The sequence below is a fragment of the Desulfovibrio sp. ZJ369 genome, assembly GCF_011039085.1.
Lineage (GTDB): Bacteria > Desulfobacterota > Desulfovibrionia > Desulfovibrionales > Desulfovibrionaceae > Desulfovibrio.
In genome coordinates this window covers 1-47,931 of the sequence record NZ_JAAKEI010000019.1, presented here as the reverse complement: position 1 = coordinate 47,931, position 47,931 = coordinate 1, and the positions used below count along the sequence as shown (strand labels likewise).

Here is a 47,931-nt window from a genome sequence, read left to right as displayed (position 1 = left end):
GAAAGCAAAAACATGTGATGAACTGTATAAATCCATTGGAAAAGCATTAAGTTGTATCACACAAAAAGACGCTGAAGGATGGTTTAAATCCTGTGGATATGTAAAAAGTTAAAAGCAAAATGCTCTAGAACAGCGAAAGGTGCTCTTCCGACTTGCGCTTGTGGGGCATGAGCGTGCTTTGTCGGCAACATTCCCGGATGTGCGTCAGAAAGGGCGAAGGCGCAAGGCGCAGCTTTCTGCCGTAGAGTGTGCGGCTGTGGCTGTAGCTCACGAAGAGCGCCTGCGCGGCGCGGGTCAGGCCCACATAGAGCAGGCGGCGCTCTTCGGCCAGGGCCGCTTGCGCATTTTTTTCCGGCGCGGCATCCGCGCCTGATCCGTCGCGCGCTTCAAAGAGCGCTTCCCGCCGCAAGGGCAGCAGGCCGCTCTCCAGACCCGGCAAAAAGACGGCCCTGAACTCCAGCCCCTTGGAGGCGTGCAGGGTCAGAATCTGCACCTGTTCCGCTCTGGCGCGCACCAGTTCGGCCTCTTGCAGCCAGGCCAGGCGTTGCAGCAGCGTCTGCCAGTCGCCGCACTCCTGCCAAAGACGGCACAAGGCCCGCCAGGGGCGGCCCTGGCAAAAAAGCTCTCCGGCCCAGGCCTGTTCGCGCAGCCAGGGAAGCAGGGCCTGCGGTTTGGGCAACTGCCCCGCGGGAAAAGGCAGGGCCGCCCCGGCAGCCGCAGCCGGCGGCACTTGTTGCGGCAGAAAGGAAAGATCCGCACAGCCGCACGCGGCCGCGGCCAGGGTCAGCAGGCGCGCGCAGGCCGGATCTTCCCAAAATTCTTCCTGGGAAGGCACGGAACAGGGAATCCCTGCCTGCTCCAGAGCCGCGCGCAAGGGCGGGATTTGGGCCTTGAGCCGTACCAGCACGGCCACTTCGCCCGGCGACAGGCTGTTGTCCAGCTCCGTGCCGTCCGCGCGCTTTTGCGCCTGATCCAAGAGTGTGTGGGCCGTGGCTCCCAACAGGCGCTGCACGCGCCCGGCCAGCCAACGGGCTTCGGCCCGCTCGTCCGGCGCGGCAAACAATTGCAGTTGCGCCCGCAAGGGGCGCGCGGCGCGCAGCAAACCGCATTGCCCGTGCCCCTGCAACAGCTTCCCGGCCATATCCAGCACGCCCTGACTGGCCCGGAAACTCTGCCCCAGCCTGTGCACCGTGAGCGTGGGCCAGCAGGCCCGCAAACTTGCCTCGCTCTGCCCCGCCGCGCCGCGAAAGCCGTAAATGGCCTGATCCGGATCGCCGATGCCAAAAAATCCCTGCCCGTCAGAGGGCAGCAAAGCCCGGATCAGCGCAAGCTGCACGGGCGAGAGATCCTGCACCTCATCCACCAGCACATGCCGCCAGCGGCCCGCGCGAGCGCGCTCCAGCCACCATTCCAGAAGATCGGCATAGTCCACATAGCGCATGGCCGCGTTTGCCCGCTTGCGGTCGGCATAGCGGGCCGCGGCCTCGGCCGGGGCTCCGGCGAGCGGCCGGCCGGTTTCGCGGGCCAGGGCCAGCTCATCCCACAGCGCCCGCGCCTGACGGGCCGAAAGCCCGGCATTGGCCGCCTGAAAGAGGCGCATGGCCGCGTCCTCGCCCAGCAAAAGGCAGTGCGGCTCGGCCGCGCGCAGTTCGCCCCAGGCAAGCCCGTGCAGCGTGTCGCAGCGCGGCAGACGATCCCGCAGCTCAGGCAGGGCCGCGCCCAGCCGCTCGCGCAGCTCCCCGGCGGCGCGGCGGGTAAAGGTCACGGCCAGAAGGTTTTGCGGATCCTCCCCTTCTGCCAGCAGCCATTGCATACGGCCAATCAAAACGCGGGTCTTGCCCGCTCCCGGCCCGGCCAGAACCAGCGCGGGCGCGGGCCCGGAGCGCAGCGCCGCCTCCTGCTCGGCGGAAAAAGCTGCGGGCGGGCCTTGTTCCGCAACGGAGCCGGGCTGCCCTGACGCCTTGCCCAGACCCGGCAGGGGCAAGGTGTTTTTTCTTGTCTGGGCGCGCGGGCCGCTTTGGGGTTGCGCCGGCGCCCCGCCGCTTCGGCCCAGGCCCGGCAAGGCCCGGCCGCCGCGCACGTCCGGCAATTCCTCAGGCCTGAAGACGCGGACCGTGCCGTACTGGCCATCAAAACCGGCCTGACGCAGGACCTGGCCGCGGCGCATACGGGCCACGGCTTCGCCCAAAGGCTCCCAGCGCGCGCGCAGATCCGCTTCCGGCAGGCGGCAGAGGATATCCAGCTCTGGCCCCAGATCGCGCAAAAGGCGGCTGTAGCGTTCCTGAACCTTGCGCGAGCCCGCGCCCGCGCCGAGAATCTCGCCCAGCACTTCCGGCAGGGGGATCAGGGGCCGGGCCTCAGGCTCATGGGGCAGCGCGGGCGGTTCCTCGCGGTCGGCCAGCTCCAGCACGCGGTGCAGCACGCCCACGGTCAGGGCTTTGCCGCAGACGGGGCAGATATTGCCGAGCGCCAGAGCCTCGCGCGGCTCCAGCACCACATTGCAGGCCCGGTGCCCGTCCAGATGGTATTTGCCTTCTTCGGGGTAAAACTCCAGTGTGCCCAGAAAGCGGCAGGATGCCTGCTCCCGCGCCTGCCGCCGGGCCGCGGCGCGCAGGGCCGCGAACATGCCCGCGTAGGAGGGCGGCCCGGCAAAGAGATTGGCTTCGCGGCCCAGATTGGGGCCGGAGTGGGCATCGGAATTGGAAATCAGGGCGTAGCCGTCCAGACGGCTGATCAGGCGGTTCATGGCCGGATCCGAGGAAAGGCCGGTTTCCAGAGCGAAAATATGTTCCGAAAGATCCGCGAAGCAGTCTTCCAGACGGTCAAAACCCGACTTGGAGCCAAAGAGGGCAAACCACGGCGTCCAGACATGGGCGGGGACCAATACCGCCTCGGGCGCGGCTTCCAGCACGATTTCCAGCAGATCGCGGGAGTCCAGGCCCAGAATGGGCCGGCCGTCGGAGTTCAGATTGCCGATCTGCGCCAGGCGCACGGAAATGCGATCCGCGTCCTCCAGCGTGGGCGCAAAGAGCAGATTGTGCACCTTGCGCACTTTGCCGCCGCGCTTGTAAATGGAACTGATTTCAGCTTGCAGGCAAAACAGCGGCGATGTGCCGCCCTCATGCGCCCGGATTTGGCCGCCGTCGAGAAAATCCAGAGGCTCAGGCTCCACGTTCAGGCGATACAGGCCGCTGGTTTCGTCGAAAACCAGTTGCTCGCGCAGCTCGGCCCGCCATTGCGGATGGGTGAAATCGCCGGTCCCCAGCACGTCGATGCCCTTGCAGGCGGCCCAGGCCGCCAGATGCCGGGGATTGAGCAGCTTGCTGGTGGCTCTGGAAAAACGCGAGTGGATGTGCAGATCCGCAATGAAATTCATATCGTTCCTCACGAGTCTGTTGTGGCGCCGGCAGCCAGCCAGGGGCAGAAACGCAGGGCCTGCGCGGACCAGATGGCCGCCTGCGCCCCGGCCTTTGTGGCGCGGCGCGCTTTTGACCCATGCAGGGTGAGCGGGCTTTCCAGACGCAGATCAGGGGCGGCGTTTTTGCGGGCCTCAACCAGAATCCGCAAGGCCGGATCCGATCTGCGCGCCCGCACGGGCAGAATCCGGCGCAGGCCCAGACGCGCCCGGTCGAATTCCGCACAGAGCCGCGGCAGTTGCCGCGCGTCGAAAATACAGAAAAAACGGCCGTGATGGCGCAAGAGCTCGGCCGCGGCACGGCAGAAATCCGTCAGGGCCGCAGGGCCGCGCAGGGCGCGTTCCCGCAGGGATGAGGGCGAAGCCCTGCCCCGGCCCGGCAGGCCATAGGGCGGATTGGCCAGAACCAGATCCAGAGAACCGGCCCTGAAGCCCCCGGCCGCCACGCTTTGGCGCAGCGCCGCACGATCCGCAAGATCCACGCGCGCGAAACGCAAACGCTCCTGACAGCCCAGCGCCGCGACATTCTGCCGGGCCGCGCGCAGCAGTTCCGCTTCGCGCTCCAGACCCAGGCCGGTCAGCTCCGGGCAGCGCAGGGCCAGGCCCAGCAGAGCCGCGCCGCAGCCGCAGCCCAGCTCCGCCCCGCACAGCCCGGGCGCGGGAGCGTTGCCGCCGTTTTTGACGCGGCTCTGGCACTGCCCGGCCGCAAAGGCGGCCAGCAACAGGGCATCCAGCCCGAAGCGCAAAGCTCCGACGGGCTGCGCAAGACCGCGCGGAAAACGCGCGCGTGCGGCGTTGATTTCGCTGACGTGCCTGATCACAAGATTTTACGCGCAACGTCCTGTTTCACATCCGGCGGGCGCAGGGCCGCAAGGCCACAACACGCTTGCTGTTACCATGCGCAACGGAAAAATCCGCAACGCTACAACAGCGCGCCTTCCCAGTTGAACAGGCCTTGCCGCCGCAGTTCGGGCAGCGCGGCCGGGGGATTTTCCCGCATATGGGCAAAAAAGCCGTAGCCCGCGGCCGTCAGCTCCTGCCGTTTGGCCGAGAGATCCAGAGGCCAGCCGGGATAGATCCAGATATTGCCGCCGTATTGCCGGGCCCAGAAGGCCTCGCCCTTGGGGCTCAGAAAGGGCTCGTCGGTTTTGATGCCCAGCAGGCCGAAACGGCTGATGCCCACGGGCCAGAAGCCATCGAGCACCAGGCCCAGGGGCAGGGGGCTTTGCCCCGGCAAGGCCAGCAGATCCTCGCGGCTGAGTTCCGGGGCGGCAAAAGCCCCCACAAAGCCCATGCGCGCGAGAACGCCCAGGGCCGCGGCATTGGCGGCATTGCAAAAAGGCCCGGCCAGCAGATCCGCGGCTCCGGCGTCGGCCGGAAACAAGCCGCGCTGCCAGGGCGCATTGCAGACAAAATGCCGCGCGCCGTCGCGCCAGAGGCGGGTGATCAGGCGCTGGAAATTTTCTTCTTCGTCCGGCCAGATGACCGGCGGCAGCCACCAGGAGATGCGCGGCGTCACGGTGCGCGAAATCCCGGCGCTGCGCGGGGAGAGCCAAAGCCCCATGATTTGATTGCGGCCGCCGCGCGTCTCGCGCCCCTGTGGCAGGCTTGAGCGCAGAAAAATATCGGGCCCTGGCCGCGCCCTGACGGCCACGGGCAGACGCGGAGCACTCTCCACAGCCCGGCTCCGCCGCGCAGGCAGGGCGTCCAGCCGGGCCTGCCAGTCTTTCAGCAGGAGCATCAGTTCCGGCTCGCGCCTGTCGATCAGAAAAACCGGCGTGCCCGTCCTGGGGGTCTTGTGCCGGGGCAAACGCAGCGTCAGGCTTCCGGCTTTGGGGATGCGCCGGGTCACGGGCAGCGTGGCGTGCCAGCGCTCATCCTCCACGCCCACGCGCAAAAGGTCCTGGGGCAAAAGCTCAAAGTGGGGCTTGAGCAGGATGCGGCCGTCGGGATCGGCCCGCACTTTGCCGGCCAGCAGGCCTGAGCTGGTCTGGCCGTCGGGCGCAAGGGGCAGCGTGTTTTTCTGCGGCAGAAAGCGCGCCCGGCTCGGCGGGCGGCCCAGAGCCATTTGCAGAATTTCCTCCGCAGTCCTGCGGGCCTTGGAATCGCCGGGATTATCCCGCAACATGCGATAGGCCGTGACCGCATGATACACATAATGCGGCCCTTTTTTGCGGCCCTCGATTTTCCAGGAGACCAGATGGGGGATGTCCAAAAGGGTTTTGGCCAGCACATCCAGGGAAAGATCCAGGCAGGAAAAATACCGTCCGCTGTGCTCCCTGCCGCGGCTCGGAGGCCGGGGCGCGCGGCGCGGCTCGCCTGTCCGGGCAAAGCGATCGCCGCCCTTGCCGCGATCCCCGCGGCTGCGCTCCGCCGCGGCCAAAAGCTCCCCGCGGCCGTCGCGTTCCTCTTTTTCCGCGTGGCGCGCCAGGGCCAGCGCAGCCGCGCCGCCCTGGCGATACACCCGGCGGCAGGGCTGCACGCAACGGCCGCGCAAGCCGCTTTTGCCGCCCATGTAACTTGACCAGTAGCAACGGCCGGAAACGCAATAGCACAAGGCGCCGTGGACAAAACATTCCAGATCCAGGCCCTGGGGGCAGGCCTCGCCCATGCGCCGGATTTCGTCAATGGAAAGCTCGCGCGGCAGAATCACCCGGCCGGCTCCCAGGGCAAGCGCCTGACGCAGCGCTTCCGGATGGGTCAGGTTCGCCAGGGTGGAGAGAAAAAGCCCGCCTTCAAAACCGGCCTGCCGGGCCAGATCCAGCATGCCCGGATCCTGGATGATCAGGCCATCCGGCCGCACCTGCCGGGCCAGACGCGCGGCCAGGCGGTAGGCGGCGGCTGTTTCGCTGGGCTTGATCAGGGTGTTCATGGCCACATACACGCGGGCATTTTCGGCATGGGCCAGATCCGTGAGCCGCGAAAGCTCGGTGAGACCGAAATTCTCGGCCTGCATCCGGGCTGAAAAATGCTTCAGTCCCAGGTAGACGGCATCCGCGCCCGCGGCAAGGGCCGCCAGAAAAGAGGGCGCATCACCGGCCGGAGCAAGGATTTCAGGGCGTTGGGGCGTGGCGGTGGTCACGCCCGCGCTTTGGGGCGCGCCGGAGGCACTGTGTCGGGTGGAATCACTCATGCGTTGTAATACTCTCTGTACCAGGCCGCAAAGCGGGCAATGCCCTCGCGCAGGGGCGTCGTCGGCGCAAAGCCGGTGGCCAGGGTCAGGGCGTTGATGTCGGCCCAGGTGGCTTCGACGTCGCCGGGCTGCATGGGCAGAAGTTCCTTGCGGGCCTTTTTGCCCAGGGCTTCTTCCAGCACGGCGATAAATTCGTTGAGCTCCACGGTCTGATGGTTGCCGATATTATAGATGCGCCAGGGCGCGGAACTGGAGGACGGATCCGGCGCGGCCGGATCAAAGGCCGGATCCGGCGCGGCAGCCAGGGGCAAAAGCCGTATCATGCCTTCCACAATATCGTCGATATAGGTGAAATCCCGGCGCATACGGCCCTGATTGAAAACCTTGATGGGCTCGCCCCGCAAAATGGCCGTGGTGAACAAATGCAGGGCCATGTCGGGCCGTCCCCACGGGCCGTAGACAGTGAAAAAGCGTAGCCCGGTGCAGGGCAGGCGGTATAAGTGGCTGTAGGCATGGGCCATGAGCTCGTTGCTTTTTTTGGAGGCGGCGTAGAGGCTTACCGGATGATCGACGTTGTGCCGTTCGGAATAGGGCCGGGCCGCATTCAGGCCGTAGACGGAAGAGGAGGAGGCAAAGAGCAGATGCGCCACGCCGCCGTGGCGGCAGCCCTCAAGCAGATGGCCGAAGCCCGTCAGATTGGAACTGATGTAGGAAGCCGGGTTTTGCAGGCTGTAACGCACGCCCGCCTGCGCGGCCAGGTTGACCACATGACTGAAGTTCTCCCGCGCGAACAAGGCTTCCATGCCCGCTCTGTCGGCCAGATCCAGCAACTCGAAACGAAAGCGGGAGCGCGCCGCGGGCAGGACTTCCAGTTGGGCCAGACGATCCTTTTTTAATTGGACATCATAGTAGTCATTGCAGTTGTCAATGCCCACCACGCTGTGCCCGTCGGAAAGAAGCCGCCGTGCCAGATGAAAGCCGATAAAACCGGCCGCGCCGGTCACCAGAACATGCATAGTCGCCTCCCGCGCTGAATGCAGGCCCAAGGTAAGCCAGATGCGGCTTGTGAGCAAGGGCGGATGGAGCGGCAGGGGCGCGTCCCGGTTCTCAAAGCGCCCTGCCGCTCATTCTCTGCGCACGATGTTTGTTGTCCTGCCGCCGCAACGCGGCGGAAACGCGGGGCTTGCGGGATCGGAATCAGGCACGTATGCTCAGATTCCATTGAGGTAGGGCATGAATATTTTCGGCAAGCGTTCCCGTCCGGCTTCTTCGGAAAGCCGCAAGCGTTCCGCGCAGGCGGAGGGCAAAACCGGCCAGGCGCAGGCGGCGCGATCCGACACGTCGTCGGGCGCGGCGCAGGCGGCTGATCAGGAGCAAAGGCGCGAGCGCCGCGGCAGGCCGTTGCCCTGGTATGCCGGGCAATACAAGGACGTGCTGCTGTATCTGTTGATCGCGGTGTTTTTTGTGGAGCTCATCGTGGGCGGCGTGGCATTTTTTTACGGCCTGATGCGCGCCGCGCCCCTGACGCCCGGCGGGCCGCCCATGGCCCGCTTTCCCTGGTTGGGCTGGGCTGCGGCCGCAGTGCTCGCGCCCGTGGGCCTTTTGCTTATTGTGCATTTGATCGGAAGCTGGATTTCCCATACTCTCAATCGGGATCAGAGCGAGGAAAGCACGGACGCAGGCGCGGACGTGCTGCCCGAACGCCTGCGGCGTTTTTACGCCATTATCCGCAATGCGCCCACGGTGGTGGTGCTGGTGGGCATTTTGCTGATCGGGGCCGGGCTTTTTTTTGTGGACGGGGCCCTTTCCGCCCTGGTCCGCCTGGGCGGCGCGCTGACGCGCTATATCCCCTGGCTGGCCGGCAGCGCGGCTGCCCTGCTGGCGGTTTGCTATCTGGGGCATCGCTGGTTCATTTATCGCCAGCGCCGCCTGGATCAGGAGTACGCCTACCGCCGCGAAGTGCTTGAGCGCACGGGCATTGTGCTGGTGGACAAGGGCTGCGTGCCGCTGCCGCGCCAGGAGGAACAGCGCGCGGCTCTGGCCGGGGCTCGGATTATGCCCAGGGCCGCCTTGCCGCCTGTGCTGGATGTGGAGGGCACAGCGGAGGACGACGCAGCGGCGGAGGAAAAGGCAAATCCTGAAGCAGAGCAGGCAGAAGAAGAGCAGAATCCGGAAAGGGCGCCAAAGGCAGACGCATCGCACAAGGCGGCGGCCGGAGGTTCCCGCGCCCTCAGCGGCGCGCCAGAGCCAGATCCGCCAGCGCGTTGACGCAGGCCGCGGCCACGGCCGATCCGCCCTTGCGTCCCAGCAGGGTGAAGTGCGGCCAGGGGCTGCGCAAGAGCAGTTCCTTGGATTGCGCCGCATTCACAAAGCCCACGGGCATGCCCACGATCAGCGCGGGCGCGGGCGCGCCCTGTTCCAGAAGCTCCAGCAGACAGAGCAGGGCCGTGGGCGCGTTGCCAATGACCATAATCTGCCCGGCAAGCCTGTGGGCAACGGCTTCCACAGCCGCGCGCGCGCGCGTGATCCCTTTGTGGCGCGCGGCCTCGTCCAGACCGGGCAGACCCATCAGCGGCGTCACGCTGACGCCCAGGGGCGTCAGACGGCGCAGGGGCAGGCCCGCGGCGGCCATGCGCGTATCCGTAAAGACCGTGCAGCCGGCCTGCAAGGCCGCGAGACCTGCCGCAAGGCCTTGCGGGCTTAAGCGCAAATCCGCAAGAATATCCGTATCGCCCAGCGTGTGCACGCAACGCCGGGCCACCTGCCAGAGTTCCCCGGCAAAGGGGCGCGGTTCGGGAATTTCAGCGTCGATGATCGCAAAGGAACGGGCCTCAATGGCATCCGGCGTGCTTGCGGGGTCCAGGCGTATTTCAGACATGGCGGCCTTGGGGTTGAATTTCGGGGAAGCGCAGGGAGGCCAGCCAGGCTCTCCAGAAACGGCGCGAGCCTTCCGGGTAGAGGTGCAGCCAGGAACCGGCCACGGAACCCAGGCGGCAGCCCTCCCGCCCCAGGAGAAGGCCCCGGCTGTCATAGAGCTCCCAGAGCGGGCAGCAGCCGGGCGGCAGATCCTGCTCCGCCGTCCGGCCGTAATGAAATTCATGGCCGCGCGCCCACAGCGGGCCGGCGCGGCCGGGCCAGCCGTGCAGCGCCAGGGCCGCGCGGTAGCCCAAGGCCGCGCGCGTTTGGCCCATTACGCAATGCAGGGGCAAGAGGCCGCTCATGGGAGAGGTCTGGCCCGCATGGCTCACGGAATGCATCAGATAAATGTAGCCGCCGCATTCGCCGTAGATCGGCACGCCCTGGGCCGCCAGACGGCGCAGGGCCTCGCGCATGGGGGCGTTGGCGGCCAGATCCTGCGCGTGCAGCTCCGGATAGCCGCCGGGAAAATAAAGGCCCCGGCAGCCCTGCGGCGGCGCTTTGTCCTTGAGGGGCGAAAAAAAAGCGAGATCAACGCCCAGTTCCTGAAGGGTGGCGGGCAGATCCGCATAACAGAAGCTGAAAGCCGCATCCCAGGCCATGCCGAGCAGGGGCCGGGCCGCCCGTCCGGACCGCAGTCTGCGCCGGGCCGGGAAAAAACGGGTTTGCGCGGCTGCCGCAAGCGGCGTGGAAGCCGAAGGTTCTGATTCCGCCCCGCGCAAGGCTGCCGCGGGCTTCACGCGCGGGCGGCTCAAGGGCGCGCCCAGCAGCGTGAGCAGTTGATCCAGACGGCAATGGCTCTCCAGCCAGCGGGCCAGGGCCTGCCTGTCCAGACCGGGCACAGCCTCGCGGGCTTCCACCAGGCCCAGATGGCGCGCATCCAGCCGGGGCGCGCCCGCGCGCGGCAAAAGCCCCAGCAGCGGCACGTTGAGCTCTTGCTCCAAAGGGGCAAGAGCCTCGCGCAAAATTTCGACATGCCGCTCCCCGCCCACATGGGTACAGAGCATTCCCACAAACGTGGGTCGCCCGCAGAACCCGGCCCAGGCCGGGCAATGGCGCAGAAAACCCTCGGCCAGGGCGGCGGCCGACTGCCCCAGGCCGTGCGTGTTGAGAATCAGCAGCACGGGCAGCCCGATCATTGCCGCCAGTTGCGCCGTGCAGCCCGCGCCCCTGCCGCCCCCGTCATAGAGGCCCATGGCCCCTTCCAGCAGCAGCATGTCCGGACGCGCCGCAAATGTTCCGCGGCCCTGCGCGCGGGCCAAAAGCCGGGCCAGGCCGCGCGGCATACGGGGGAGGCTGTCCTCATCCGGGCGCGCCGGGGCCTCGCGGCACATCCAGGCATCCAGATTGGCGGCCGGCCTTTCGGTGAGCGCGGCGTGAAAGGCCGCGTCAATGAAATCCGGTCCGGTTTTGGCCGCGTGCACGTTGAGGCCGCGGGCCCTGAGCGCGCAGAGCAGGGCCAGGGTCGTGACGGTTTTGCCGGAGTTGCTGCCGGACCCCCCGATGACCAGGCCGGGCACGCGGCGCGGAACTGCATCCGCCATGCAAAAAACTGCTCCGTGTTGCTGTTGCTCCGGGTCTGCCGGGCAAGACCGATGGCGGCTCAACGGCAGCGCAGGGCCTCGGCAATGATCGCCGCATCCTCCGCAGGCCGGGCCTTGATGCCCAGCTCATTGCTGCCGCCGCTGCAGACAAAGCCCGCGGGCCCCAGTTCGAGAACCCCGCCCGCGATGATCTGGCCGTAGGGCAGCTGGTCGCGCATGTCGCCGTGATCCACCCGGCGCGGAAAAATAAAGGGCACGGGCCGGCCGGAAAAGTCTTCCACGATTAAATACTTCATGGGGCCTCCTCAGGCAGGATAGCACGCATGCGGCGCAGGCTCAACGGCCGGGCCGCCTCCGGTCGCTGTGGCTCGCGCCTAACGCCCGGAGCGCCTGTTCCGCAGATATTGGCGCACCGCCCGGTTGTGATCCGCCAGATTGGTGGAAAAGGCATGCTCGCCGCCGTCGGTTTTCGCCACAAAATAGAGAAAATCATGGGCCTCGGGATTGACGGCGGCAGCCAGGGCCGTTGTGCCGAAGGAGCTGATGGGGCCCGGAGGCAGGCCCGGCCGCTGGTAGGTATTATACAGATTGGCCGGATCGTCGAGATCTTTGCGGCGCAAATTGCCGTCAAAGCCCGGCCCCAGGCCGTAGATCACCGTGGGATCGGCTTGCAGCGGCATTTTCCGCGCCAGCCGGTTTTTGTAGACCCCGGCCACGCGCGGCCGCTCCGCGTCAAGAGCGGTTTCCTTTTCCACCACAGAGGCCAGAATGACCCATTGTTTGAGGTCCTGGACTTTGGGCTTGCTGTTGCCCGGCCAGACCTTGGCGGCCTTGCGCCAGAAATTGTCCACCATGCGCCCTGCCACGGCCCGGGCCTGAGCCTTGAAGCGGGCGTCATCCGGCGCGTCGGCCTTTTTCAGCAGATAGGTGTCGGGCATCAGAAAGCCCTCGGCAGTGGCAAAGGGGATGCCGTAATGACGCAGAAAAGCGGGGTCCGTGATCACGTCCCGGAAGTCCGCAAAGCGGACCAGACCGGCCTCTTCCAGCAGACGCGCGGTCTGCCACCAGCTCAGACCCTCGGGCACGGTGATCCTGAAGAGCACGGGCCTGCCGTTGACCAGCATGTCCAGCACCTTTTCGGGCAGCCAGCCGCTGTTCAGGGCAAAACGCCCGGCTTGCAGACGATTGTCCCATTTCTTGTAACGGGCCAGGAGGCTGAACTTGCGCGCGTCTGTAACCAGACCCTTTTGGGCCAGGGCGGCGGCAACCTGCGCAAAGCGCGCGCCCTGCGGCACGTCGAAAAGCATTTCACGGCCCGGCGTTTCGGGCGCGGTATGCAAAAAAACATGGGCTTCGTGCCACAGCCAGCCGCAGGCGGCCAGAATCAGCAGCAGCGCAAGGCTCAGAATGCGCAGCATGGTTTTCATGCCGGTCTCCGCTGTTCAGGGGGCAGGGCCAGAAAAGAGGCCAGAATACGCACGGCCGCCTGTTGATCCAGCACGGCGCGGCGCTTGCGGGCTGAGAGGCCCGCGTCGCGCAAATCCGCCCAGGCTTCTTCGGAGCTGAGGAACTCGGGCATGAAAAAAACAGGCAGATCCAGCCGCCGTTTGAGGCGTTCAGTGACATTGCGCACCTGGCGCGTGGTCAGGCTTTCCCTGCCGTCAGCCGGCAGGGGCAGGCCCATGACCACTCCCCCGGCTCCCTCACGCCGGATGCGCTCGGCCAGGGCGGCAAGAAAGGCCTTGCGGTCCGGGTAATCCTCAAGCCGCAGGGTCGCCAGGGGAAAAGCCAGCCGCTCTTCCGGATCGGATACGGCAAGCCCGGTGCGGGCCAGGCCATAGTCCACGCCCAGCCACTTCAAGGAATCACAGCCCCATTTTTTGCCGCACATGGGCCATAGTGGTGACGGCAAAGGCGCGGGCCTGCTCATTGCCCTGGCTGAGAATTTCCTCCACCGCGCCCGGCCTGGCGTCCAGGGCCGCCCGGCGTTCCCGCAGGGGGCCGAGAAAGGCTTCCAGATTTTTGAGGAAGATTTTTTTGCACTCCACGCAGCCCAGTTGGGCCGAGGCGCAGCCCCGGCGGATTTCCGCCCGCTGCTCCGGGCCGGTCAGCAGCACATGGTAGGGGAAAAGATTGCAGACATCGGGATTGCCGGGATCGGATTTGCGCAGGCGCGCCGGGTCCGTGAACATGCCGCGCACTTTGGGCTCAATGTCCGCGAAGCTGTCCGAAAGAAAGATGCCGTTATTGTAGCTTTTGGACATTTTGCGCCCGTCCAGCCCCGGGCACTTGGCCGCCGGGGTGAGCATGGCCTGGGGCTCGGGAAAGAACGGCCCGTAAAAACCGTTGAACCGGCGCGCTATTTCACGGGTCAGCTCCAGGTGCGGCAACTGATCCTCGCCCACGGGCACGCCGTGCGGCCGGTACATGAGAATGTCCGCGGCCATCAGCACCGGGTAGCAGAGAAAGCCCGCGTTGCCCAAATCCTTATTGGTGATTTGTTGTTGCTGTTCTTTGTATGTGGGGTTGCGCTCCAGCCAGGAAACCGGGGTGATCATGGAAAGCAGGAGCGAAAGCTCGCCGTGCTCCTTGACGGCGGACTGGCGGAAAATGACGCATTTTTGCGGATCAAGACCCGCGGCCACCCAGTCTTTGACCATCTCGGCAATGTTATGGCGGATGCGCGAGGGGTCAGCGTAATCGCTGGTCAGGGCATGCCAGTCGGCCACAAAAAAATAGGCCTCCTCGCGTTCCTGCAGTGCAATCCAGTTCTTGAGCACCCCGAAATAATGCCCGAGGTGCAGGGGCCCGGTGGGCCGCATGCCGGAAACCGTGCGCAGTTCTGTGCTCATCAAAAGGCCGTCCTTATGTTCTTGAGGCCGCCGGTGTGGGCGGCGTTGATCCGCAAGGCCGTTGCGGCAGCCAAAAGCCGCCCTTGCGCGCCGGGCCCGCACGCGGCGCGCGCCCCTCGAAAAAATGCGCGCCTTATTGCAGGCCCAGAAGGGATAAAAGCATCCGGGAACTGCCGCTCACCAGCGGCCAGAGCACATAGCCCAGCAGGCCGGTGAACAGCAACAGCAAAAGAATAACAAAGCCGTAACGCTCAATGTTCAGATAGCGCCAGGCCATGTCGCCCGGCAGAAAATAGGACAGAACCTTGCTGCCGTCCAGCGGCGGAATGGGCAAAAGATTCAGCCAGCCCAGGCCGAAATTGATCACCACTCCGGCTTGCAGGGAGGCCAGCGCAAAAACGTAGACAGTGTTCCCCAGCCAGGCCTGGGGCGGAAAAAGGGCCAGCACAAGGCGCAGCATCACCCCGAAAAGGATGGCCAGCAGAAAGTTGGTCAACGGCCCGGCCAGAGCCACCAGCATCATGTCCCTTGCGGGATTGCGGAAATAACGGGGATTGACGGGCACAGGCCTGGCCCAGCCGAAGACGAAGGCCCCGGAAAGGCTTGTCAGGCCAAAAACCAGCAGGCCCACGGGATCAATGTGCGGCAGGGGGTTGAGGGTCAGGCGGCCCATAAAGCGGGCTGTGGGATCGCCGCAACGCTCGGCCACCCAGCCGTGGGCCATTTCGTGCAGGATGATCCCCAGCAGCGCGGGCACAGCGGCAACAGCCAGGGTTTGCAGGGCCTGGGAAAAATTTATGTCAAACATGCTTGCGGGTATCATGTTCCAGGCCCGGGAGCAAGCGGAGCGGCAAGGCCCGGCAGGGCAGACCCTGGCTAGCCCGAAGAAGCCACCTTGCGCACCAGCAGATCGTCGTCGGGCCAGATGCGCCGATCCGGGGTGAGCAGATCGCCGTTTCGCGCCACCAGGGCGCTCTCCTCGGCCAGATGCAAAGCTTCCAGCAACTGCCGCGCGGTTTTGGGACGGGGCAGGGAAAGGAGCGTTTCTTCGGGTTGCAGCAGCACTGTGACCCGCGCGCCCTTGTGATCGGGGCGCAGCACGCGCGCGGTTTTTTCTTCCACTGTCGTCATTGCCGTCTCCTTTTTCTTTTTCTCCATTCTGCCCGCCTCTTATGAACAATAATAATACAAAAGCGTCACCAGCGCCATGCTGGCGGCCCGCAGGCCCTGATTGGCAAGGATCAGGCGCAGGGCCAGGCCGGGCCGGAAAAAGCCGGAATAGGCCGGCAACTGATGGCGCAGCGCGCGCATGGGCGTGGAAAGGATATTGCCCACCATCAGCGCCAGCACCACGTCGCGGGCCGAAAGGCCGCCGGTCTGGAGCACGCTGCCCGCCGCGCCAAGGGCCGCGCCCAGCTCCGCGGCCAGATGCAGGACGATGATGCCCATGGCCTGCGGCTTGAGAAAGGAGAGCCAGCCCATGTGCCCGGCCAGCCAGTTCTCGGCCAGACTGAAAAAGCCGTAGTGCTGCAAAAGGTACATCAGCACATAGATGGGCGCGGTAAAATACACCAGCTTGGGCAGACGGCGGCGAAAACGCTTCCAGGCCGTGCGCAGGGCCGCGCCCCAGCGGGTGCGCTCGTCGCTGCCGGCCTTGCAGACCAGGCAGCCGGGCGGCGGGGGCGGCAGGAGGCTGCGGGCCAGCAGCACGGTAAAGGCCGTGCGCCCGGCCGCTGCCGCCAGGGTAAGGCCCACATAAAACACGGCCGGCGCGCCCAGCACCGGCCAGGTGAGCAGAAAAATAGTGGGCATGTGCACCAGATACGCGGGCAGGCTGTTGAACAGATTGGCCAGCATAAGCTCGCGGCCTGAGAGTTCCCCGGCGTTGTGACTCTCGGACAGCAAGCCGTTGGCCGCCGCCGGGGAGACAAAGGCCAGGGAAAAGGAAGCCCCGGCCACCTCGCGCAGATGGGCCGCGCGGGCCAGGGGCGCGGCCAGCCGGGCCAGATGCCGCGTCCAGCGCAGGGCCTCCAGCAGATTGGCGATCAGCAGACCTGCGGCCAGGCCCATGAGCAGGCGCAGCAAAGGCCAGCCCAGAGAATGCCAGAGCCCGGCCAGGGTAAAGCTTGCGTCCACAGCAGGCATGGCGAGGCTACAGATCGCGGGGGTCGAAACCGGGATCCGGCGGCAGATCCCGGCGTGCGGCGCAGCTCCGGGACAGAACGTCGCAGCGCTCGTTCTCGGCATGACCGGCATGACCGCGCAACCAGTGAAAGCGCACCTTGTGCCGGGCCAGTTGCGGCAACAGCTTTTGCCAGAGATCCACGTTTTTTACGGGCTTTTTGTCGGCCTTGAGCCAGTTCCTTTTCTGCCAGGCCCAGATCCAGCGTTTTTCCACACTGTTGCAGACGTATTGCGAATCCGTGAAAAGTTCCACGGCGCACGGCGTCTTGAGCGCGTCCAGAGCTTCCAGCACGGCCGTGATTTCCATGCGATTATTGGTGGTCAGGGCATAGCCGCCCGCAAGTTCCTTGCGATGCGCCGCGCTCTCCAGGCAGAGCACGGCGGCCCAGCCGCCGGGGCCGGGATTGCCCAGGCAGGAGCCGTCGGTATGAATGGTCACTTGCTGCATCAATCTTCCTTTGTGAATGACGTTGTGCGCGGCCGGCCGCCTTGCGCCGCAAGATCCGCGAGGAGGGGCAGGCGGACGGCGGCCAGCATACACGCCAATCTTTCGGCGGGCAAATGCCGCGAGGCCCATGTGCCGGGCCACGGATTCAGGCTTTTCGGCGATCCGCAAAGCCGCTTCGCGGAAGCCGCCGGGCGCTTTTCCCCAAAGAGCATTTTGCTTTTGAAATTATTCAATTTCAAAAGCGGCGCTGCCATCATTTCGCCTGAAAAGCGTTGTTTTCAGGCTCATTCGGCGCGGGCGTCCGCTCCCGCGGCCGCCAGAGCGGTTGCTGTTTTCAACAGCAAACCGCTCTAGCCCGCTCTGGCGGCCGCGCCCGCTTTGGGCTATACATCGGGAACGCGGCGAGCAAGCGCGCCTGGGCCGCTTCATCAGCCGCAAAGGAGAACAGTATATGCCGCAACAGACTTACGCGGTCATCGGGCTGGGGGCCATCGGCCTGGGCATGGCCCAATCCCTGCTGCGTGCCGGCTTGAAAACCGTGGGTTGCAATCGCGGCCCCAAGCCTCTGCGCGTCTTTGCCGAGAACGGCGGGCAAACTACCCATGATCCGGCAGAAGCGGCCGCGGCCGCGGATGTGCTCTTTCTGGCCGTGGTCAACGAGGCTCAGGTGGAAGACGTGCTTTTCGGTCAGGGCAAGGCCGCGCGGGCCATGAAAGCCGGAAGCCTGGTGGTTGGCTGCGTTACGGTCAGACCCGCCTTTGCGCGGGATCTGGAGCAGCGTCTGGCCGGACTCGGCCTGCTCTATCTGGATGCGCCGGTATCCGGCGGGCCGGCCCAGTCCAGGGCCGGAAAACTGAGCGTCATGGCCTCAGGCTCGCCCGAAGCCTTTGCCAGAGCCGAGACGGGCCTGAAGGCCGTTGCCGCCGTGGTTCACCGTTTGGGAGACGAAGCAGGCAAAGGCTCGGCCATGAAGGTGGTCAATCAACTGCTGGCAGGCGCGCATATCGCCGTGGCCGCCGAAGCCATGGCTTTGGGCTTGCGCATGGGCCTGGCCGCAGAGGACATCTATACGGTCATCACCAGCGCGGCGGCCAATTCCTGGATGTTTGAAACCCGCATGAAGCATGTGCTCAGCGGAGATTATACGCCCTTGAGCGCCGTGGACATCTTCGTCAAGGATCTGGGCATCGTCACTGAAACAACGCGGGAGCAGGCCCTGCCCGCGCCCCTGGCCGCAGCCGCGCTACAGCAGTTCGTAGCGGCCCGCGCGCGCGGTCTGGGCCGCGAGGCGGATGCGGCGGTGATCAAGATTTTTCCGGGCATTACGCTGCCCCAAAAGGAAGAGTAGGGGCAGCCCTGCCTGATTATATCAGAGGCTGTACTAGAGAAAAAATTTCTTCCTATAAAGGAGCCTGTGGCGGCAAACAGAAACGCAAGGCGCGCGGGGAGGATCGCCATGACCGGACAGGAGCGGGAAAAAGCGGCGGCCGTCATGGCCGAGCTCAAGCAGGTTCTGCTGCGCCGTCTGCGCGGCCCGGCCGCTTTGCAGACCGCTGTTCACGGTCTGACCCTGGTTCGCCGCGAAGCCGCCAACAGCTCGGAACGCTGCTTTGAAAAGCCCTTGGCCTCCATTCTGGTGCAGGGCCGCAAGCGTTCGATCATCGGCACGCGCACATTGGATATCGCCGAGAGTCAGTGCCTTGTATCGGGCGTGGATCTGCCCAGCACGTCCTATATGGTTGGGTCCACGCCCCAACAGCCCTTCCTGGCGCTCTTCTTTTATCTGAACCGGCAGATGATTGCCGATCTGCTTCTGGAAATGGGGCAGGATTTGCCGCCCGCCAGCCAGGAGCACGGCCCGGGCGTGGCCGTTGCCGATGCCGGGCCGGATTTTCTGGAGGGAATCTTGCGGCTTGTGAAACTTCTGGACACGCCGGAACAGATTCCCATCCGCAGCGGCATGATCCTGCGCGAGCTGCACTATCTGTTGCTGATCGGCCCGCACGGAGGCATTCTGCGGCGTCTGCACACGCAGGGAACGCAAAACCACAGTATTGTGCAGGCCATTGCCCTGCTGCGGCAGAATCCGGCCGCGTCCTTGCGGCTGGAGGATCTGGCCCGTCAGGTGCACATGTCCGTCTCAAGCCTGCACCGCCATTTCAAAAAGATTACGGGCTTCAGCCCCTTGCAGTACCACAAGCAGTTACGCCTGTATGAAGCCCAGCGTCTGATGCTGACCGAAAACGAAAACGCGGCCCACGCGGCCGCGGCAGTGGGCTATGAAAGCGTGACCCAGTTCAATCGCGAGTATAAACGCCTGTTCGGCGAACCGCCGCACAGGGACATCTGCCGCCGCGCCGCACGGCTTCCCGGCTCCGACCAGGCCGGGGCGCACAACAGCCAGTCCGCCGGAGGAGCGCTGTGAGCAGGGGCGGCTCCATAACTCCGCCTGGCACAATGCGGCGGCAGCCATTGCCGGGCGCGGGCAGGCCCGGCGCGAGAGCCGCGGCCCGCGCTAAAAATGGCGCGGCTTGCAGAGGATCTCGTTGATCTTCGTGTCCAGAATGGCATTGGCATGCGCCGGCGTGAGCAGGACGGCGGTATCCGCCCCGCGGCCGCTGCCCGCCACGGCCACCACTTCCTCGCCATAGGGAATCAGGCCCGCGTCCAGGGCCATGACGGCAATCTCCACGCAGACCTTGACGCCCTGGCCGAACATCCGCAGCGTGTCGGCCATCAGCTCCACCGGGCTCACGCCGCCGTGCTTTCTGCTGATGCCCCGCTCCGCGCCGCTCAGCACATGGGTTGCGGCAAAAACCCTGATGCCCGCGCTCTCCAATTCCTCGCGGGCCGCAGCCGGGATTCTGGCCTTTCCCGGCTCGCGGGAGCCATAGGCGTTGGTCACGCAAACAACCCGCACGCCCTGGGCGTTTTTGAACAGCTTTGCGGTATCTCCGCTGCCGCTGGCGACAACAATATGCGCGATCTTTCTCTGCGCCGCCGCCTTCAAGGCCAGTTCCACGCATGTTTGGGTATTTTCCGCGCCCTTTTCCGCAAAGTACATAATAATCCTCCTTTCCATTACGGGAATCAACGCCGTGGCGGCGCAAACGGCCGAATCCATGACCAGGTCGCGCGAGGAAATGTCCAGGCTCATGGACCTGACGCAAACTTTGGGCAGGCTCACGGGCCAACTCAAGGAATAGGCCGCACTTCGCCATTGCGGCCGCTCATGGCGCGGCGGGGCCAAAGCCCGGCAAAAATCCCCGGCCGCCTGGCCCGAAAAGTTGATCCGCCAGCTTGCGATGCGCCGCGGGCATGGCCAACTGCTCCAGCTCGGCGGGCGTGACCCAGCGCCAGTCACTGGCGGCCGTGAGCACGGGCGGGGCTGGAGGCGCGGCGCTTTTCTTTGCAGAGCGCGCCATTTGCCCGGCCGGGCCGAGAAGAAAGCAGTGCAGCGTGATCCTGTATGTGGTGTAGCCGTGCCGGATGATGCCGCACGCGCCGTCCACTGCCACGGCAAAGCCGGTCTCCTCACGAAATTCGCGCACAACGGCTTGTGGGGGGCTTTCGCCGGCTTCCACCCGGCCGCCGGGAAATTCCCAGAGGTTGCCCCAGACGCCGGTAGCCAGACGTTTTTGAACAAAAATCAGGCCATTGCGCCGGAGCACGCCGGCCACCACCTCCAGGGGCGTGACAGGGCTTCGTTTGCCGGGCACCGGGCGCTGATCCGCAATGCCCAGATGCAGGCTGACGCAAAAGGGGGCCAGAGGACAGACCGGGCAGCGCGGTTTTTTGCCGCAGACCAGAGCCCCCAGTTCCATTATGGCCTGATTGTGCTCGCGGGCCCTGCCATCGGGCACAAGGCGCAGGGCCCAGGCCCGCACGGCAGAGGCCGCGGGCTCCTGCCTGACCGGCGTGTCCAGATCAAAGAGGCGGGCCAGTACCCGCTCCACATTGGCGTCCACGCAGGGCAGCCTTTCATTGAAGGCGATGCTGGCAACGGCCGCGGCCGTGTAGGGGCCCACGCCCGGCAGGGCGCGGATGTCCGCCGGAGCGGACGGGAAGATCCCCCGGTGTTTTTCCATGATTTGCCGGGCCGCGGCCAGCAGATGCCGGGCGCGCGAGTAATAGCCAAGGCCTTCCCAGAGGCGCAGCACCTCATCTTCTGAGGCCGCGGCCAGAGAAGCCACATCCGGAAAGCGGGCCATCCAGCGCCTGAAATAGTTCACGCCGCGCTCCATCTGGGTCTGCTGCAGCATGACTTCGGAAATCCAGACCTCATAGGGCGTGTATGTGACGCGCCAGGGCAGGGGCCGCTGATGCGCGGCAAACCAGGCCAACAGGGCTTCCTGCAATTGGGGCAGATGGCTTTCGGGCGGCAGATGGCGCGGCGGCTGCGCCGCAGGACGCCCAGGGGGAGCCGCAAGGCCGGGCAGCCGGGCGGGGACAGCGTTTGCGGATTTTACCGGTTTCACAGGCATTGGCGCAGTGTATATCTTGAGACAGGCATTGTCATCCGGCGGGGCATGCCCTATAGTCAACATCTGCGCGGTCGCGGCGCCAGGGCCGCCGCGCGCATCCCCTCAAGAGCAAGGAGCGATCATGGCTGACAATCCCGTTGTCTTGCTGGAAACCTCATCCGGCGACATTCTGATTGAACTTTTCCAGGACAAGGCCCCCAAAACCGTGGCCAATTTTTTGCAGTATGTGGATGAGGGCTTTTACGCCAATACGATTTTTCATCGCGTGATTCCTGGCTTTATGATCCAGGGCGGCGGCATGGGCGCGCGCATGGACGAAAAAGAGACCAAAAAGCCTGTGGAGAACGAGGCCGACAACGGTCTGAAAAACGAGCGCGGGACCATTGCCATGGCTCGCACCCGCGATCCGCACAGCGCCACGGCCCAGTTTTTCATCAACCTGGTGGACAACGATTTTCTGAACCACAGCGCGCCCACGCCCGACGGCTGGGGCTATTGCGTTTTCGGCCGGGTCACCGAGGGCATGGATGTGGTGGACAAGATCGCCAGGGTCAAAACCAAAAGCCAGGGCATACATGAAAACGTGCCCGTGGACATGGTGCTGATCACCGGCGCAAGCCGTTTTGAATAAGAGCGGCAGAGCCCTGAGTGTCCGGCAGAGAAAAAAAAACGCCGCTGCCCAAGGGCAGCGGCAGTCGATTGCATGGGCGCGCGGCTCGTTACTGGATTCGGCAGTTGCCGTCCTTGCAGTCGGGCGCAGGCTGCACAGGGGTGGCCTGAAAGAGCACGACCTGCTGCGTGCCGTTATTGTCGGCAATGACCATGGTATAGCGCATCAGGCCCTGCGGCAGCGGCGGCACGGTGGTTCCCTTGAGGAAACCGTTGCCCGTGAGCAGGCGGGTGTTGCCGATCATGGTTTCGCGCACATTGGTGATGGTCAGGCGATCCACCACCAAAGCCTTGCTCTTGATGCTTTGGATAAAGTGTTCCTTGTCCCGGATATGGCCGTTGGCACTGATATGCCAGTAGTTGGGGGCAAGCAGTTTTTCCAGGACGGGCACATCGCCGGTCATGACGGCCTCGGTGTACAGAGCCACCGTATCGGCCTTGGCATGCGCCACGCCGCCGGCCACGCACAAGGCCAACGCCAGAAGAAGCGGAACCAGTTGCAGTATTTTCATGACAGTCCTCCATAGGCTGCGCACTCGTGGTTTTGGAGCCAGTAGAAGTGCGGAGGCTTCTTTAAGGCGAGTTGTCATCCATGTCAAGAGGCCGGAAGAAAAATTCGCGCAAGGGACGGGACGCCTTTCCTCCAGGCTTTGGAGCGGTTTGCTGCTTTTATCAGCAAAATGCTCTCGTGCGGGCGCGCCCGGCATGGGCGCCCTCCGTGAAGGCCGTTTTTTTCATCAGGATCACATCTTTTCACGCACGAGGATCACATGCTGACGAGTATTTTGCAGACAATCGGCGCCACGCCGCTGGTGCGCCTGGATCTTGCCCACGATCTGCCCGGCACAATCTGGCTCAAGCTGGAAAACCGCAATCCCGGCGGCTCGATCAAGGATCGCGTGGCCTTGCACCTCATTGATCGCGCCCTGGCAACAGGCGAGCTGAAGCCGGGCGGCGTGCTGGTGGAGGCCACAAGCGGCAACATGGGCATTGGCATGGCGCTGGTGGCGGCCCGGCGGGGCTTGCGCTGCGTGCTGGCCATGCCCGAATCCATGAGCCTGGAGCGGCGCAATCTGCTCAAGGCCCTGGGCGCCGAGCTCAGGCTTACCCCGGCGGACAAGGGCATGGGCGCAGCAGTGCAGGAGGCCCGGCGCATCGCCGCGGCCACGGGCGGGCATATCCTCGGCCAGTTCACCAATCCCGAAGCCGTGCAGGCCCATTATCTGAGCACCGGGCCGGAAATTCACAAAGACGGCAACGGCACGATGGATGTGCTGGTGGCAGGCGTGGGATCGGGCTCCTCGATCACGGGCGCGGGCCGTTTTTTGAAAGAGCAAAAGCCCGGCTTCAAGGTCATTGCCGTGGAGCCCGCCGCTTCGCCCGTGCTTTCCGGGGGCAAAGCCGGCCCGCATCCCATTCAGGGCATTGGAGCGGGTTTTGTGCCGGAAATTCTGGATCGCGCCCTGCTGGATGAAATCATCCGGGTGGACGGGCAGGAAGCCGTTGCCGCGGCCCGCACGCTCATGCGCAGCCAGGGGATTTGCGCGGGCATTTCGACGGGGGCCAATGTGCTGGCCGCAATGCAGGTGGCGGCCCGGCCGGAAATGCGCGGCAAAAATATCGTCACCTTTGCCTGCGATACCGGCGAGCGCTACATGTCCACGGCGCTTTTCCGGGCAGAGGCCTGATCCCGCTGCCCAAACAGCCTCACGCGCGGAAAAAAAACGTGGAATAAAATGCGGGCTGCGCGGGTAATTTTTTTTTGATCCCGGTCGAAAAGAGAGTGTATCCGCGTGGCCCGCGCGCGGCTTTTGTGCCCGTTTGCGCGGCCGCCGGATGCCCGGGGTCCTGTAAATTTTCCGTTATTACCGGTATCGGCTTCAGCGGCCGACGCCGCCTGAGCCGCGGGCCATCCCGCAAACGGAGTCAGATCATGGCGCAGACCAATATTTTACTTGAAACCGGCACCAATGAGCTGGAAATTGTTGAGTTTTTCATCAACCAGGACGGCTATGAGGGCCATTATGGCCTGAATGTGGCCAAGGTGGTGGAGATCGGCCGCCGTCAGAACGTGACTTCCATGCCGGAAATGCGTCATCCGGCCCTGCTGGGGGCTTTTCCGCACCGCAACGGCCGCATTGTGCCGCTCATTGACATGGCCCGCTTTCTGGGCAGCGGCCCCATCGAAAATGAGGACGCCAAAGTTATTGTCACGGAGTTCAATACGGTCTGCACCGGCTTTCTGGTTTCGGGCGTCAACCGCATCTACCGTCTGAGCTGGACGGATGTGGAAGCGCCCGGAAATTTTCTTCAGAACATCAGCCAGAGCTCGGTGACCGGCGTGGTGCGTCTGGAGGAGCGGGTCATCTTTCTGCTGGATCTGGAAGCCATTGTGGCCGAGCTGCACCCGACCATGGCCATCCGTTTCGACGCCTCGGACATGGCGGACTCTGACGGCAAGACATACAATATCCTGCATGTGGATGATTCCAGCAGCATCCGCTCCCTGGTTCTGGACCTGCTCGGCCGGGAAGGCCGCTTCAAGGTCCGCCAATGCGTCAACGGCCAGGAAGCCTGGGACTATCTCAAGGAACTGCGCGCCAGGAGCGAGGAGGAGGGGCAACCCATTTCCGCGTATCTGCAGGGAATCATCACGGATATTGAAATGCCTTCCATGGACGGCCTGGCCCTGTGCAAGCAGATCAAGGGCGATCCGGTTCTGAAAGCCTTGCCCGTGGCTATCTTCTCCTCCATGATCAACGAGAGTCTGGCGCGCAAGTGCGCTTCCGTTGGCGCGGACGCCCAGTACAGCAAGCCGGATCTCAAGGCCCTTTCGGTCAAGCTGTACGAGCTGATCCGCGCGGCCTGGGCGTAGAGCTTTTAGAGCGTTTTGCCAATGAAATTAGCAAACCGCTCTAAAAGCCTTCTTCCAGCGGCGGCCAGACCAGCCAGTCGCCGTCCGGCGCGAGCCGTTGGCGTTTGCCCGGCGCAAGGCGCACCTCCCGGCCGCGCACACTGATCCGCCCTTCCGCCAGCCATTGCAGGGCCTGCGGATAAATGCGGTGCTCCAGGGCGTGGATGCGCCGCATCAGGCTGTCCGGCTCCTCGCCCGCGTTGACCGGCACGGCGGCCTGGATGATCACCGGGCCGCTGTCCACCTTTTCCTCCACAAAATGCACGGTGCAGCCAGAGATTTTCACCCCGTAGGCCAGGGCGTCGGCTCCGCCGCGCACGCCCGGAAAACTGGGCAGCAGGGCCGGGTGAATATTGACCACCTGCCCGGCAAAGGCCTGAAGAAAGGCGGGCGTGAGCAGGCGCATGTACCCGGCCAGCACAATGAGCTGCGCGCCGCTCTCGCGCAGGGCGGCGATCAGCACGCGGTCAAAGCTCTCGCGGTCGGCGTGGGCCGTGTGATCCAGTTCGAGAAAGGGCAGCCCGGCCTTGCGGGCCCGCCCGATCACGCCCGCGCCCGGCCGGTTGGAAACGATCAGGCGGATGTCCACATCCAGAATGCCGCTTGCGGCCTTGTCGATCATGGCCTGGGCATTGGTGCCGCCGCCAGAGGCAAGCAGTGCTATCTTCAGGGGCATGGGCGCCTCAGTGCGCCGCCGGGCGCGTTGCAAGTCTGTCTTTCAGGGCTTCCACCAGGGCCGGGATGGTATATTCCCCAGGCTGGATATGGCAGTCCAGCCCGTGTTTGCGCAGGGTTTCGGCCGTCACCGGGCCGATGGCCGCCAGTTGCACCTCTGGATGCGCCTTGAGCACAGCCGCCGGAATCAGAGCCAGAAAATTCTCCACCGTGGAGGAAGAGCCGAATGTCACGCAGGAGAGCGTGCCCGCCTGGATCCGGGCCAGCACCTCATCCTTGCGGGCAGCCGCGGGCACGGTTTCGTAAGCCGCGATCACGTCCACCACGGCCCCGGCCTTGCGCAGCTCCCTGGGCAGCACGTCGCGGGCTTTGGCCGCGCGCGGCAGTAAAAGGCGTTTCCCGGCCAGAGCGCCGGCCTCCCGGGCCAGCAGGCCTTCCAGCACGCCCTCGGCCACATAGCGATCGGGCACGAAATCCGGGCGGATGCCGTGCCGGGCCAGCTCCTCGGCCGTGGCCGGGCCGATGGCTGCCGCCTTGCATCCGGCCAGGGCCCGGCTGTCCAGCCCGGCCTTGTCCAGCCGCCGCCAGAAGTGCCGCACCCCGTTCACTGAGGTGAAAATCACCCAGGCATAGCTTGCCAGGCGGGCCACGGCTGCGTCCAGCTCCGCGTAGTCGGGCAGAGGCCGGATTTCAATGGTCGGGCACTGGATGACCTCGGCTCCCAGCTCGGCCAGGCTGCGGGCCAGGCCGCTGGCCTGCTCCCGCGCGCGGGTCACCACCACGCTTGCGCCGAAAAGCGGCTTGTGCTCGAACCAGTTCAATGCGTCATGCAGTTGCGCCACCTTGCCCACCACAATGACCGCGGGATTGGTGAAATGCGCGTCCACAGCGGCCTGGGGCAGTTCTGCCAGAGTTGCGACCAGGCTGCGCTGCTGCGGGGTGGTGCCCCGGTAGATCAGAGCCGCCGGGGTGCGCGGGTCCAGGCCCGCGGCCGTCAGGTTGCGGGCGATGTGCGGCAGATTTTTCATGCCCATCACAAAGACCAGGGTGGAGGCGCTGCGGGCCAGGGCCTGCCAGTTGTGCGCCGAACCGGCTTTGTCCGGATTCTCGTGGCCCGTGATGATGGTCACGGAAGAGGCCAAATCACGGTGGGTCAGGGGGATGCCCGCATAGGCCGGGGCGGCCACAACGCTGCTGATGCCCGGCACTTCCTCAAAGGGCACGCCCGCTGCCAGCAATTCCTCGGCCTCCTCGCCGCCGCGCCCGAAAATATAGGGATCGCCGCCCTTGAGCCGGGCCACCACCTTGCCCTCTTTGGCCTTGCGCACCAGAAGCGCGTTGATCTCAGCCTGCGGCAGGGCATGATTGCCCGCCACTTTGCCCACATAGATCAATTCGGCTTCGGGCCGGGCATGGCGCAAGAGGCTCTCGTTGGCCAGCGCGTCATAGATCACCACGTCGGCACGGGCCAGAACGTCCCTTGCCTTGAGGGTCAGCAGGCCGGGATCGCCGGGGCCGGCTCCCAGGAGAAAAACTTTCATTGCACGCCCCCTCTGGCCAGTTCCAGCAGGGTGCGCGCGCCGAAGCCCGACGCGCCCACAGGGCAGAGCGGCGTTTTTTTGGCGTTCCAGTCCACGCCCGCAATGTCCAGATGGGCCCAGCGCACGCCCTTCTGCAGAAAATGCTGCAAAAAGAGCGCGGCATTAATGGCGCCGCCCTCGCGCGGGCCCATGTGGCAGATGTCCGCCACCTCGCTTTTCAGGCTTTCGGCATAGGGCTGCCAGAGCGGCAGTTTCCAGTAGTTCTCGCCGCAGGCCCCGCCTGCCGCAACGATCCGCTCGGCCAGGGCCGCGTCGTCGCAGAACAATCCGGCCACTTCCGTGCCCAGAGCCACGGCGCAGGCGCCGGTCAGGGTGGCGATATCCACCACGGCCGCGGGCGTCCAGTGTTTCTGCGCGTAGGCCAGAGCGTCGCAGAGCGCCAGGCGGCCCTCGGCGTCGGTATTCACGATTTCCACGCTGTCGCCGCTGGCCGCGCGCACCACGTCGCCGGGGCGCATGGCCCGGCCGCCGGGCATGTTCTCGGCGCAGGCCAGCAGGCCCACGACCCGGCGCGGCGCGTCCTCGCGGGCCAGGGCCGCAATGGCCGCCAGCACGGCGGCCGCGCCGCTCATGTCGCATTTCATCTGCTGCATGTTGGCCGCGGGCTTGAGGCAGATGCCGCCCGTGTCGAAGGTGAGACCCTTGCCCACGAATATCAGCGGTTTTTCCTGTTCGTGCCCCTGGGGCGCGTGTTCCAGCACCACCAGGCAAGGCGGCCGGGCCGATCCCTGGCCCACGGCCAAAAGCGCGCCCATGCCCTGTTCGGCCAGGGCGTCGCTCTCCAGTATGGTGCAGGTGAAGCCGCATTCTTTGGCCAGTTCCGCCGCACGTTGGGCCAGTGCTTCGGGGTGGAGCAAATTGGCGGGCATATTGGCCAGATCCCGTGCCAGGCAGATGGCCCCGGCCGCGCGTTCGCCCCTGCGGGCCGCGGCCTGCGCGCCGTCGGGCACGGTTTGGCCGTCAAAGCCCAGGGCCAGCCATTGGGGATCGGCCGGTTCATCCGCTTCGGCCTTTTTCAGCATCGTGAAGCGGTACAGCGCCAGCAGGGCCGCGCAGACGCTTTCCTCCACCAGGCGTTCCGGGCCTCCGGGCAGCCGCGCCAAGGCCGGTTCCGGCAAAAGAATCGAAGCAAAGCCCTGCTCGCGGCAGCGCTGCACGGCCGCGGCCACAGCCTTGCGCAGCACGGCGGCATCCACTTTTTCGCGCGGGCCCAGGCCCACGGCCAGCACGCGCGGCACCGGCAAATCAGGATGGCCGTGGAACAGGGCCAATTCGCCGTTTTTGCCCTGGAAGTCGCGCCGGGCCGGCGCCACGGCCAGCCAGGGCGCTGCCTTGTCCAGTTCGGGGCACTGGCGTAAGATGTCCTCGCCCTGGCAGGCAGGAGCCAGCATGACCTGGGCTTTCCAGTGTTCGGGCCCCAGGTTCTGGAAACGTATATCCATAAACTCTCCTCGCCTTGTAAAGCGGCATTGTTGTTATGAGCTCCCGAATATACGCCGCGCGGGCATTTTTGCCAAGCGCGGCGTAACGTGGGGCGGGGCAATCCGGGGAATGTCTTCAGCGGCGTATCCTTGTGTCAGGCACAATCCTTGCAGCCCTCCCGGTTCGGAGGCCATGTTTTTGGCAACGGAAACTACCCATGCTCGTCTATATTCATGTTCCCTTCTGTCGCACGCGCTGCCGCTACTGCGCTTTTCATTCCATTCCGCTGGGGCGCGGTGTGGAAGCCGCGGGCTCGCCCGTGGTGCGCGACTATGTGGACACCCTGCTGCTGGAGCTGGCGCACTGGGGCGACCGGTTCGGCGGCAGCGAGGTGCAGAGCGTTTTTTTTGGCGGAGGCACGCCCAGCCTGCTGCCGCCGCGCATTGTGGGCATTGTGCTGGAGCGGCTGGCCAGGTATTTCAGGCTTGCGCCCAAGGCGGAAATCACCCTGGAAGCCAATCCCGAATCCCTGCGCGGCCGGGACAGCGTGCCCCGGTATCTGAGCGCGGGCGTCAATCGCCTGTCCATCGGCATTCAGAGTCTGGACGAGACCATGCTGCGCACCCTCGGGCGGCCGCACAAGGCCCAGGACAGCCTGCATGTGGCTTTTGCCGCGCGGGAGGCGGGCTGCGCCAATATCAGCGTGGATCTGATGTGGGGCCTGCCCGGCCAGAGCGTGCGCCAATGGCTGCAAACGCTGAAGGACGTGGCCCGCATGGAGCCCAATCATATTTCCGCCTACGGCCTGACGCTGGAGCCGGGCACGCCTTTGGAGCTGGATTGCGAGGAAGGACGGCTCACGCTGCCGCCGGAGCGGGATCAGAATATCATGTTCATGGAAGGCGCGGCTTTTCTGGAAGAGCGCGGCTATCTGCACTACGAGATTTCCAATTTCGCGCGCATGGGCTTTCAGTGCCGGCACAATATGGGCTATTGGGAGGGCGCGGATTATCTGGGCCTGGGGCCGTCGGCCACGTCCACCATGCTGGGGCGGCGCTGGACCAACCCCGCAAGCCAGCAAGCCTGGCACGCCAGAACCCGCCAGGGCTCCCTGGACCAGGAGGCGGAAAAACTGACGCCCAGGCTGCGCGTGCTGGAATTGATCATGCTGCGCCTGCGCACGGCGCGCGGCCTGCGCCTCAAAGCCTATCGCGAGCTGACGGGCCGCGACTTTCTGCGCGATCACCAGCGCCTGATCCAGGCCCTGCACGAAAACGGGCTGATCCGCATCCGGCACGGCTATCTGCGCCTGACCCGCAGCGGTATGCTTGTCTCCAATTCAATCCTCGCCAATCTTTTTGAACGCACCGAGAACGCGCTCAAGCAGCCTTTGCCGCCCGGCACAAGCCCGTTGCCCGCTTCTCTGACGGCAGAGGACGGCCCTGAGGTTCAGGCTGTGGTCTGGCCGTCAGCCTAGCGGCCGTGCCTGCAAAGCGAGTAACTGCACCGCGGCCAGATGTTCCAGCTCTTCGCTCATGCACAGGGCGTCGGCCAGAGTCTTTCCCCAACAGCACAAGCCGTGCCCGGCCATCCAGACGGCCGGGCGTTGCTGCGCGGCCAGGGCCACGGCGCGGGCCAGAGCCTGCCCGCCGGGCTCCAGCGCGGGCGCGCAACCCAAGCGCGCCCGCCAGGTTTCAGCCTCAAAGAGCGGCAGGCGCAGGAAGTCCTCCGTATTGCCGCCCGGATGCAGGCTCAGGGCCAGCAGGCGACGGGGATGGGTGTGCAGCACGGCGCCGCAGTCCGGCAGGGCGCGGTAGATGGCCAGATGCATACCCAATTCCGTGCTGGCCGGGCCGCCTGCCAGGGTGAGGCCGGAGTGCAGATCCACAAGGCAGCAGTCTTCAGCCTGCAAACGGCCTTTGGCTGCGCCCGAACGGGTCACGCAGATTCGGTCCCCATCCAGGCGACAACTGGCGTTGCCGTTGCAGCCCGAAAGCAGGCCCTGTTGCCATGCGTCGCGGCAGATGGCGCGCATGTCTTTTACAATGCCCGCAAGATCGGGACGGTCGGGAAAATCCGGGATCAGGCCCATGCGTTCTCCTGTGGAACCGCGCCGCGTGGAACAAAAGGGCATGTGCGCGGCTGCATCTGTCCCAAGTTGCTTCTCATTGTGAAAAATTCTCCCTGCCGCAGCCCTGCTCGAAATGATCAAAGCCGCGCGGGTCGCCGCATGGATCCAACTCTTCATTGTTGCAGGTAATGCCGCCCCCGGCCGTGACTGTGCCGATGCTCATAAAGCCGGGAATGGCCGCGTGCAGGGACGGCAGCATGTCCGGCGCGCAGGAACCCAGCAGGGCGTAATCTTCCCCGCCCAGCAGCGCCTCATGCACGGGATTTTTGCCGTGCATGGCGGCATAGCGCAGCACTTCGGCATGGAGCAGGCCCTGGGGCAGCAGGATGGCCGCGCCCAGGCCGGAAGTCCGGGCGCTTGCGCGGGTTCCCGCGTTTTCGGCTCCGGCGCGCAGTTCGCCGCTCAGGCCCAGGAGGCGGGGCAGATCGCGCATGATGCCGTCGGAAAGATCCATGAGCGCAGGCGGCCGGGCGTTGAAACCGGCTCTGGCCAGCATCAGGCCAGCATCCACCTGCGGTTCCGGGCGCAAATGCGCGGCGCAGGCCGCGGGCCAGTCTGCCAGCGCGGCGCTGCCGTCATTTTCCAGAACATGCAGGCCCACGCGCGCCAGCCCCAGGCTGCCCACCACAAAAAGACTGTCCCCGGGCATACTGCCGCCGCGCACCAGAAAACCGCCGGGATGGGCGGCCTCGCCCCAGACCGTCACGGAAATGTGCAGGCGCTCGCAGCGCGACAGATCGCCTCCGGCCAGGGCCATGCGCTGTTGCGTGGCCAGGGCGGCCATGCCCGTGAAAAAACGCTCCAGCCAGGCCATATCCGCCCAGCAGGGCAGCCCCAGATTGAGCGTGAAGGCCAGGGGCCGGGCCCCGCAGGCCGCCAGGTCGCTGATGTTCACGGCCAGGGCCTTGTGCCCGATGTCCTGGGCCGCGAAATAGCTGCGCCGGAAGTGAACGTCTTCCAGAAAAAGATCGCTGCTCACGCAGAGCGGACGCCCGGCCCTGAGCACGGCGCAGTCGTCGCCCCTGCCCAAAAGCAGTGAAGGATGCGTCTGCGGAAAATGGCGCGCCAGACAGGCCAGGATGCCGTCTTCCGAAAGCGGTTGCGAGGGCGGCTGATCGGCCGGCAGAACCGGAACCCGGAGCATGTCAGTTCTCCATGAGCAGGTATTCGCTCAGAATGGTTTTGAGTCCGAAGCCGGGAAAGTTCACCTGCACCTTGTCCGGCGGCAGATGCCTGATGATCTTGCCCCGGCCGAAGATGCGGTGGCGGCAGTAACAGAGTGGGCCGTCTGCCGCGCCGGGCCCGGCGGCAGGCGCGCGCGCGGAAGCCTCGCGCCCGGCGGGGGATGCCGGGGCGGCCTCTTCCGGCCGAAGCTGGCAGTCGTCAAAGGCGGCGAGATCCGGAACAGGCTGACGGGGGCGCGGCAGGAGGCGCACGGCCGCGTTTTTTTCCAAAGCCGGAGCCGTGACGCGCGGGCTGAGCATACCGCCGAAGCCTTCCACCCATTCCTGGACCAGGCCGGGACCCAATTCGCGCACAAAGGGGCTCTGGTTCACATGCAGGCTGCCGCGTTCGGCGCGGCTGTACAGGGAAGCCGGGGCATAGAGATCCAGATTCTTGCGGGCGCGGGTGCAGGCCACATACATCAGGCGGCGCTCTTCCTCAAAATCCTCCGGCCGGGCCAGGGCATGGCGGGAAGGGAAACGATCTTCCACCAGATCGATGATCAGCACGGCATTCCATTCCAGGCCCTTGGCGGAATGTACCGTGGAAAGCGTGATCCGCCCCTCGTTGTCGTTCTCGTCTTCTTCCGGCGACTCCAGGGCCAGATCCGCCACAAAAAGATCCAGCGCGGCATAACCCGCGGCCATCTGGATGATTTCCTCCAGGCCCTGCTGGCGGCGGGGCCAGTCTTCGGGATACGCGTTTTCCAGCATGGGCCGGTAGTGCTCCAGCACGGCGCCGAATGTGGCGGCCGGGCTTTGCGGCGTGGCGCGCAGCCCGTCCACAAAGCGCATGTCTTCCAACAGGCCGGGATAGCGGGCAAAGGCCTTTTCCACGGCGGTGGCGTCGCCGCTCAGGACCACCGCATACAGCTTTTGCACGGTTTTGGGCCCGATGCCGCTGTGCAGGGCCGCCACCCGCGCAAAAGCCGGCAGATCCAGGGGGTTGAGCAGAAGCCGCGCGTAGGCGATCACGTCCTTGACGTGCGCGGCCTCGGTATAGCGCAGGCCGCCGTATTTGCGAAAGGGGATGCCCGCCTGATTCAGGGCCATTTCCAGATTGTAGGAATGAAAGCCCGCGCGGAAGAGCACCGCGATCTCATGGGGCAGATGCTCGCGCAAAAGTTCCTCAATGCGCCGCACCACCAGCTTGGCCTGGCTCATGTCGCTGAGCGGCGTGATCAGGCGCACGGGTTCGCCGCCCTCCTTGCGGGTGAAGAGCGTTTTGCGGAAAGACTCGGCCGCATGGGAAAGCAGACTGTTGGCCACATCCAGGATCGGTTTGGTGGAGCGGTAATTCTCTTCCAGGCGGATCAGCCGCGTGCCCGGAAAAAGTTTGGGAAAGTCCAGAATATTGCGCACGTTCGCCCCGCGAAAGGCGTAAATGGACTGGGCTTCGTCGCCCACAGCCATCACGTTGCCCGGCTTCCCCTCCTCCGGCCCGGCCAGCAGGCGCACAATACGGGCCTGCACAAGATTGGTGTCCTGATATTCGTCCACCAGAATGTGGCTGAAACGCTCGCGCAGGGCAAGGGCGGCCTGCGCGTTCTGGCGCAGCAGGGCCTCCAGCTCGAAGAGCAGATCATCGTAATCCAGCAGGCCCTTTTCGCGGCGGTAGGCGTCATAGGCAGCGCCCAGAGCCGCCAGAGCCTCGGCGTGGGGCAAAAGATGAAATGCCTCGCGTTGCAGCACCTCGTCCAGCGCAAGTTCCTTGTTCCGGGCCTTGCTCAAAAAACCCACAATGCTTTGTGTTTTGGGAAAGGAGCGGTCGTTCCGGCCCAGTTTGAGCTCGTCCTTGCACTGTTTGATCGCGGCGGCAATGTCGGCCGAATCCATGACCGTAAAGGCCCGCTCGCCGAGCCAGGCCGGATGCCAGCGGCGCAGCGCGGCATAGGCAAAGGCGTGGAACGTGCCGCCCTGCGTGCCGGACAGCCCCTGCCCCAGCAACATGCCGGCGCGCTGGAGCATTTCCTGCGCGGCCTTGCGGGTGAAGGTCAACAGCAGAATGGAGGCCGGGGAGACGCCATGCTCGGCCAGCCAGGCCAGACGATAGACAATGGTGCGGGTTTTGCCGCTGCCTGCGCCGGCCACCACCAGCACCGGCCCGTCGCCGCTGGTGGCTGCCGCATACTGGGCCTCATTCAGTGCCTGGGCGTACTCAATCATGACGGGAGCATAGCATAATCGCTTCCGGCAGGCCAGAGCCAGAGCCGGGCCCGGCCAGGGCAGACGCATCGGAACAGGAGAGCGTTTTGCTCATGAAATCAGGGTCAGCTCTCACTTTCCGCAGGGAGTCCCCGGCACGTCCGATGACCGCAGGCCGCGAAAAAAGGCCCTCCATGCGGAGGGCCTTCCCCGGCGGTCAGTCTGTCTGTGTCCGTCCTCAGGCCCGGACCGGAGCGGCAGCCGCTTCTTCCTTGAGGGCGGCGTCGCGGCGGCAGGCGTCGTTGAGGTCGCGTTCCAGCAGGGCCACGATGGTGAAACGGTTGATGAAGGCGCGGGCGAACTGCAGGTAGTTCAGATACAGGTCACTGCTGCGCATGGACAGGCCTTCGGTATCAATGCGCTGCAAGAGTTCGATCTGGATTTTGCTGATGCGGGAAGAGCAATGGTCGGCATAGGCCGAGAACGCGGCGCGGGAGCCCTCGCCTGCGGCATAGGCCCGGAAGTTTCGGGCGGCGTCGTCCAGGATGTCCGGCATCTTTTCCAGATTGTCGCCCAGCGTGCCGCTGTAGGGGCGGTGGCGGTTGGCGATATGGTTGGCGGACATGCCCAGCACCGCGTGCAGATCGTGGCTCAGTTCCTTCATGCCGTTGAAGATGCGGTAGTAGATATGCCGCGCTTCGTTGTCCAGATCGTCGCCGCCGCCGCGCAGGGCCATGCGGTAGTAGGAGCCGCGGGAGCGCGAGATGTCTTCAAAAAGGTTCATGGCTTCGTTCTTGCAACGGTTCAGATTCTTCGCGTCCTCGGCCTGGAAGGCGCTAATGCCTTCGAGCATCAGGCGCACGGCGGTATCGCTGATTTCGTCCACCGAAGCGCCGATATGGGCGCGGATGCTGTCCTTGTCGGTGTTGCTGGTCACGATGTCGAAGCTGCTCTCTTCCTTCTTCTTGCCGAAGAAATTGGAGCGCACCAGGCTGACCACGGCCACCAGCATGAGGAGAACGGCCGCCACGCTGCCGCCCTTGAACAGGACCCAGGTGATCAGGGCGCAGGCGCTGAAGGCGCACATGGCGGTCAGGAACCAGCCGCTGATGACGGTCAGCACGCCGGAGATGCGGTAGACGGCGCTCTCACGGTTCCAGGCGCCATCGGCGAAGGAGGAGCCCATGGCCACCATGAAGGTCACATAGGTGGTGGACAGGGGCAGCTTGAGGGACGTGGCCGAGGCGATGAGGATACTGGCAACCACCAGATTGATGGCGGCGCGCACCTGGTCGAAGGGCAGCACGGGCGCGCCCTTGACCTGTTCCACGGGCTGCATGCGGCTTTCGAGGGCAGTGAAGAGCGAAGCGGGCAGGATCTGGCGCAGGGTCTTGCTGGCGCTCAGGCCCGCGCGCACGATGAGACGGCCGGGCAGGGAGGATCCGAACTGTTCCTGATCGCCGCGCGTGCTGCTGCTCAGGTTGATGGAGGTCTGCACCACGCGGTGGGCCTTTTTGGAGAACCACAGGGTCAGCACCATGATCAGGCCGGAGAGCAGCAGGTAGAAGGTGGGCGTCTGCACGGCCTTGCGCAGGCCCTCCATGGTGAAGGCATCGGGGGCCATGCCGCTGGCGGTGAACTGCTGCCAGCTTTCCCAGGCGGCCAGCGGCACGCCCACGAAGTTGACCAGGTCGTTGCCGGCAAAGGCGAAGGCCAGGGCAAAGGTGCCGGCCAGGATGACGATCTTGAAGATGTTGACGCCGCGGCGCGCCATGAGCAGGTGCAGAACCACGCTCAGGCCCGCGAACAGCACCAGCAGGATGGACAGGGTGTGGGCATTGATCCAGGCCAGGTATTCCGGCTTCATGAAGGACGCGCCCTTGGCGCCTTTCATGATCAGAAAGTAGAAAATGGCCGTCAGGGACAGGCCGCCGAAGATGCCGCCGATGCGGCGGTACATGCGCTCATAGTGGAAGGTGAAGATCAGGCGGGTGATGTACTGCACCACCACACCGGCCACGAAGGCCACCACCACGGAGATGAGGATGCCGGACACGATGGCCAGGGCCTTCTGGCTGTTGATGAAATCCCCCAGCTGGGAGAGCAGGATGCCCGATGTGGCGATCTTGATGAGGGCCGCGGCCACGGCCCCGCCCAGCAGCTCGAAGACGATGGACACGGTGGTGGAGGTGGGCAGGCCCATGGAGTTGAAGGCGTCCAGCATCAGGGCGTCGGTGATCATCACGGCGAAGAAAATGATGATGATCTCGTTGAAGGTGAACATTCCGGGATTGAAGACCCCGCTGCGGGCGATCTCCATCATGCCGCTGGAAAAGGTGGAGCCCAGCAGCACGCCGATGCTGGCCACCACCATGATGACCTTGAAGCTGGCGATGCGCGAGCCTATGGCCGAGTTGAGAAAGTTGACGGCGTCGTTGCTGACGCCCACAAAGAGGTCCACTGCGGCCAGGATGGCCAGAAATACCAGCATGAGTAGAAAGATGCTTTCCATGTCCCGTCTCCTGCGGAATAGTCTGAGAATGAGGCCTGTTCTGTGTAGGCAGGCTGTGTTACAGCCTGGTGACGGCGACGGGGAAATACAGGGGAGACAAGGATGCGGGGGGAGACTGTTGTACAGTTTTACGGCGCAGCCTGAGAGTGGATCTTCGCAGTTTTAGCGTGGTTCCCGATGGAGAGCGGCCTATATGTCGTCTGGCCAGCGTCTATCAGCGGACGATGGCCAGCTTCAGAACTGCTCTCCTCAACGGTGAGAGACGGATTCCAAAATGGTGCGGGCTACTTCATCCCAGGAGTGGACTTCGTCGGCGTATTCACTATGCCGGCCATGCTGCAGGGCATGCTCCATGGCTGCGGCACAAGAGAGCGGGTCGCCTGGATGGTAGTAAAAGACGCCTTCGCGGTGCAGGTCGAGAAAGTCCGGTGAGACAATGGGCAGGCCGCAGTAGCGGTACTGGATGATCTTGAGGGAGTCGGTAAGTGTCGATATGAAGCCCTTGCGGAACATTCTGATGCCCAGACCCACATCCGCAAACTTGATGTAGGGAAGCGTTGCCGTGAAGGGCAGCTCTCCCAGGAAGCGGACATTGCCCAGATGCAGTGCATCAGTTATGGGGCCGATAATGTGGAACATGCACTGGGGGTGTGCCGTCGCAGCCGCACGCAGAAAATCGTTGTCCATATACCCTGTGCCCACAAAGATGGCATTGCGCGTGCCCGCTTCATACGGGGACCGGGTGCAGGCATCATAGGCTTGCGTGTCGAGACCGTGCCGGTCCAGGGCAACGGAGACTCCCGGAAACATGTCCAGCATAACGGCGCTGGGAACACTGATGTAGTCAAAATCGGGAACGATTTCCCGTTCCCATTCGATGAGTCGGGGGTGGGTCGATCCCAGAGTCCTGATATCATCCGACACGCGATAGACCATGCGTGCGGCAGGATTTTCCTGCTGGAACCGACGAAAAAGGAACAGACCGGGGCCGCTTTCAAAGACAAAGACATCTGTTTTTTTGACAAGGAGAAGCAGATTTCCCAGATTCCCCTGACCGTAGCGATCCATCCAGCGCATGCTCAGACGATTCAGTGGCGGCAGCAGCAGCGTCATGGGATGCCAGGGAGTAAAATGGACGTAGGAGTCGAAATTTTCCCGCAGGGAAACAACGCGGTTATGATTCTGACGGATGCCTGCGCTGTGGATCCGATAATCGTTCCGCAGATAGGAAAGAAGGCTGTAGCCGACTGTGATGAAGTTGACATGATAGCCCAGTCTGAGCGCGGCATCTGCCAGATTATGAAAACCGGCGCGACGTTTGGACGGATAGTAATGCCCGGTAATAAACGAGACCGTTTTCATCCTGTTACCTGCCTGGGAACTGATGGCATTGTTCGCTTGTGGGATGGCAGACAGTGTCATTCAGGCAATATTGCCGGTGGCAGGCCGGACAGACCAGGTCATCCCCCAGCTTTTCGCCGCACTGGCAGACCCAGCCGTGCTGCCGGGCGGGATTGCCGTAGATGAGGGCATGGTCAGGCACGTCGCGGGTGACCACGGCGCCCGCTCCCACAAAGGCATAGCGCCCGATGGTCGTCCCGCAGACGACCGTGCAGTTGGCGCCCAGGCTGGCCCCTTTCCTGACCAGCGTGGGCCGGGCTTTGTCCATGCGGCGGATATGGGCGCGCGGATTGAAAACATTGGTAAAGACCATGCTGGGGCCGCAAAAGACGCCATCTTCCAGGGTGACGCCCTTGTAGACGCTGACGTTGTTCTGCACCTTGCAGCCATTGCCGATAACCGCATCAGGGCCAATGACGACATTTTGGCCAATATTGCAGTCTTTACCGATGACGGAACCGGACATCACATGGCTGAAGTGCCAGATCTTTGTGCCGCTGCCAATGCTGACGCCATTGTCGATCCAGGCGGTCTCATGGGCAAACCAGGGCGTATCGCTCATGCCAGAGCCTCCCTGAGGGCGGCGCCCACCTGTCGCATTTGCCCCTCTTCCAGGGGCATGAGCAGGGCATCTGTGCCCGACGCGCATGTAATGCAGTGACGGGAACCCGTGAAGGTACAGAAGAGTTCTTCCAGCTCGGCCACTTCAGGCCCCATGATGTACTTGCCATGATCGAGAACCGCCTTGATACGGGCATCAATGCGGCTGCGAATACGCGCCTGCTGGGCCGCGAGAGCAATGAATTGCATGAGAAAGTTCCTGTAGAAAAATGCTAATGGCGGCCGCAGCCAGCATTTGCATGAAATCAGTATTCCAGCGGCAGGGAGATAGTCCTGTGATCCCGTGCGCTGCGATAGGCCGCAATGAGCACTTCCAGGGACTTGAGGCCTTCGCGGCCGTCGGTTTCCGGCTCAGCCTCGCCACGCAGCACATCAATAACATTCTTATAGTAGAGCGGATGGCCGAAGCCGTACACAGAGGTTGTCGCATAGCTGGCTTCCCGGATGGAAGCGTCATACTCTTTCGGCTCGGCGAAATCCCAGATTTGGATCTCGTTGACGGCCACACCTCCCACACGCGCGGTCCCTTTTTCGCCGATGATAGTGATGGAGCCTTCCAGGTTTTTGGGATAGGTGAGCATCGTCACGGCCATGGAACCCAGGGCGCCATTACGCCAGCGCACATTGAGCACGCCCGTGTCCTCCACTTCAATATTCCGGGCCAGGGTGCCGGTCATGGCTTGCACATCGGCGATGGGACCGATAAGCCATTCCAGCAGATCAACATAGTGGCTGGCCTGATTCATAAAGGCGCCGCCGTCCATCTCCCAGGTGCCGCGCCATTTGGCGGAATCGTAATATGCTTGGAGGCGCGTCCAGAACACATTGAGGTGAACCATGTAGATCTTGCCGAAGCGCTTTTCGTCCACCGCGCGCTTGAGAAGCTGCAACGTGGCATTGCGGCGGTTCTGCTTGATGACAAAGAGACGGCGCTTGGCATCGTCGCAGGCCTGGATCATGGCCAGGCCATCTTTCCATCGCGTGGCCATGGGCTTTTCAGTCATCACATGCCTGCCGGATCGGGCAGCCTCGATGACCATCTGCGGATGCAGGCCGCTGGGCGTGCAGATGGTCACCATGTCGCAGTCGGATCGGTCCAGCAGCTCGGTAAGCGAGGCATAGCCGGGAACCTGATACTGTTCGCAGTGGGCGGCCAGCACCTGGGGATTATTATCGCATATGGCCACCAGCTCCATATTGTCAGCGTGCTTTTCGATGGAGCCGAAATGATTTTTGGAAATGCGGCCGCAGCCGATGATGGCATTCTTGATTTTTCTGCCGGTGATGGTGGGGAACATCTTTCACTCCTCAGGCGTTCGTGAGAGGAAAACGATAGTCTTTTCTGTCTGGGGGAGCAAGCAGAGGTCATTCCGTAATATCAAAAAGCTGCACCCAGCGAGTGTAGCACAGCCAGCGCCAGACACGCCAGTTGAAGGCGCTTTTGCCGTTGCGGATGTCCTGCCATTCGCGGCGGGCAACGTCCATGCGCAGCCAGGGCACGCTTGCGGCCTGCTTCAGAGTTGCGTCCACCCAGTCGCCGAGGCTTTCCAGCCATTGGCGTTCGGGCGTGGCAAAACCGATTTTGTCGCGGCGATCCAGAATCTCGTCCGGCACGATGCCGCGCATGGCGCGTCGAAAGACGCTCTTGCTGCAGCCTGTATCATCCACAAGATAGTGTTCCGGCAGGGACAGGCAGAATTCGGCCAGTTCCCGGGTCAGGAAGGGGACACGACTTTCGATGGAATGGGCCATGGCATTGCGGTCGCCGTGGCGCAGCAGCTGCGGCAGGCCGTTCCAGATTAATTGGGTGGCGAGCTTCTGCTTGACCTTGTGTGGTGATGGAAAAAGTTCCTGCCGCTTGTCCTCCGGCAAAGGGGATACGCCTTGTTCCGTCAGGCGTGCCATATCCAGCCAGGACGGCAGTGGGTTTCTGCCTGCCAGACGAAGCGCGAACTGTAACAGCGCCGCTGGCACGAATCCTTCGAGGGTGCGCTGCAGGATGTAACCTGCTCCACGTCCTGGCCAAGCAGAGGCGGATCGCAGGAAGCGACAAGCCGTCAGCAGGCGTCCGGTACGCAGCAGGCTGACCATTCGTTGCCCGGGATAGCCCTGATACCCGGCCAGCAGCTCGTCCGCGCCTTGCCCGTCCAGCGTGACCTTGATGCCGCATTCCCGGGCCAGCCGGAAAACGCGGTACTGGGCATAGATGGAGGTGGAGCTGAAGGGTTCGCCCTGGGCAAGGAGCAGGGCATCCAGATCGGCGGTCAGTTCCGCAGGCTCCACGGTGACGATATGGCGGATGGCCCGCGTTTTTTTCGCCACCAGGGTAGCCCAATGCTCTTCGGAGACGTCCGAACCGGCGGCAATGAAGCTGAAGGTATGCAGATCAGCGTCCGGTTCAAGGAGGCGTACGGCGCAAGTGGTGGCCGAGGAATCGATGCCGCCGGATAGCGCCACGCCCAGGGGCACGTCGCTGCGCAGATGCAGGCGCACGGAGGCCAGAAAAAGTTCCCGCAGGCGCTCGGCTGCCGCCTCAAAGGACAGGGGGCTGGTGTCCGCAATATCCGGTTTCCACCAGCGGTGCGGACGGACACGGGCGGGATCGTCAAGGGAGATTTCCACGCAATGGGCGGGCGGCAGGGCATGGATATCCGCCAGCAGGGTGGCGCCTCCCGCGTCGTATTGCCCGTAGCACAGGTACTGGTAGACGGCAGTGGGGTTCGTGCGGCGCGGCACACCCGGCATGTGCAGCAGGGCCGGAATTTCCGAGGCAAAGCAGAAGCCGCTCGCTCCGGCATGCCAGAAGAGGGGCTTGATGCCGAAACAGTCGCGGGCACAAAGCAGCGTACGTTGTTTCTCATCAAAAAGCGCAAAAGCAAACATACCGGTAAGGCGGGGAAGGGCCTTCCTGCCCCAAAGCATGAGCGCCTGCAGGAGTACTTCCGTATCGGTGGCCGTGCGGAAGACGCAGCCCGCCTGCTCCAGTTCCTGCCGCAATTCGCGGTAATTGTAGATTTCTCCATTGTAGATCAGCGTGTAGCGGCCGTCGGCACTGCGCATGGGCTGATGTCCAGCGGGCGAAAGATCGATGATGGAGAGGCGGGTCTGGCCCAGCAGCAGGGCACAGGGCGTTTCGCCGGAAAATGTCTGCCCATCTTTCGGATGTGACGGATCATCAGCGGGAAAGACAAGACAACCCGCGTCATCGGGGCCGCGATGACGCAGATCCGCCAGAAGGGTACGCGCAACAGGACGGACACCACGGGAAGAGTGTCCGGGCGCGGGAATCCAGCCGAATATGCCACACATGCAACGATTCCTTGTGGTACGGTTCAGGCGCGGGCAAAGGGCATGCGTATCACGGCGCTGATGATGCTTTCCGCGGCCCTGCCATCGCCGTAGATGCCTTCCGGGCAGGCGAGGGGTTCCATGATGTGGGAGGCCGCTTGGACAATGCTTTTCTGTTCCGGTGCGCAGAGCGTGTTCCAGCCGCATTCGACAAGCTCGCGCCAGCCCGTGTCCGGCATCATGACGGCACAGCGCTTGCCTGCGTAATAGGCTTCTTTTTGCAGGCCGCCGGAATCGCTGATCACGAAGCGGGCCGCGCTGGCCAGGGACATGACTTCCAGATAGCCCACAGGGGCGCAGGTACGCAGACGCTCCAGCAGGCCGGTGACGCCGAATTCCTCTGCCCGTTTGCGGGTACGCGGATGCAGGGGCAGCAGGACGGCAAACCCCAGTTCTTCCTGCACGGCGGCCAGCCCTTCCAGCATGCCGCGCAGGGAGGCGGGCGTGTCCACGTTGTAGTCACGGTGGAGGGTGGCAAGGACAAACTCGCCGGGGCGCAGCGACATGGCCGCGCAGGTCGCCTCCGGCGTGAAGCGCGGCTGCATGCGCAGGAAAAGATCATACATGACATCGCCGGTGACACTGACGCCAACGGTCAGACCTTCGGCTGCCAGATTGCGGCGGCCCAGCTCGGAGCAGCAGCACATGACGGCGGAGATACGATCCGTCAGCACGCGATTGATTTCTTCGGGCATGGTTTTGGGCAGCATGCGGATGCCGGCTTCCACATGGATGACGGGCAGATGCAGCTTGGCCGCGGCCAGCGCGCCGGCCAGGGTGGTATTGGTGTCGCCGTAGACCATCAGGGCATCCGGCCTTTCCTTGAGCAGGATGTCCTCCATGCCGGTCAGGGCGGCTGCGGTCATCTGCGCATGGCTGCCGGAACCGATGCCGAGGTGGTAATCCGGCCGGGGGATGCCCAGCTCCTCAAAGAAGATGTCGGACATGTTGGCATCATAGTGCTGACCGGAATGGACGAGCACATGTTGCCAGGCATTGAGCCGCCGGGCCGCTTCCCCTACCAGGGCTTCCTTGACAAACTGAGGGCGCGCGCCTACCAGAGAGATCACCTTCATGCCATGCCGTACCCGTTGTTGCTATAAAAAATCAGCATACGCAATTCATCCCCGCGGGACAAGCGAAGGGAAGGGAGGGGCAGGGGCCCGGAGACGACAGGGAAATGGCTTGCGGCCTGTGCTGGCCGCATATACTTTCCAAATTGGATTTCGAGACCTGTATTCCGCGTATTTTTTTGCGGCTGTCGCTTTTGAGGACGCTTTTTGTGAACTTCTTGCACATTTTTGCTCATTCTCTGGGAAAATCTCCCCGTCCTACCCGTTTTTATTCCCTGCTGCGTTCACTCGGCGCCGTCACACTCTGTTCGGCGCCGCCCGCGGCGGGAATTGAAGAGCCGGAGGAATTCCTCAATATCAGCGAAGCACGGTCTCCTCTCCGCAAGATGGTGCGGGCTGCCGGTCTGCTTTGCCGCCGGTACGAGCGGGATCTCTGGACAGCACGGCGGCGGGCCGCGTTCGAGCAGCTGAAGGGAAGAGATTTTTCCGCCATCATCTGTCAGGACTGCCTGCTGGTTCCTCTGGCGCTGGCCGTGCGCGAGGCGCGCGCCAGTCGTGACAAGCCCTGTCCGGTCATTCTGGATGCCCGGGAATTTTACCCGCGTGAGTTCGAGCAAAGCTTTCTCTGGAATCTGACGCTCAGCGGCATCAATGACTATGTCTGCCGGAAGTATTTTCCCCGGCTGGATCATATTTTCACGGTATCGCCCGGCCTGGCTCAGGGCTATCACGAGGAATACGGGCTGGACTGCGAGCTGCTGCCAAGCTGCCCCTATTATCAGGACATAGCGCCTGCACCGGCCCACGACGGCCCTGTGCGCTGTATCCATCACGGAGCTGCAAGCAGCGGGCGCAGGCTGGAAGTCATGTTGGAAGCCTTCCGCTTGCTGGAAGGCATTGCCACACTTGATGTCATGCTTGTTCCCAATGAGCCAGACTACTATGACAAATTACGCCAGCTTGCCGGAGCTGCGGGCAACATTCGCTTCCTTGATCCCGTGCCCATGGATGAGATTGTGGCGGGCATCAGCGGACATGACGTGGGGATATTCCTGTTGCCGGACAACACCTTCAATCATCGACATACCCTGCCCAATAAATTCTTTGAATATGTGCAGGCCCGTCTGGCGCTGGCCATCACGCCGCTGCCGGACATGTCGGCCATGCTGCGGCAGTATGATCTTGGTGTAGTCGCCAAAGATTTTACGCCGCAGGCCTTTGCCGCGGCTATCCGCTCCCTTACGCCCGAAAGCATCGCCCGCTTCAAGAGTAACGCGCATAGCGCTGCCCAAAGCCTTTGCTGGGAACGGAATGAGGAACATTTGCGAGAAACCCTTTTTTCCTTGATGAGGCCGTAAGATGAGCCAAAAGACATATCAGATCTGTACCCGTTGCGTCATGGATACCAGTGATCCTGACATCAGCTTTGACGCCAATGGGCAGTGCAACCACTGCAGCGAGGCGATCCGTCGTCTTGAACAGTCCTATATGCCCGATGCACGCGGACAGGAGAAACTGGAGAAACTGGTTGAAGAAATGCGTCGTGCGGGCAGAAGAAAGGACTATGACTGCCTGATAGGCTTGTCTGGCGGGGTAGACAGCTCGTGGCTGACGTACAAGTCCAAGGAGTGGGGCTTGCGGCCGCTGGTCTTCCATGTGGATGCCGGCTGGAACACGCCTGTTGCGGAGCAGAATATCTAGCGCCTTATCAGCCATCTGGGATATGAACTCCATACCTGCACGATCGACTGGGAGGAAATGCGCGATCTGCAACGTGCCTATCTGCATTCACTCTCGCCAACCAGGATGTTCCGCAGGATCATGCCTTTTTCGCTGTCCTGTTCCGTACGGCGGCAAAAATGGGGCTGCGTTACTGGCTGTCCGGCTTCAATCTGGTGTCCGAGTCGGTGCTGCCTCGTGCCTGGGGCTATATGGCAATGGATTCCCGTCAGCTCAAGGCGATCCACAAGCGTTTCGGGCAGCGGCCATTGCGGCATTTCCCCACCTTGAGCTTCTGGGATTATTGCAAGTTTTATCACGATATCCCGCTGTTCCCGACAGTCAAGGCCGTGACGCCCCTGCACTGGATGCCCTACAACCCTGATGAAGCAAAGCTCGTGCTGCAGCGAGAAGCCGGGTGGGAGAACTACGGCCGCAAGCATTCTGAATCACGGTTTACCAAGCTGATTCAGAATTACCACCTGCCCACAAAGTTTGGATTTGACAAGCGGCGTGCCCATTTGTCCAGTCTGATCGCGGCCGGACAGATGACTCGCGAAGAGGCTCTGACCCGGTTGCAGGAGCCGCTCTACGATCCGGAAGAATTGCGCGAGGACACGGCTTTTGTGCGTGAACGCCTGGGGCTTACGGAAGCTGACTGGGAACGCCTGATGGCGCTGCCCAATCGTACCTTCCGGGATTACCCCAGCTGGTCAGGCATGTTGCATGCGGCACGAAATGTCAAAGCATTTCTGCGGCGTATGGGAATCGTGAAATAGAAAACGGGCAGAGGCCAGCCTCTGCCCGTTTTCTATTTCCATGGACCAGTAAGGATGTCACGCAGCAACATGATCTTCCGGAAAAGCGGTGTCGCACGCTCCAGCCAGAACAGTGGCGTTTGTCGCGCGCCGAATGCCCGAAAATTTTTCTCGATGGAACGGATGTTTGAGCCTTCGAAGTCAAAGACATCTACATACTTCGAGGCTTGAAGGATGGATTCCCAGACGACAAATGTGTGGGCCCCGCTTTGACGCAGTTTCGGATCACTTCCTCCCAACAGATAATAGGCCGCATCCTGATCCCAGACGATATAGGTTGCTGCATGGCGACGCCCGCCTTCATCTACAGCAAAAAGCATACGCCGGCAGGAATGTGACGCACAAGCGGCGTCAATATTGCGAATGAGTGTACTATGGGGAGTTCTTTTTCCTTGCCTTTTCCATGTCCCCGCATAAATGTCAAGGAAAGCGCCGATATCATCACTTTGCTCTATATGTAAGGCAAAGCGATTTTGTGCCTTGCGAACGTCCGTACGAATATTATCTTCGGTTTCATTCCAGAGCGATTCATGATTTTTGATATTGTACAGGCGATATGTATAATTTGTCGACTGTTGGAATCCATTCCATCGAAAGACAAGCCAGTTGGTAATAGCCGGAGAAAAGCACTGGTGAAAAAGATGACAGGGAGGAAGAGCACGCAGAAGCTCTTCAAATATGGTATGTTCCTGCTGCAATCTGCGAGCATAGCGGGCTTTTCCTGGTGAGTAAACAGGGCCGAGAAAGGGCGTAAGAGGAGGTTGACCGAGAATTATCTGCCCAAAACGGCCCTTTTTGAGGAAAAAAGGAAGAGCTGCGATGACATGCTCTTTTTTTCGTGCAAAGACGACATCCCAATTCTCTGGCCCGCAGGTCGCATCAAGCCACCACGGCTGGTGAAAGATGGAAGCTGGATTTTGGGATAAAAAATCCGTATATCTTTGCCGTGAATCTTGTGTCATGGAGAGGTAACCTCATGCATATTTGTATCATCGCATACAAGCGTCTGGTATCAGAAGCTCGTGTCCTTCGACAAGTGCGGACATTCCGTAATTTGGGATGGGAAGTGACGCTTGCCGGTTTCATCCAACCTGGAGACAGGCTGGAAGGCGTAAGCGTCCTTCCTTTTCAGCAGGTGAAGCCCAGACGAACATGGACGATTCCTCAGGCCTTGGCCCGTGGTGTGCTACCGGCAAAACTGGCATGGAGGCTTCATCCTCAGAATAGAGCAGCCCGGGCGGTTTTGCATGGTGTGCAGACACGTTTTGATTATGTCATCGCACATGACTGGCCTTGTGTGCCGTTGGCCCAGGAACTTGCTGAAAGGCAGGGGATCTCCTTTGCTATTGATGTGCACGAGTATGCGCGGCAGCAGTTCTGCCCGACCGGCAAGTGGCTTCGAGACCTGGTCAATAGGCATATTCATGGATGCCATGCAGATGCCACTCAGCAATATTACCACCAAAGGCACATGGAATCACAACTGTTTGTGATGGTATCGCTGACTTGCTCCAGCGAGATTATGCTCTTACAGAGCGACCAGGCGTAGTACGCAGTGTGCCTTTTTATGAAATATGCTCTTTTAATATATGCTCAGATAAAATTAAAATTCTTTATCATGGAATTGTAGATTCTTCACGCCGTCTTGAAGTTTTGATTCGTGCAGTACCACTGCTGGATGATAGGTATGTTGTTGAAATTCGAGGGCCTGAAAATAAAAAATATATAGATATCTTAAAAAATATTGTTTCCAAACTGAGTATTGAAGACAGAGTTAGATTTACTCCTCAAGTTCCTTTTTCAAAAATTATTTCTGAAGCTAACAAAGCAGATATTGGTTATGAAGTTGTAGACGGATTTTCGCCGCAGCATCAGTTTATGCTGCCAAACAAGTTTTTTGAAAATACAATGGCTGGCCTGGCTCTCTGTGTTTCAAATTTTAGAGAAATGTCAAGAATTATTGAAAAGTATCACAACGGCATTGGTATTGAAACGTGTACTCCAGAAGCTGTGGCTAAGGCGCTTAATGCTTTATATCGAGATCAGATCAATGCAATGAAAAAGGCATCACTCGCAGCAGCAAAGGATTTATGTTGGGAAAAGGAAGAGCAGAAGATGCTGGTTGCATATCATATGGAGTAATTTTATGTGGACTTCTCTATCACATACGCTAAAAAAAATTATTCAATACTCGCATGAAGGTATTTTGTTAAAAAAAATATATGGTGCTCTATGTGCACGCTGTTGTAGAATCACTTTTTTTATATTTCATGCCCACTGTGTCTTGCGAGGAAAATATGAAAATTTGAGGGGTCTTGATTTTTCACAGCCTATCCAAGGTATGTATAATGTGGCAGATGATCGATGTGACTATTGGCCTTCTGAAAAAAAATATGTTTACCAGGCTCTTGAAAAAATTAATTTTACTAACGTAGTAAAGTTTTTAGATGTCGGCTGTGGAAAAGGGTATGTATTATACTTGGCAACGAAATATCCATTTCAGCAGATATGTGGTATTGAGTATTCACAAAATGTTTTTAAAATTTTAGAGGGTAATATTAGAGCATTTTGCTTTTAACTTTTTACATATCCACAGGATTTAAACCATCCTTCAGCGTCTTTTTGTGTGATACAACTTAATGCTTTTCCAATGGATTTATACAGTTCATCACATGTTTTTGCT

The 47,931-nt window shown here is 62.7% G+C and carries 44 protein-coding genes; 13 read left to right on the top strand and 31 right to left on the bottom strand.

Annotated elements, in window-relative coordinates; translation table 11 throughout:
- Window positions 1-124: 124 nt before the first annotated feature.
- From G7Y51_RS08045 to G7Y51_RS08030, 4 genes are all read right to left on the bottom strand, one after another.
- A complete protein-coding gene (locus G7Y51_RS08045) occupies window positions 125-3,376 on the bottom strand; it encodes a UvrD-helicase domain-containing protein (RefSeq protein ID WP_165176305.1) in 3,252 nt (1,083 codons plus the stop codon).
- 8 nt (window positions 3,377-3,384) lie between these two features.
- Entirely contained in the window at window positions 3,385-4,236 is an 852-nt protein-coding gene (locus tag G7Y51_RS08040; RefSeq protein ID WP_241160177.1) for an N-6 DNA methylase, read from the bottom strand.
- 101 nt (window positions 4,237-4,337) lie between these two features.
- Window positions 4,338-6,548, bottom strand: coding sequence for a peptidase U32 family protein (locus tag G7Y51_RS08035; protein WP_165176303.1), 2,211 nt, complete (start codon window positions 6,546-6,548; stop codon window positions 4,338-4,340).
- Window positions 6,545-7,564, bottom strand: coding sequence for an NAD-dependent epimerase (locus tag G7Y51_RS08030; protein WP_165176301.1), 1,020 nt, complete (start codon window positions 7,562-7,564; stop codon window positions 6,545-6,547). The genes G7Y51_RS08035 and G7Y51_RS08030 overlap by 4 nt, the downstream gene beginning before the upstream one ends.
- Before the next feature lie 217 nt (window positions 7,565-7,781).
- Here G7Y51_RS08030 and G7Y51_RS08025 point away from each other — a divergent pair, with 217 nt between their 5' ends.
- Window positions 7,782-8,816, top strand: coding sequence for a preprotein translocase subunit SecE (locus tag G7Y51_RS08025; protein WP_241160176.1), 1,035 nt, complete (start codon window positions 7,782-7,784; stop codon window positions 8,814-8,816).
- Here the strand turns inward: G7Y51_RS08025 and G7Y51_RS08020 are convergent.
- The 10 genes from G7Y51_RS08020 to rnhA all read right to left on the bottom strand — a co-directional run bounded on the left by G7Y51_RS08020 (window position 8,779) and on the right by rnhA (window position 16,492).
- Window positions 8,779-9,426 carry a precorrin-8X methylmutase gene (locus G7Y51_RS08020; RefSeq protein ID WP_165066273.1) on the bottom strand — a complete coding sequence of 216 codons (648 nt, stop codon included), beginning with the start codon at window positions 9,424-9,426 and terminating at the stop codon, window positions 8,779-8,781. The genes G7Y51_RS08025 and G7Y51_RS08020 overlap by 38 nt on opposite strands.
- Entirely contained in the window at window positions 9,419-11,008 is a 1,590-nt protein-coding gene (locus G7Y51_RS08015) for a cobyrinate a,c-diamide synthase (RefSeq protein WP_165176299.1), read from the bottom strand. Before G7Y51_RS08015 ends, G7Y51_RS08020 begins: the two co-directional genes overlap by 8 nt.
- Before the next feature lie 59 nt (window positions 11,009-11,067).
- Window positions 11,068-11,304, bottom strand: a complete 237-nt coding sequence (locus G7Y51_RS08010) for a hypothetical protein (RefSeq protein WP_165066280.1) — start codon at window positions 11,302-11,304, stop codon at window positions 11,068-11,070.
- Between the two features lie 78 nt (window positions 11,305-11,382).
- Complete coding sequence (gene mltG, locus G7Y51_RS08005) at window positions 11,383-12,435, bottom strand: endolytic transglycosylase MltG (protein ID WP_165176297.1); 1,053 nt, start codon at window positions 12,433-12,435, stop codon at window positions 11,383-11,385.
- Complete coding sequence (gene ruvX / locus G7Y51_RS08000; protein ID WP_165176295.1) at window positions 12,432-12,869, bottom strand: Holliday junction resolvase RuvX; 438 nt, start codon at window positions 12,867-12,869, stop codon at window positions 12,432-12,434. The genes mltG and ruvX overlap by 4 nt, the downstream gene beginning before the upstream one ends.
- Before the next feature lie 4 nt (window positions 12,870-12,873).
- Entirely contained in the window at window positions 12,874-13,860 is a 987-nt protein-coding gene (gene trpS / locus G7Y51_RS07995; RefSeq protein WP_165176293.1) for a tryptophan--tRNA ligase, read from the bottom strand.
- 133 nt (window positions 13,861-13,993) lie between these two features.
- The gene (locus G7Y51_RS07990; protein WP_165176291.1) at window positions 13,994-14,668 is read right to left on the bottom strand and encodes a site-2 protease family protein; all 675 of its coding nucleotides are present in this window, start codon (window positions 14,666-14,668) and stop codon (window positions 13,994-13,996) included.
- A 68-nt stretch (window positions 14,669-14,736) separates the two neighbouring features.
- A complete protein-coding gene (locus G7Y51_RS07985; RefSeq protein ID WP_165066295.1) occupies window positions 14,737-14,991 on the bottom strand; it encodes a hypothetical protein in 255 nt (84 codons plus the stop codon).
- A 39-nt stretch (window positions 14,992-15,030) separates the two neighbouring features.
- A complete protein-coding gene (locus tag G7Y51_RS07980) occupies window positions 15,031-16,005 on the bottom strand; it encodes a hypothetical protein (protein WP_165176289.1) in 975 nt (324 codons plus the stop codon).
- Between the two features lie 7 nt (window positions 16,006-16,012).
- Window positions 16,013-16,492, bottom strand: a complete 480-nt coding sequence (rnhA, locus tag G7Y51_RS07975; RefSeq protein WP_165176287.1) for a ribonuclease HI — start codon at window positions 16,490-16,492, stop codon at window positions 16,013-16,015.
- A gap of 451 nt (window positions 16,493-16,943) precedes the next feature.
- Here rnhA and ltnD point away from each other — a divergent pair, with 451 nt between their 5' ends.
- Together ltnD and G7Y51_RS07965 are read left to right on the top strand one after the other, a co-directional pair.
- Complete coding sequence (ltnD, locus tag G7Y51_RS07970) at window positions 16,944-17,840, top strand: L-threonate dehydrogenase (RefSeq protein WP_165176285.1); 897 nt, start codon at window positions 16,944-16,946, stop codon at window positions 17,838-17,840.
- Window positions 17,841-17,948: 108 nt separating this feature from the next.
- Window positions 17,949-18,917 carry an AraC family transcriptional regulator gene (locus G7Y51_RS07965; protein WP_165176283.1) on the top strand — a complete coding sequence of 323 codons (969 nt, stop codon included), beginning with the start codon at window positions 17,949-17,951 and terminating at the stop codon, window positions 18,915-18,917.
- Window positions 18,918-19,007: 90 nt separating this feature from the next.
- On the opposite strand, the gene G7Y51_RS07960 is transcribed toward G7Y51_RS07965, so the two are convergent.
- Together G7Y51_RS07960 and mutY are read right to left on the bottom strand one after the other, a co-directional pair.
- On the bottom strand, window positions 19,008-19,556 hold the full coding sequence (locus G7Y51_RS07960; RefSeq protein ID WP_165176281.1) for a pyruvate kinase alpha/beta domain-containing protein: 549 nt from the start codon (window positions 19,554-19,556) through the stop codon (window positions 19,008-19,010).
- Window positions 19,557-19,722: 166 nt separating this feature from the next.
- Complete coding sequence (gene mutY, locus G7Y51_RS07955; RefSeq protein WP_165176279.1) at window positions 19,723-20,976, bottom strand: A/G-specific adenine glycosylase; 1,254 nt, start codon at window positions 20,974-20,976, stop codon at window positions 19,723-19,725.
- A 121-nt stretch (window positions 20,977-21,097) separates the two neighbouring features.
- Here mutY and G7Y51_RS07950 point away from each other — a divergent pair, with 121 nt between their 5' ends.
- The gene (locus tag G7Y51_RS07950) at window positions 21,098-21,607 is read left to right on the top strand and encodes a peptidylprolyl isomerase (protein WP_165176277.1); all 510 of its coding nucleotides are present in this window, start codon (window positions 21,098-21,100) and stop codon (window positions 21,605-21,607) included.
- Window positions 21,608-21,695: 88 nt separating this feature from the next.
- Here the strand turns inward: G7Y51_RS07950 and G7Y51_RS07945 are convergent, their stop codons facing one another.
- Window positions 21,696-22,157 carry a nuclear transport factor 2 family protein gene (locus tag G7Y51_RS07945; RefSeq protein WP_165176275.1) on the bottom strand — a complete coding sequence of 154 codons (462 nt, stop codon included), beginning with the start codon at window positions 22,155-22,157 and terminating at the stop codon, window positions 21,696-21,698.
- 258 nt (window positions 22,158-22,415) lie between these two features.
- Here G7Y51_RS07945 and cysK point away from each other — a divergent pair, with 258 nt between their 5' ends.
- The gene (gene cysK, locus G7Y51_RS07940; protein WP_165176273.1) at window positions 22,416-23,333 is read left to right on the top strand and encodes a cysteine synthase A; all 918 of its coding nucleotides are present in this window, start codon (window positions 22,416-22,418) and stop codon (window positions 23,331-23,333) included.
- 245 nt (window positions 23,334-23,578) lie between these two features.
- Window positions 23,579-24,520, top strand: coding sequence for a chemotaxis protein (locus G7Y51_RS07935; protein ID WP_165065917.1), 942 nt, complete (start codon window positions 23,579-23,581; stop codon window positions 24,518-24,520).
- Window positions 24,521-24,560: 40 nt separating this feature from the next.
- Here G7Y51_RS07935 and purN read toward each other — a convergent pair whose 3' ends face one another.
- From purN to G7Y51_RS07920, 3 genes are read right to left on the bottom strand one after another with little or no spacing between them, the layout of a single operon-like run.
- Window positions 24,561-25,235 (bottom strand): phosphoribosylglycinamide formyltransferase, encoded by a 675-nt coding sequence (gene purN, locus G7Y51_RS07930; RefSeq protein WP_165176271.1) that lies wholly within the window; start codon window positions 25,233-25,235, stop codon window positions 24,561-24,563.
- Window positions 25,236-25,242: 7 nt separating this feature from the next.
- Complete coding sequence (cobA, locus tag G7Y51_RS07925) at window positions 25,243-26,775, bottom strand: uroporphyrinogen-III C-methyltransferase (protein ID WP_165176269.1); 1,533 nt, start codon at window positions 26,773-26,775, stop codon at window positions 25,243-25,245.
- Entirely contained in the window at window positions 26,772-28,277 is a 1,506-nt protein-coding gene (locus G7Y51_RS07920) for a leucyl aminopeptidase (protein WP_165176267.1), read from the bottom strand. Before G7Y51_RS07920 ends, cobA begins: the two co-directional genes overlap by 4 nt.
- Window positions 28,278-28,474: 197 nt before the next feature.
- On the opposite strand from G7Y51_RS07920, the gene hemW reads away from it, so the two are divergent.
- Complete coding sequence (gene hemW / locus G7Y51_RS07915; protein ID WP_165176265.1) at window positions 28,475-29,734, top strand: radical SAM family heme chaperone HemW; 1,260 nt, start codon at window positions 28,475-28,477, stop codon at window positions 29,732-29,734.
- Here hemW and G7Y51_RS07910 read toward each other — a convergent pair.
- The 10 genes from G7Y51_RS07910 to wecB all read right to left on the bottom strand — a co-directional run bounded on the left by G7Y51_RS07910 (window position 29,726) and on the right by wecB (window position 42,714).
- Window positions 29,726-30,391 carry a class II aldolase/adducin family protein gene (locus G7Y51_RS07910; protein ID WP_241160175.1) on the bottom strand — a complete coding sequence of 222 codons (666 nt, stop codon included), beginning with the start codon at window positions 30,389-30,391 and terminating at the stop codon, window positions 29,726-29,728. The two genes, hemW and G7Y51_RS07910, sit on opposite strands and share 9 nt — an antisense overlap.
- Before the next feature lie 31 nt (window positions 30,392-30,422).
- Window positions 30,423-31,532, bottom strand: coding sequence for a thiamine-phosphate kinase (gene thiL, locus G7Y51_RS07905; RefSeq protein ID WP_165176263.1), 1,110 nt, complete (start codon window positions 31,530-31,532; stop codon window positions 30,423-30,425).
- 1 nt (window position 31,533) lies between these two features.
- Window positions 31,534-33,777, bottom strand: a complete 2,244-nt coding sequence (locus G7Y51_RS07900) for an ATP-dependent helicase (RefSeq protein WP_165176307.1) — start codon at window positions 33,775-33,777, stop codon at window positions 31,534-31,536.
- A 217-nt stretch (window positions 33,778-33,994) separates the two neighbouring features.
- Window positions 33,995-36,268, bottom strand: a complete 2,274-nt coding sequence (locus G7Y51_RS07895; protein ID WP_165176261.1) for an inorganic phosphate transporter — start codon at window positions 36,266-36,268, stop codon at window positions 33,995-33,997.
- 249 nt (window positions 36,269-36,517) lie between these two features.
- Window positions 36,518-37,630: a glycosyltransferase family 4 protein gene (locus G7Y51_RS07890; RefSeq protein WP_165176259.1), complete on the bottom strand. Its 1,113-nt coding sequence runs from the start codon at window positions 37,628-37,630 to the stop codon at window positions 36,518-36,520.
- Window positions 37,631-37,634: 4 nt separating this feature from the next.
- Entirely contained in the window at window positions 37,635-38,231 is a 597-nt protein-coding gene (locus G7Y51_RS07885) for an acyltransferase (protein ID WP_165176257.1), read from the bottom strand.
- Window positions 38,228-38,479 (bottom strand): DegT/DnrJ/EryC1/StrS family aminotransferase, encoded by a 252-nt coding sequence (locus G7Y51_RS07880; RefSeq protein WP_165176255.1) that lies wholly within the window; start codon window positions 38,477-38,479, stop codon window positions 38,228-38,230. Before G7Y51_RS07880 ends, G7Y51_RS07885 begins: the two co-directional genes overlap by 4 nt.
- Window positions 38,480-38,535: 56 nt before the next feature.
- The gene (locus G7Y51_RS07875) at window positions 38,536-39,588 is read right to left on the bottom strand and encodes a Gfo/Idh/MocA family oxidoreductase (RefSeq protein ID WP_165176253.1); all 1,053 of its coding nucleotides are present in this window, start codon (window positions 39,586-39,588) and stop codon (window positions 38,536-38,538) included.
- A 67-nt stretch (window positions 39,589-39,655) separates the two neighbouring features.
- Window positions 39,656-41,599, bottom strand: coding sequence for an asparagine synthase (glutamine-hydrolyzing) (gene asnB, locus G7Y51_RS07870; RefSeq protein ID WP_165176251.1), 1,944 nt, complete (start codon window positions 41,597-41,599; stop codon window positions 39,656-39,658).
- Between the two features lie 23 nt (window positions 41,600-41,622).
- Complete coding sequence (gene wecB, locus G7Y51_RS07865; RefSeq protein WP_165176249.1) at window positions 41,623-42,714, bottom strand: UDP-N-acetylglucosamine 2-epimerase (non-hydrolyzing); 1,092 nt, start codon at window positions 42,712-42,714, stop codon at window positions 41,623-41,625.
- Between the two features lie 206 nt (window positions 42,715-42,920).
- On the opposite strand from wecB, the gene G7Y51_RS07860 reads away from it, so the two are divergent.
- The 3 genes from G7Y51_RS07860 to G7Y51_RS07850 all read left to right on the top strand — a co-directional run bounded on the left by G7Y51_RS07860 (window position 42,921) and on the right by G7Y51_RS07850 (window position 45,209).
- The gene (locus G7Y51_RS07860) at window positions 42,921-44,069 is read left to right on the top strand and encodes a glycosyltransferase family 4 protein (protein WP_165176247.1); all 1,149 of its coding nucleotides are present in this window, start codon (window positions 42,921-42,923) and stop codon (window positions 44,067-44,069) included.
- Between the two features lies 1 nt (window position 44,070).
- Window positions 44,071-44,412 (top strand): hypothetical protein, encoded by a 342-nt coding sequence (locus G7Y51_RS07855; RefSeq protein WP_165176245.1) that lies wholly within the window; start codon window positions 44,071-44,073, stop codon window positions 44,410-44,412.
- Between the two features lie 158 nt (window positions 44,413-44,570).
- Window positions 44,571-45,209 (top strand): hypothetical protein, encoded by a 639-nt coding sequence (locus tag G7Y51_RS07850; protein ID WP_165176243.1) that lies wholly within the window; start codon window positions 44,571-44,573, stop codon window positions 45,207-45,209.
- A gap of 32 nt (window positions 45,210-45,241) precedes the next feature.
- Here the strand turns inward: G7Y51_RS07850 and G7Y51_RS07845 are convergent, their stop codons facing one another.
- Window positions 45,242-46,210 (bottom strand): GNAT family N-acetyltransferase, encoded by a 969-nt coding sequence (locus tag G7Y51_RS07845; RefSeq protein ID WP_165176241.1) that lies wholly within the window; start codon window positions 46,208-46,210, stop codon window positions 45,242-45,244.
- A 14-nt stretch (window positions 46,211-46,224) separates the two neighbouring features.
- Here G7Y51_RS07845 and G7Y51_RS07840 point away from each other — a divergent pair, with 14 nt between their 5' ends.
- The 3 genes from G7Y51_RS07840 to G7Y51_RS07830 are packed head-to-tail and all read left to right on the top strand — an operon-like array spanning window position 46,225 to window position 47,826.
- On the top strand, window positions 46,225-46,797 hold the full coding sequence (locus tag G7Y51_RS07840; protein ID WP_165176238.1) for a glycosyltransferase: 573 nt from the start codon (window positions 46,225-46,227) through the stop codon (window positions 46,795-46,797).
- Between the two features lie 8 nt (window positions 46,798-46,805).
- Window positions 46,806-47,390 (top strand): glycosyltransferase, encoded by a 585-nt coding sequence (locus tag G7Y51_RS07835; protein WP_206214282.1) that lies wholly within the window; start codon window positions 46,806-46,808, stop codon window positions 47,388-47,390.
- 4 nt (window positions 47,391-47,394) lie between these two features.
- Window positions 47,395-47,826: a class I SAM-dependent methyltransferase gene (locus G7Y51_RS07830; protein WP_165176232.1), complete on the top strand. Its 432-nt coding sequence runs from the start codon at window positions 47,395-47,397 to the stop codon at window positions 47,824-47,826.
- Window positions 47,827-47,931 lie beyond the last annotated feature (105 nt).

What these genes read in the sequence shown, in the direction of transcription:
- G7Y51_RS08045 (WP_165176305.1), bottom strand. Translation starts at nt 3,376, where the DNA reads ATGAATTTCATTGCGGATCTGCACATCCACTCGCGTTTTTCCAGAGCC.
- G7Y51_RS08035 (WP_165176303.1), bottom strand. Translation starts at nt 6,548, where the DNA reads ATGAGTGATTCCACCCGACACAGTGCCTCCGGCGCGCCCCAAAGCGCG.
- G7Y51_RS08030 (WP_165176301.1), bottom strand. Translation starts at nt 7,564, where the DNA reads ATGCATGTTCTGGTGACCGGCGCGGCCGGTTTTATCGGCTTTCATCTG.
- G7Y51_RS08025 (WP_241160176.1), top strand. Translation starts at nt 7,782, where the DNA reads ATGAATATTTTCGGCAAGCGTTCCCGTCCGGCTTCTTCGGAAAGCCGC.
- G7Y51_RS08020 (WP_165066273.1), bottom strand. Translation starts at nt 9,426, where the DNA reads ATGTCTGAAATACGCCTGGACCCCGCAAGCACGCCGGATGCCATTGAG.
- G7Y51_RS08015 (WP_165176299.1), bottom strand. Translation starts at nt 11,008, where the DNA reads ATGGCGGATGCAGTTCCGCGCCGCGTGCCCGGCCTGGTCATCGGGGGG.
- G7Y51_RS08010 (WP_165066280.1), bottom strand. Translation starts at nt 11,304, where the DNA reads ATGAAGTATTTAATCGTGGAAGACTTTTCCGGCCGGCCCGTGCCCTTT.
- mltG (WP_165176297.1), bottom strand. Translation starts at nt 12,435, where the DNA reads ATGAAAACCATGCTGCGCATTCTGAGCCTTGCGCTGCTGCTGATTCTG.
- trpS (WP_165176293.1), bottom strand. Translation starts at nt 13,860, where the DNA reads ATGAGCACAGAACTGCGCACGGTTTCCGGCATGCGGCCCACCGGGCCC.
- G7Y51_RS07990 (WP_165176291.1), bottom strand. Translation starts at nt 14,668, where the DNA reads ATGTTTGACATAAATTTTTCCCAGGCCCTGCAAACCCTGGCTGTTGCC.
- G7Y51_RS07985 (WP_165066295.1), bottom strand. Translation starts at nt 14,991, where the DNA reads ATGACGACAGTGGAAGAAAAAACCGCGCGCGTGCTGCGCCCCGATCAC.
- G7Y51_RS07980 (WP_165176289.1), bottom strand. Translation starts at nt 16,005, where the DNA reads ATGCCTGCTGTGGACGCAAGCTTTACCCTGGCCGGGCTCTGGCATTCT.
- rnhA (WP_165176287.1), bottom strand. Translation starts at nt 16,492, where the DNA reads ATGCAGCAAGTGACCATTCATACCGACGGCTCCTGCCTGGGCAATCCC.
- ltnD (WP_165176285.1), top strand. Translation starts at nt 16,944, where the DNA reads ATGCCGCAACAGACTTACGCGGTCATCGGGCTGGGGGCCATCGGCCTG.
- G7Y51_RS07965 (WP_165176283.1), top strand. Translation starts at nt 17,949, where the DNA reads ATGACCGGACAGGAGCGGGAAAAAGCGGCGGCCGTCATGGCCGAGCTC.
- G7Y51_RS07960 (WP_165176281.1), bottom strand. Translation starts at nt 19,556, where the DNA reads ATGTACTTTGCGGAAAAGGGCGCGGAAAATACCCAAACATGCGTGGAA.
- mutY (WP_165176279.1), bottom strand. Translation starts at nt 20,976, where the DNA reads ATGCCTGTGAAACCGGTAAAATCCGCAAACGCTGTCCCCGCCCGGCTG.
- G7Y51_RS07950 (WP_165176277.1), top strand. Translation starts at nt 21,098, where the DNA reads ATGGCTGACAATCCCGTTGTCTTGCTGGAAACCTCATCCGGCGACATT.
- G7Y51_RS07945 (WP_165176275.1), bottom strand. Translation starts at nt 22,157, where the DNA reads ATGAAAATACTGCAACTGGTTCCGCTTCTTCTGGCGTTGGCCTTGTGC.
- cysK (WP_165176273.1), top strand. Translation starts at nt 22,416, where the DNA reads ATGCTGACGAGTATTTTGCAGACAATCGGCGCCACGCCGCTGGTGCGC.
- G7Y51_RS07935 (WP_165065917.1), top strand. Translation starts at nt 23,579, where the DNA reads ATGGCGCAGACCAATATTTTACTTGAAACCGGCACCAATGAGCTGGAA.
- purN (WP_165176271.1), bottom strand. Translation starts at nt 25,235, where the DNA reads ATGCCCCTGAAGATAGCACTGCTTGCCTCTGGCGGCGGCACCAATGCC.
- cobA (WP_165176269.1), bottom strand. Translation starts at nt 26,775, where the DNA reads ATGAAAGTTTTTCTCCTGGGAGCCGGCCCCGGCGATCCCGGCCTGCTG.
- G7Y51_RS07920 (WP_165176267.1), bottom strand. Translation starts at nt 28,277, where the DNA reads ATGGATATACGTTTCCAGAACCTGGGGCCCGAACACTGGAAAGCCCAG.
- hemW (WP_165176265.1), top strand. Translation starts at nt 28,475, where the DNA reads ATGCTCGTCTATATTCATGTTCCCTTCTGTCGCACGCGCTGCCGCTAC.
- G7Y51_RS07910 (WP_241160175.1), bottom strand. Translation starts at nt 30,391, where the DNA reads ATGCCCTTTTGTTCCACGCGGCGCGGTTCCACAGGAGAACGCATGGGC.
- thiL (WP_165176263.1), bottom strand. Translation starts at nt 31,532, where the DNA reads ATGCTCCGGGTTCCGGTTCTGCCGGCCGATCAGCCGCCCTCGCAACCG.
- G7Y51_RS07900 (WP_165176307.1), bottom strand. Translation starts at nt 33,777, where the DNA reads ATGATTGAGTACGCCCAGGCACTGAATGAGGCCCAGTATGCGGCAGCC.
- G7Y51_RS07895 (WP_165176261.1), bottom strand. Translation starts at nt 36,268, where the DNA reads ATGGAAAGCATCTTTCTACTCATGCTGGTATTTCTGGCCATCCTGGCC.
- G7Y51_RS07890 (WP_165176259.1), bottom strand. Translation starts at nt 37,630, where the DNA reads ATGAAAACGGTCTCGTTTATTACCGGGCATTACTATCCGTCCAAACGT.
- G7Y51_RS07885 (WP_165176257.1), bottom strand. Translation starts at nt 38,231, where the DNA reads ATGAGCGATACGCCCTGGTTTGCCCATGAGACCGCCTGGATCGACAAT.
- G7Y51_RS07880 (WP_165176255.1), bottom strand. Translation starts at nt 38,479, where the DNA reads ATGCAATTCATTGCTCTCGCGGCCCAGCAGGCGCGTATTCGCAGCCGC.
- G7Y51_RS07875 (WP_165176253.1), bottom strand. Translation starts at nt 39,588, where the DNA reads ATGTTCCCCACCATCACCGGCAGAAAAATCAAGAATGCCATCATCGGC.
- asnB (WP_165176251.1), bottom strand. Translation starts at nt 41,599, where the DNA reads ATGTGTGGCATATTCGGCTGGATTCCCGCGCCCGGACACTCTTCCCGT.
- wecB (WP_165176249.1), bottom strand. Translation starts at nt 42,714, where the DNA reads ATGAAGGTGATCTCTCTGGTAGGCGCGCGCCCTCAGTTTGTCAAGGAA.
- G7Y51_RS07855 (WP_165176245.1), top strand. Translation starts at nt 44,071, where the DNA reads ATGAGCCAAAAGACATATCAGATCTGTACCCGTTGCGTCATGGATACC.
- G7Y51_RS07850 (WP_165176243.1), top strand. Translation starts at nt 44,571, where the DNA reads ATGGGGCTGCGTTACTGGCTGTCCGGCTTCAATCTGGTGTCCGAGTCG.
- G7Y51_RS07845 (WP_165176241.1), bottom strand. Translation starts at nt 46,210, where the DNA reads ATGACACAAGATTCACGGCAAAGATATACGGATTTTTTATCCCAAAAT.
- G7Y51_RS07840 (WP_165176238.1), top strand. Translation starts at nt 46,225, where the DNA reads ATGCATATTTGTATCATCGCATACAAGCGTCTGGTATCAGAAGCTCGT.
- G7Y51_RS07830 (WP_165176232.1), top strand. Translation starts at nt 47,395, where the DNA reads ATGTGGACTTCTCTATCACATACGCTAAAAAAAATTATTCAATACTCG.